The sequence below is a fragment of the Nocardia sp. NBC_00403 genome, assembly GCF_036046055.1.
GTDB lineage: Bacteria > Actinomycetota > Actinomycetes > Mycobacteriales > Mycobacteriaceae > Nocardia.
In genome coordinates, this window is record NZ_CP107939.1 from 7,227,280 (window position 1) to 7,284,950 (window position 57,671).

50 protein-coding genes and 1 riboswitch (2 of these 51 only partly in view) are annotated in these 57,671 nt (G+C 66.5%); of the genes, 15 read left to right on the forward strand and 35 right to left on the reverse strand.

Annotated features, from left to right (window positions below):
• Window positions 1-9, reverse strand: the beginning of a protein-coding gene (gene ftsY / locus OHQ90_RS32475; RefSeq protein ID WP_328404028.1) for a signal recognition particle-docking protein FtsY. Its footprint begins 1,551 nt before the window's first position; only the first 9 of its 1,560 coding nucleotides appear in the window; the start codon lies at window positions 7-9; the stop codon falls past the left edge of the window.
• Between the two features lie 119 nt (window positions 10-128).
• On the opposite strand from ftsY, the gene OHQ90_RS32480 reads away from it, so the two are divergent.
• On the forward strand, window positions 129-518 hold the full coding sequence (locus OHQ90_RS32480) for a DUF2237 family protein (RefSeq protein WP_328404030.1): 390 nt from the start codon (window positions 129-131) through the stop codon (window positions 516-518).
• A 299-nt stretch (window positions 519-817) separates the two neighbouring features.
• Here OHQ90_RS32480 and OHQ90_RS32485 read toward each other — a convergent pair whose 3' ends face one another.
• Window positions 818-1,618, reverse strand: coding sequence for a TetR/AcrR family transcriptional regulator (locus tag OHQ90_RS32485; protein ID WP_328404032.1), 801 nt, complete (start codon window positions 1,616-1,618; stop codon window positions 818-820).
• A gap of 118 nt (window positions 1,619-1,736) precedes the next feature.
• Between OHQ90_RS32485 and OHQ90_RS32490 the strand changes: the two genes are divergently transcribed.
• On the forward strand, window positions 1,737-2,654 hold the full coding sequence (locus OHQ90_RS32490) for an NmrA family NAD(P)-binding protein (protein ID WP_328404034.1): 918 nt from the start codon (window positions 1,737-1,739) through the stop codon (window positions 2,652-2,654).
• A gap of 356 nt (window positions 2,655-3,010) precedes the next feature.
• On the opposite strand, the gene OHQ90_RS32495 is transcribed toward OHQ90_RS32490, so the two are convergent.
• Entirely contained in the window at window positions 3,011-3,817 is an 807-nt protein-coding gene (locus OHQ90_RS32495) for a hypothetical protein (protein ID WP_328404036.1), read from the reverse strand.
• Window positions 3,818-3,905: 88 nt separating this feature from the next.
• Window positions 3,906-7,517 carry a chromosome segregation protein SMC gene (gene smc, locus OHQ90_RS32500; protein ID WP_328404038.1) on the reverse strand — a complete coding sequence of 1,204 codons (3,612 nt, stop codon included), beginning with the start codon at window positions 7,515-7,517 and terminating at the stop codon, window positions 3,906-3,908.
• A gap of 823 nt (window positions 7,518-8,340) precedes the next feature.
• Here smc and OHQ90_RS32505 point away from each other — a divergent pair.
• Together OHQ90_RS32505 and OHQ90_RS32510 are read left to right on the forward strand one after the other, a co-directional pair.
• Window positions 8,341-9,735, forward strand: coding sequence for a hypothetical protein (locus OHQ90_RS32505; RefSeq protein ID WP_328404040.1), 1,395 nt, complete (start codon window positions 8,341-8,343; stop codon window positions 9,733-9,735).
• A 272-nt stretch (window positions 9,736-10,007) separates the two neighbouring features.
• Window positions 10,008-10,130 (forward strand): hypothetical protein, encoded by a 123-nt coding sequence (locus tag OHQ90_RS32510; RefSeq protein ID WP_328404042.1) that lies wholly within the window; start codon window positions 10,008-10,010, stop codon window positions 10,128-10,130.
• Between the two features lie 275 nt (window positions 10,131-10,405).
• Here the strand turns inward: OHQ90_RS32510 and OHQ90_RS32515 are convergent, their stop codons facing one another.
• On the reverse strand, window positions 10,406-10,552 hold the full coding sequence (locus OHQ90_RS32515) for a hypothetical protein (protein WP_328404044.1): 147 nt from the start codon (window positions 10,550-10,552) through the stop codon (window positions 10,406-10,408).
• Between the two features lie 9 nt (window positions 10,553-10,561).
• The gene (locus OHQ90_RS32520) at window positions 10,562-10,987 is read right to left on the reverse strand and encodes a DUF1707 SHOCT-like domain-containing protein (protein ID WP_328404046.1); all 426 of its coding nucleotides are present in this window, start codon (window positions 10,985-10,987) and stop codon (window positions 10,562-10,564) included.
• A 332-nt stretch (window positions 10,988-11,319) separates the two neighbouring features.
• Here OHQ90_RS32520 and OHQ90_RS32525 point away from each other — a divergent pair, with 332 nt between their 5' ends.
• Entirely contained in the window at window positions 11,320-12,867 is a 1,548-nt protein-coding gene (locus OHQ90_RS32525; protein WP_328413262.1) for a long-chain-fatty-acid--CoA ligase, read from the forward strand.
• 73 nt (window positions 12,868-12,940) lie between these two features.
• Here the strand turns inward: OHQ90_RS32525 and OHQ90_RS32530 are convergent, their stop codons facing one another.
• The 12 genes from OHQ90_RS32530 to OHQ90_RS32585 form a co-directional block, all read right to left on the reverse strand.
• Window positions 12,941-13,390: a DUF350 domain-containing protein gene (locus tag OHQ90_RS32530; RefSeq protein WP_328413264.1), complete on the reverse strand. Its 450-nt coding sequence runs from the start codon at window positions 13,388-13,390 to the stop codon at window positions 12,941-12,943.
• Window positions 13,391-13,418: 28 nt separating this feature from the next.
• Window positions 13,419-14,582 carry a glutathionylspermidine synthase family protein gene (locus OHQ90_RS32535; RefSeq protein ID WP_328404048.1) on the reverse strand — a complete coding sequence of 388 codons (1,164 nt, stop codon included), beginning with the start codon at window positions 14,580-14,582 and terminating at the stop codon, window positions 13,419-13,421.
• Window positions 14,582-15,523, reverse strand: coding sequence for a hypothetical protein (locus OHQ90_RS32540; RefSeq protein WP_328404050.1), 942 nt, complete (start codon window positions 15,521-15,523; stop codon window positions 14,582-14,584). Before OHQ90_RS32540 ends, OHQ90_RS32535 begins: the two co-directional genes overlap by 1 nt.
• 32 nt (window positions 15,524-15,555) lie before the next feature.
• On the reverse strand, window positions 15,556-15,861 hold the full coding sequence (locus OHQ90_RS32545) for an acylphosphatase (RefSeq protein ID WP_328404052.1): 306 nt from the start codon (window positions 15,859-15,861) through the stop codon (window positions 15,556-15,558).
• A gap of 178 nt (window positions 15,862-16,039) precedes the next feature.
• Complete coding sequence (locus tag OHQ90_RS32550; RefSeq protein ID WP_328404054.1) at window positions 16,040-16,507, reverse strand: OsmC family protein; 468 nt, start codon at window positions 16,505-16,507, stop codon at window positions 16,040-16,042.
• Between the two features lie 263 nt (window positions 16,508-16,770).
• On the reverse strand, window positions 16,771-17,478 hold the full coding sequence (locus OHQ90_RS32555; protein ID WP_328404056.1) for a response regulator: 708 nt from the start codon (window positions 17,476-17,478) through the stop codon (window positions 16,771-16,773).
• A 74-nt stretch (window positions 17,479-17,552) separates the two neighbouring features.
• Window positions 17,553-20,381 (reverse strand): sensor histidine kinase, encoded by a 2,829-nt coding sequence (locus OHQ90_RS32560; RefSeq protein WP_328404058.1) that lies wholly within the window; start codon window positions 20,379-20,381, stop codon window positions 17,553-17,555.
• Window positions 20,378-20,548: a hypothetical protein gene (locus OHQ90_RS32565; protein WP_328404059.1), complete on the reverse strand. Its 171-nt coding sequence runs from the start codon at window positions 20,546-20,548 to the stop codon at window positions 20,378-20,380. Before OHQ90_RS32565 ends, OHQ90_RS32560 begins: the two co-directional genes overlap by 4 nt.
• Before the next feature lie 314 nt (window positions 20,549-20,862).
• The gene (locus OHQ90_RS32570; RefSeq protein ID WP_328404061.1) at window positions 20,863-21,300 is read right to left on the reverse strand and encodes a YbaB/EbfC family nucleoid-associated protein; all 438 of its coding nucleotides are present in this window, start codon (window positions 21,298-21,300) and stop codon (window positions 20,863-20,865) included.
• 210 nt (window positions 21,301-21,510) lie between these two features.
• Window positions 21,511-21,732: a hypothetical protein gene (locus OHQ90_RS32575; protein WP_328404063.1), complete on the reverse strand. Its 222-nt coding sequence runs from the start codon at window positions 21,730-21,732 to the stop codon at window positions 21,511-21,513.
• Window positions 21,733-21,748: 16 nt separating this feature from the next.
• Window positions 21,749-24,946: an FHA domain-containing protein gene (locus OHQ90_RS32580; RefSeq protein ID WP_328404065.1), complete on the reverse strand. Its 3,198-nt coding sequence runs from the start codon at window positions 24,944-24,946 to the stop codon at window positions 21,749-21,751.
• A 30-nt stretch (window positions 24,947-24,976) separates the two neighbouring features.
• Window positions 24,977-26,653: a hypothetical protein gene (locus OHQ90_RS32585; RefSeq protein ID WP_328404067.1), complete on the reverse strand. Its 1,677-nt coding sequence runs from the start codon at window positions 26,651-26,653 to the stop codon at window positions 24,977-24,979.
• A 477-nt stretch (window positions 26,654-27,130) separates the two neighbouring features.
• Here OHQ90_RS32585 and OHQ90_RS32590 point away from each other — a divergent pair, with 477 nt between their 5' ends.
• The 4 genes from OHQ90_RS32590 (at window position 27,131) to OHQ90_RS32605 (ending at window position 31,950) form a co-directional block, all read left to right on the forward strand.
• Window positions 27,131-27,217, forward strand: a complete 87-nt coding sequence (locus OHQ90_RS32590; RefSeq protein ID WP_328413265.1) for a potassium-transporting ATPase subunit F — start codon at window positions 27,131-27,133, stop codon at window positions 27,215-27,217.
• Window positions 27,218-28,888, forward strand: a complete 1,671-nt coding sequence (kdpA, locus tag OHQ90_RS32595; protein WP_328404069.1) for a potassium-transporting ATPase subunit KdpA — start codon at window positions 27,218-27,220, stop codon at window positions 28,886-28,888.
• A 112-nt stretch (window positions 28,889-29,000) separates the two neighbouring features.
• The gene (gene kdpB, locus OHQ90_RS32600; RefSeq protein ID WP_328413267.1) at window positions 29,001-31,061 is read left to right on the forward strand and encodes a potassium-transporting ATPase subunit KdpB; all 2,061 of its coding nucleotides are present in this window, start codon (window positions 29,001-29,003) and stop codon (window positions 31,059-31,061) included.
• A gap of 1 nt (window position 31,062) precedes the next feature.
• On the forward strand, window positions 31,063-31,950 hold the full coding sequence (locus tag OHQ90_RS32605; protein WP_328404071.1) for a potassium-transporting ATPase subunit C: 888 nt from the start codon (window positions 31,063-31,065) through the stop codon (window positions 31,948-31,950).
• A 60-nt stretch (window positions 31,951-32,010) separates the two neighbouring features.
• On the opposite strand, the gene OHQ90_RS32610 is transcribed toward OHQ90_RS32605, so the two are convergent.
• Window positions 32,011-32,616 (reverse strand): QsdR family transcriptional regulator, encoded by a 606-nt coding sequence (locus tag OHQ90_RS32610; RefSeq protein ID WP_328404073.1) that lies wholly within the window; start codon window positions 32,614-32,616, stop codon window positions 32,011-32,013.
• Window positions 32,617-32,786: 170 nt separating this feature from the next.
• On the opposite strand from OHQ90_RS32610, the gene OHQ90_RS32615 reads away from it, so the two are divergent.
• The 3 genes from OHQ90_RS32615 to OHQ90_RS32625 are packed head-to-tail and all read left to right on the forward strand — an operon-like array spanning window position 32,787 to window position 36,602.
• The gene (locus tag OHQ90_RS32615) at window positions 32,787-34,280 is read left to right on the forward strand and encodes a carboxylesterase/lipase family protein (protein ID WP_328404075.1); all 1,494 of its coding nucleotides are present in this window, start codon (window positions 32,787-32,789) and stop codon (window positions 34,278-34,280) included.
• Entirely contained in the window at window positions 34,277-35,110 is an 834-nt protein-coding gene (locus OHQ90_RS32620; RefSeq protein ID WP_328404077.1) for an enoyl-CoA hydratase, read from the forward strand. The genes OHQ90_RS32615 and OHQ90_RS32620 overlap by 4 nt, the downstream gene beginning before the upstream one ends.
• Entirely contained in the window at window positions 35,103-36,602 is a 1,500-nt protein-coding gene (locus OHQ90_RS32625; protein ID WP_328404079.1) for an AMP-binding protein, read from the forward strand. The genes OHQ90_RS32620 and OHQ90_RS32625 overlap by 8 nt, the downstream gene beginning before the upstream one ends.
• A 131-nt stretch (window positions 36,603-36,733) precedes the next feature.
• Here OHQ90_RS32625 and OHQ90_RS32630 read toward each other — a convergent pair whose 3' ends face one another.
• Both OHQ90_RS32630 and OHQ90_RS32635 read right to left on the reverse strand, forming a co-directional pair.
• On the reverse strand, window positions 36,734-37,462 hold the full coding sequence (locus tag OHQ90_RS32630) for a poly-gamma-glutamate hydrolase family protein (RefSeq protein ID WP_328404081.1): 729 nt from the start codon (window positions 37,460-37,462) through the stop codon (window positions 36,734-36,736).
• Window positions 37,463-37,610: 148 nt separating this feature from the next.
• Window positions 37,611-38,699, reverse strand: a complete 1,089-nt coding sequence (locus OHQ90_RS32635) for a winged helix DNA-binding domain-containing protein (protein WP_328404083.1) — start codon at window positions 38,697-38,699, stop codon at window positions 37,611-37,613.
• Between the two features lie 80 nt (window positions 38,700-38,779).
• Between OHQ90_RS32635 and OHQ90_RS32640 the strand changes: the two genes are divergently transcribed.
• Window positions 38,780-39,064, forward strand: a complete 285-nt coding sequence (locus OHQ90_RS32640; protein ID WP_328404085.1) for a hypothetical protein — start codon at window positions 38,780-38,782, stop codon at window positions 39,062-39,064.
• Between the two features lie 91 nt (window positions 39,065-39,155).
• Here the strand turns inward: OHQ90_RS32640 and OHQ90_RS32645 are convergent, their stop codons facing one another.
• The 11 genes from OHQ90_RS32645 to OHQ90_RS32695 all read right to left on the reverse strand — a co-directional run bounded on the left by OHQ90_RS32645 (window position 39,156) and on the right by OHQ90_RS32695 (window position 50,098).
• Window positions 39,156-41,312 carry an amylo-alpha-1,6-glucosidase gene (locus OHQ90_RS32645; protein WP_328404088.1) on the reverse strand — a complete coding sequence of 719 codons (2,157 nt, stop codon included), beginning with the start codon at window positions 41,310-41,312 and terminating at the stop codon, window positions 39,156-39,158.
• A complete protein-coding gene (locus OHQ90_RS32650; RefSeq protein ID WP_328413269.1) occupies window positions 41,309-42,409 on the reverse strand; it encodes a glycosyltransferase family 4 protein in 1,101 nt (366 codons plus the stop codon). The genes OHQ90_RS32645 and OHQ90_RS32650 overlap by 4 nt, the downstream gene beginning before the upstream one ends.
• A 349-nt stretch (window positions 42,410-42,758) precedes the next feature.
• On the reverse strand, window positions 42,759-43,190 hold the full coding sequence (locus OHQ90_RS32655; protein ID WP_328413271.1) for a carboxymuconolactone decarboxylase family protein: 432 nt from the start codon (window positions 43,188-43,190) through the stop codon (window positions 42,759-42,761).
• A gap of 93 nt (window positions 43,191-43,283) precedes the next feature.
• Window positions 43,284-44,810: a PstS family phosphate ABC transporter substrate-binding protein gene (locus OHQ90_RS32660; protein ID WP_328404090.1), complete on the reverse strand. Its 1,527-nt coding sequence runs from the start codon at window positions 44,808-44,810 to the stop codon at window positions 43,284-43,286.
• Window positions 44,811-45,004: 194 nt separating this feature from the next.
• Entirely contained in the window at window positions 45,005-46,063 is a 1,059-nt protein-coding gene (locus tag OHQ90_RS32665; protein ID WP_328404092.1) for a PHP domain-containing protein, read from the reverse strand.
• A gap of 5 nt (window positions 46,064-46,068) precedes the next feature.
• Window positions 46,069-46,650, reverse strand: coding sequence for a dihydrofolate reductase family protein (locus tag OHQ90_RS32670; protein WP_328404094.1), 582 nt, complete (start codon window positions 46,648-46,650; stop codon window positions 46,069-46,071).
• Between the two features lie 111 nt (window positions 46,651-46,761).
• Window positions 46,762-47,628, reverse strand: a complete 867-nt coding sequence (gene mutM / locus OHQ90_RS32675; RefSeq protein ID WP_328404096.1) for a bifunctional DNA-formamidopyrimidine glycosylase/DNA-(apurinic or apyrimidinic site) lyase — start codon at window positions 47,626-47,628, stop codon at window positions 46,762-46,764.
• A gap of 1 nt (window position 47,629) precedes the next feature.
• Window positions 47,630-48,352 carry a ribonuclease III gene (gene rnc / locus OHQ90_RS32680; protein ID WP_328404098.1) on the reverse strand — a complete coding sequence of 241 codons (723 nt, stop codon included), beginning with the start codon at window positions 48,350-48,352 and terminating at the stop codon, window positions 47,630-47,632.
• Between the two features lie 22 nt (window positions 48,353-48,374).
• Window positions 48,375-48,557 (reverse strand): 50S ribosomal protein L32, encoded by a 183-nt coding sequence (rpmF, locus tag OHQ90_RS32685; protein ID WP_014987105.1) that lies wholly within the window; start codon window positions 48,555-48,557, stop codon window positions 48,375-48,377.
• A gap of 62 nt (window positions 48,558-48,619) precedes the next feature.
• Window positions 48,620-49,249: a YceD family protein gene (locus OHQ90_RS32690; RefSeq protein WP_328404101.1), complete on the reverse strand. Its 630-nt coding sequence runs from the start codon at window positions 49,247-49,249 to the stop codon at window positions 48,620-48,622.
• Window positions 49,250-49,351: 102 nt separating this feature from the next.
• Complete coding sequence (locus OHQ90_RS32695; RefSeq protein ID WP_328413273.1) at window positions 49,352-50,098, reverse strand: DivIVA domain-containing protein; 747 nt, start codon at window positions 50,096-50,098, stop codon at window positions 49,352-49,354.
• 395 nt (window positions 50,099-50,493) lie between these two features.
• Here OHQ90_RS32695 and OHQ90_RS32700 point away from each other — a divergent pair, with 395 nt between their 5' ends.
• Window positions 50,494-51,006: a GtrA family protein gene (locus OHQ90_RS32700; protein WP_328404103.1), complete on the forward strand. Its 513-nt coding sequence runs from the start codon at window positions 50,494-50,496 to the stop codon at window positions 51,004-51,006.
• Between the two features lie 83 nt (window positions 51,007-51,089).
• On the opposite strand, the gene coaD is transcribed toward OHQ90_RS32700, so the two are convergent.
• The 3 genes from coaD to OHQ90_RS32715 are packed head-to-tail and all read right to left on the reverse strand — an operon-like array spanning window position 51,090 to window position 55,555.
• On the reverse strand, window positions 51,090-51,575 hold the full coding sequence (gene coaD / locus OHQ90_RS32705) for a pantetheine-phosphate adenylyltransferase (protein ID WP_328404105.1): 486 nt from the start codon (window positions 51,573-51,575) through the stop codon (window positions 51,090-51,092).
• Between the two features lie 3 nt (window positions 51,576-51,578).
• The gene (gene rsmD, locus OHQ90_RS32710; protein ID WP_328404108.1) at window positions 51,579-52,154 is read right to left on the reverse strand and encodes a 16S rRNA (guanine(966)-N(2))-methyltransferase RsmD; all 576 of its coding nucleotides are present in this window, start codon (window positions 52,152-52,154) and stop codon (window positions 51,579-51,581) included.
• A complete protein-coding gene (locus tag OHQ90_RS32715; RefSeq protein WP_328404110.1) occupies window positions 52,151-55,555 on the reverse strand; it encodes a pyruvate carboxylase in 3,405 nt (1,134 codons plus the stop codon). Before OHQ90_RS32715 ends, rsmD begins: the two co-directional genes overlap by 4 nt.
• A gap of 566 nt (window positions 55,556-56,121) precedes the next feature.
• Window positions 56,122-56,351, forward strand: a riboswitch (cobalamin riboswitch).
• Window positions 56,352-56,498: 147 nt separating this feature from the next.
• On the opposite strand from OHQ90_RS32715, the gene metE reads away from it, so the two are divergent.
• Window positions 56,499-57,671 carry the 5' portion of a 5-methyltetrahydropteroyltriglutamate--homocysteine S-methyltransferase gene (gene metE, locus OHQ90_RS32720; protein ID WP_328404112.1) on the forward strand. It continues 1,095 nt past the right edge of the window, so the window shows 1,173 of its 2,268 coding nt (coding positions 1-1,173); it begins with the start codon at window positions 56,499-56,501; its stop codon lies off the right edge, out of view.

A 57,671-nucleotide genomic window follows, 5' to 3' on the forward strand; every position in this document is an offset into this window, starting at 1 on the left:
GGAACTCACGCGGACCATCCTTGCAGAACACCTGGTCTGCATTACCACGCCGCCCAGGCGCCGACACACAACCCCCGAGATTTCTTGTCCTGCGGAACTTCTCGCGAACTGACAATAGGATCGTCGACGTGACCGATCGAAACGTGCTTGGGGGGCCGCTGGAAGAGTGCGGCACCGATCCTCTCACCGGCTTCTACCGGGATGGCTGCTGCAGTACCGGGCCGGAGGATCTGGGCAGCCACACGGTGTGCACTGTCGTCACGGCCGAGTTCCTCGAACACCAGGCGTCCATCGGCAACGATCTGAGTACGCCGCGCCCGGAGAACAACTTCCCGGGCCTGCAACCCGGAGACCGGTGGTGCGTGGTGGCCGTGCGCTGGCTGCACGCCCACGAGGACGGTGTCGCCGCACCCATCGTGCTGGCCGCCACCCATGAGAACGCGCTGGAAGTGATCTCCATGGATATCCTGCGCAAATACGCCGTCGACGTGCCTGACGACGTCAGCGACCTACTCTGAGGTCCGTTGCCGCGCGACAATCCGAGTGCGGGCTCGGGTGGTCCACGAGCGAGCGTCCACCTCGTCGCTTTCGGCATCCGGGACCGGCTCGAGCAGAATCTCGACGTCGCCTCACCACGCGTGTGACGAAGATCGCCGCCGACAAGTGGCCGAAACCGCATGCTTCGATTGTGATGATGCACACAGCACAGGGGCAGCAGTATGACGGCGGCGAGGATCCGGCTGTCGCGGCCGACCCGGAGGGCGGTGGTGTCCGGCCACGTCGTCGCTGCGGCCGTACCGAGCGGGCTCGAAACAGGTCAGCGCGCGGCCCCGGCCCGAATCGATGCCGCGCGGGTAGCGCGTAGGCGGTGTGCCTTCTGGCGACAAGCCGGGGAGCAGTAGCGGGCCGGCCGGCCGGTGCCGGTATGCCGCACGACCGCGTCGCAGATCGGGCACCGGGAGGCGTCGACAGTTTCGTTACGTTCCACAATTTCGTTACGGCGACCCAGCTCGATGTCGAGTTTCGTTACGGGCGTTCCGGGGTGTGCGCGCATCGCGTCCAACACGAGCACAGCAGCGCGGACCAAGCCCCCCTCCGGGCGCTGATGTCGTTGGATGGCAACACATCCGGTGAAGATGTCGAGCACGTCGGCGAGGGTGATGTCGGCACGGACCGCGCCCTGCCGTTGCGCGGCGGCCAACAACGCGCCGAGTGACTGATGGAACCGCTCTCCCGCGCTGCGCACCAGGGCTTTCGGCCATCCGTCGCCGGACTGGACCATGTCGCATAATGCCTGGCTTCCGGGGGCGCTGGAGACCACCTCGGTGCATACCGCAAAGAAGGCAGCACCCGGGTCCGGCGCGTCGATATGATCGGCCGCCAACGTGGCGAGCCGGTCGATGCGCTGCTGCATAACCGCTTCCAGCAGATCAGTTTTCGTGGGGAAATGTCGGTACACCGTGCCCGCGCCGACCCCCGCCCTGCGCGCGACCTCGGCCAGCGACACCGAGGTGCCCTGCTCGGCGAAGGCCCGTTGCGCGGCGGCCAGCACGAGCGCGCGATTGCGTCGGGCGTCGGCCCGCGCCGCACTGCTGAGCGGTGATATCGGAGCAGACATTCGTTACGGCCTTCCATTCCTGACCTGGCCAACCGGGTCGATACACCCGTATGGTCCGAATACGGGTCGTCCGACCCGAATGTATCGAGCAGAGTTCGATCGAGCAGAGAAGGCACGAATGTCCCCTCAGCAGTACCCCATTCTTGTCACCGGCGGCACCGGCAGGCAGGGTGGCGCCACCGCCCGTCGACTGCTGGCCGACGGCGTCCCGGTGCGTGCACTGGTGCGCGATCCCGCGGCACCCGCAGCCCGCGCCCTTGCGGACGCGGGCGCCGAACTGGCAGTCGCGGACTTCGACACTCCGAGCACGTTGACCGCCGCCGTCGCCGGCGTTCGTGGCGTATTCCTCATCCCCCCTGCGGCTTTCGGCCCGAGCGGGTGGAATGCCGATATGGAGGCCGAACGCGGCCTCGCGGTGGTGGACGCGGCGAAGCGCGCGAATGTCGAGCAGATCGTGTTCACCGGCGTCGCCTCGATGGGCGCAGACTCCGCCTGGGGCCAAGACGGAAAGCGAGTCATCGAGGACGCCGTCGCAGCCAGCGGCCTGCGATACACCCTGTTGCGACCGGTCCGGTTCATGGAGAACTACCTGCTGCGTACCTCACCGGTAGACGGCATCATCAACGGTGTGCACAAGCACATCTTCCCTGCCGATCAGCCGCTGCAGGTGGTGGCACTGGCCGATATCGCGGCCTTCGCCGCGCTCGCTTTTGCCGACCCGGACCGCCTGCACGGCCGCACCATCGAACTGGCCAGCGACGCAGTCCCGCCCTCGAAAGCGGTCGCGCTGATCAGCGCAGCCATCGGATACCAGGTCAGCTACCACGAGCTCGACGAATCCGAGGCCGACGCCATCGGCGAACAGATCGGCAATACGTGGCGGCTGGTCCGCGAGACCGGCGGCTGGCACGCCGACCTTACCCAGCTGCGGCACATCTACCCCGAGCTGACAACCTTCGAATCCTGGCTTGCCACAACCGGAGCCGCGAAAATCAAGGCGCAGCTGGACAGCGACCAGGTGGGTTCGACGCACTGACGCCCACGCCATCGGCCGGGACGTGGCGCAGCCGGGCTGGTGGCGCCAGCTGGGGTGCCGTTCAGCCGGTCCAGCGGCACAACCGGGCTGGTAGCACGGCCGGGCTGGTGGCACAACGGGCTCGTGGCACTGCCGGGCTGGTGGCGCCAGCCGAAGGCCGGCCGATCGAGTCGATCGTTCGAGTGGCACGGCGGGGCGTGCGCATCGAGCAGGCTTCGGCCGGACACGATTCGCTCCGTGGGTTGAAACCCGTCTCGAGCCTTCGGTCCTGAAGACCTGGGTGATACACGAGATATTCAGCCTGACAACAGGTCTCCTGCATCACTGGGTTGCGCCCGGGCGCGGCATCGCCGGGGTCAGCCGCTGATGTCGTTGATGCAGAAACCCTCCGGACCGATGTTCAGCGTGAAGACCGTGGCCTGGGTGACGCCGGACGAATTCGTCACCGGCACCGATACCTCGACGTCGGCGATGCCCGTCGACCTCGAGGTCAGCTGGTTGTCGGCGAATGCGGTGGTGCCCGTGAGCCTTCCCGGGTTGGCGGCCTGCACCGACCCCGGGCAGACCAGCGGGTACTTGCCCTCGGTGTCGTCCGGATGCACCGGCTTGCCGATCCATCGGGACAGGTAGCGCTGGACGGCGTAGCGGGCGTCGCCTTCGTTGAGGCTGGTATCGGACCCGGTCGGAGCCACTCTCGGGCACGCGTACCCAGAGGCGACCTCGCTGCGCTTCACGCTGACCGTCTCGGTCGGCCCCTTCCAGATGATCGCGAACTGGCCGTCGATGCCGGGTTGCGCAATCGCGGCGAGGATCCCGTCCTTGTCGGCGTACATGTCCCTGGCATTCTTCGGGTCGATGGTCCAGCATTTGCCGACCAGCCGGCCGACATCACCGGCGACCAGGTCCCGTGCCCACGGTTGCAGTGCCGTCGCGGCGTTCGCGCTGCCGGGGACCTCACCGATCGGCACATTCGAGGTCGGGGCCGACGGAGCAGTGCCCGCTGTCGAACTCGATTGCGACAGTGCAGATGTCGCCGTCCCCGGCGCATGCGACGTCGTCGCCGAGTGGCCCGCATGCTGATCGTCCGAGCTGCAGCCGGTCAGCAAGACGCACCCGACGATGGCCGCGAGACCACCCATTTCCCACCCGCGGCTGTTGATCATGAGCACGACGATAGCGATAAAACATCCCAGGACACCAGCTTTCGACCTGGACGTCCCACCGGCGGCACAATTGTCCGATTCTTCGGGCTCAGCCCGCCGGTGCCAGGTTCTCCCGGCTCAATCGCTGGCTGATCACCTGGGTGATGCCGTCGCCGCGCATGCTGACGCCGTAGAGGGCATCGGCGATTTCCATGGTCGGCTTCTGGTGGGTGATGACGATCAGCTGGCTCTTCTCGCGCAGCTGCTCGAACAAACCGATCAGCCGGCGCAAGTTGGTGTCGTCGAGCGCCGCCTCGACCTCGTCCATCACGTAGAAGGGTGAGGGGCGGGCTCGGAAAATGGCCACCAGCAGGGCAACCGCGGTCAGCGACTTCTCGCCACCGGACAGCAGCGAGAGGCGCTTGACCTTCTTGCCGGGCGGGCGGGCCTCCACCTCGATGCCGGTGGTGAGCATGTCCGAAGGATCCGTGAGCAGCAGCCTGCCCTCGCCGCCCGGGAACAGCTTGGCGAACACACCGACGAATTCCCGTTCGACGTCCTCCCACGCCTCGGTGAAGACCTGCAGGATGCGGGCGTCCACCTCGGCGACCACATCGAGCAGGTCCTTGCGGGCGCTCTTGACGTCTTCGAGCTGTGTGGACAGGAAGTTGTAGCGCTCCTCCAGCGCCGCGAACTCCTCGAGCGCAAGGGGATTCACCTTGCCGAGGGTGGTGAGGTCCTTCTCGGCGCGTTTGGCACGGCGCTCCTGGGTCTGCCGATCGTATGGCATGGGCGCGGGCGCGGAGACCTGCTCACCGCGTTCCTTGGCCTGCTCGTATTCCAGCCACTCCAGATCCGACGGCGGCGTCGGCACGTCGGGGCCGTACTCGGCGACCAAGTCGTTCAGCGCGATGCCGAACTGTTCGGAGATGGTCGCCTCGATCTGTTCGATACGCAAGGCCGCCTGCGCTTTTGCCACCTCGTCGCGGTGCACCGCGTCGGTGAGCTGAGCCAGCTGGGTCGTGAGGGCGCGGGAGCGCTCCTTCACCTGATCGACCTGCGCGGCGCATTCGGTGCGACGTCGCACCAGATCGTCACGGCGCGTGGCGGCCTCGGCGACCACGATCTCCAGTTCGGCGGCGATGCGGGCGCCGGATTCGGCGACGGCGGCCGCCACTTCGGCAGCCTTGCGCCGTGCTGCGTGGGCGCGTTCGGCGCGTTCGCGGGCCTCGCGCTCGGCACGGGCGGCTCGACGCAGCGAGTCCGCTTTACCGCGAACCGATTCCGCGCGTTCCTCCGCGGTGCGCACCGCGAGCCGTGCCTCGACCTCCATCGAGCGGGCCTCGGCCAGCGCGGCGGCGGCTTCCTCGCGGTCCCGGCCCGCGGATTCGGTGCCTGCCGCGCCGATGCCGTCGGCGTCGATGTCCGCGTGCTCGAGTTCGGCGTTGCGCAGCCTGGTCTCGAGGTCTGCGAGCGAGGCAAGCGATTCCTCGCGACTGGCCTCGGTATCGGCCCGCTGGCCGGTCAGCTTTTCGAAGTCGGTCTGTGCGATGCGCGCGACCTGCCCGAGCCTGCCGAGCCGGTCGTAGATCGCCACCAGGGCTTGATCGGATTCGTGCAGCGCGAGCAGCGCGTGGTCGACGGCGTCCTTGCGATCGGTTTGTTCGGCGAGCGCGCCCGACAGCGCGGCTTCCAATTCCTCCGCGCGGCGCTGGGCGGTGACGAGGTCGGCCTTGGCTGCGTCGATATCGGCCTGGATCTCCAGCTGGCTCGGCGCACGGTCGGATCCGCCGAGCACCCAACCCGTTCCCGTGAGGTCGCCGTCGCGGGTGACCACCCGCAACTCCGGTCGGATCGCCAGTAGTTCGACAGCGGCGGCCAGGTCATCGACTACCGCGACACCGGCGGTCAACGCCACGATGGCACCACGCACGGTGTCCGGGCCGTCCACGACATCCGACAGCCAACGGGCACCGCCTGGCAGCGCGCCGCGCTGCGCGATCGAGACATCGGTCGCGCCGAATACCAGCGCGGCGCGACCGCCGTCGGCTTCTTTCAACGCCCGCACCGCTGCATGCGCGCTGGCACCGGTATCGGCCGCCACCGCATCGGCGAGCGGACCGAGCGTTGCCGCAACTGCGGCCTCGAATCCGCCGTGCACCCGGATCAAGCCCGACAACGGACCGAGCAGACCTTCGGCGCGATGCTCGACCAGCCAGGCCGCGCCGTCACGGCGGGCAAGACCCATGCCGAGCGCTTCGATGCGGGCACTGAGGGAGGCGACCCGTTTGGTTGCGTCGCGGTCCTGTTCGCGCAGTTCGGCGACGCGCTGATCGGCCAGCGTCAGCGCCTGCACCGCATGCTCATGCTGCGCGTCCAGGCCCGCCTCACCCGCGTCGAGTTCACTGAGTTCACCCTGCACCGTGTCGTATTCGGCCTGCGCGGCATCCCCGCGAAACCTGGCTTCGGTGATCGCTACCGAGAGCCTGGCGATCTCCGCGTCCACCGATTGCGCCCTGGTCCGCAGGGTGTCGACCTGTCCGGACAGCCTGGCCAGACCTTCGCGCCGATCAGCGATGGCCCGTACCGCAGCCAAGTGCGCCTGCTCAGCGGCCTTGGCAGCCTGCTCGCGTTCGCCGAGCTGGTCACGTGCGGCCTCCAATGTCTCGACCGCGATCTCCACCGCCTCACGCAGCTCGGCCTCCTCGGCCTCCACCCGCTGCGCCTCGGCTTCGAGCTGATCGGGGTCGCGACCGGTACCGACCGGGGTTTCGGTGTCCAGGTGACGGGCCCGGTCGCCTGCGATGCGGATGGTGGCGTTCACCCGCTCGGCCAGCGCGGAAAGCTGGAACCAGATCTGACCTGCGGCCTCGGCGCTCGGCGTCAGCCGGGAGAGCTGGAATTCCTGCTGCGCCAGTGCGGCGTTCGCGGCATCGAGTTCGGTTTGCACAGTGATGTGCTGCTCGCGCGCGTAAGCCTCTTTGCTCTGCTGACTTTCCAGCTCACCGCGCCTGGTGACCAGGTCGTCGGCGGCAAGGCGCAGTCGTGCGTCGCGCAGATCTGCCTGCACGGTCTGCGCGCGCCGCGCCACCTCGGCCTGTCTGCCGAGCGGCTTGAGCTGGCGGCGCAGTTCGGTGGTGAGGTCGGTGAGCCTGGCGAGGTTGGCCTGCATCGCCTCCAGCTTGCGGACCGCCTTCTCCTTGCGCTTGCGATGCTTGAGCACGCCTGCGGCCTCTTCGATGAAGGCACGACGGTCCTCGGGGCGCGATTCCAAGATGGCCGAAAGCTGGCCCTGCCCGACGATCACGTGCATTTCCCGGCCGATACCGGAGTCGCTGAGCAGTTCCTGCACGTCCATCAAGCGGCAGGAGCTGCCGTTGATCTCGTATTCGCCCGCACCGTCGCGGAACATGCGCCGAGTGATGGACACCTCGGCATAGTCGATCGGCAGCGCACCGTCGGAGTTGTCGATGGTCAGTGTGACCTCGGCGCGGCCGAGCGGCGCGCGGCCGGAGGTGCCCGCGAAGATGACATCCTGCATTTTGCCGCCGCGCAGCGCCTTCGCGCCCTGCTCCCCCATCACCCAGGTGAGCGCGTCGACGACATTGGACTTGCCCGAGCCGTTCGGGCCGACCACACAGGTGATGCCCGGCTCGAAGCGCAGCGTCGTCGCGGACGCGAAGGACTTGAAGCCCTTCAACGTCAGGCTCTTCAGGTGCAAGTTCGACGACCCTTCCGTGCGGTGGCCGGAGATTCGGACTGGTCGCCCAGCCCTGCGGAGCGACCAGTCATGGTATCCGTCGCCGGCCGGTTACCCCGTCAGCGGGCGGGTACCACGCGGACGGCGGCACACTCCGGTGCACGAGTTCTCCCCGATGCTGCAACCACAGACACAGGTAGGTTATCGAGTCGTCCCGGGATTTCCAGCATTTGGGTGTGCTCTTGGTTTGCCACGCAGGCGCGCCGACCGGTGACGCTCGTCAGGCACGAGCGGTCACGGTAGTTCTGAATGCGGCCGGGTCCGGCCCGCACGCTGCTGGAATACTTCGAGAAGTTCGAGGCACCGTCGAAACCGAGCCGGTCGGCGATCTGCGCGCCCGAATCCGACGCACGGGTCAGCAAGCGTCTGGCTTCGAGTACGACGGGTTCATCGATCAGCTGTTCGACGACAGGTTCAGCGCAACATTCAGCCGGGTCCATCGTGATCCACTAGCGCCCCCCTGGTCGAACACCTGAGGGCGCGCGCAACAAGGCGACCGGTGCGCCGTTGAATGTCCTTGTCACACACCATTTCACCGTCCGCGACGGGTTCATCGTCCGCTCCGAACAGTCCGTCGACACCGCCGTTGTCGGCGACGGCGCGACAGTTCGGGAGAAGATCCGTCGAGCGCCACTCTCGACGGCGCGTTCCTCGACCTCGACGCCACTCTTACACCGGGCGCGTGATCGGACGTCCGCAGTTCCGGCTTGTCCTGTCGCGATGCCCGGGCGGCGCATACGATCCACTCTGATCGCCCGCCGGAATCTATTTGGGAGCACAGAGGATGCCAGCCCCCTCGGCCGCAACCATCGTGGTGCTGCGGCTCGCCCGGATCACCGCGCTGGTGCTCGGCAGCCTGCTGTTCCTCTATGCATGCGAGTTCGGCGACAGCTCGGAATCGACGAGCTGGTGGGTGCAAATCGGCATTGCGACCGGGTTGGGGATCACGGGCCTTGTCGCAGGATATTTCCAGATCACGGTGGCGCAGCGGGTCGGGGAGCACGAGTTCTTGATCACCTCCGGGGGACGGTCCGTGCGCGCCAGTATCGTCACCTCGGGAAATCTGGTCTTCCACGGACACGACCTCGGTGGCCCGGATCCGGAATACGAATGGACCTGGACCTTCCGCCCCACCTCCTTCCCCGCCATTCGGGCGGCACTCGGCGGCGGCAACGGCGACTTGCTCGCCCTCCTCGAGGACACCATCCCCGAACTCGACCACCACTGCCGCCAGGATCCAGGAGCCTGGTTACGCCACCACGGCATCCCGGCCCGCTACCGCGAGAAGGGCGTCGACCCCGCGCATGCCACTCGTAAACTGCCGGTTATCAAACCCGTGCTGCCCCAGCCTATTTCGTCCAGTCACGATCGGTCGTCGGCAGCACGACGCGATAATTCGGCAACCGCGCACCGCCCCAGCTCGGTAGCATCCCACCGCGACAACGCCGCCGCCGCACACCGCGACAAAGGGTCGACATCGCACCGCGATCGTTCATCGATGTCCCGCCGCAGCAAGACAGCACCGGCACGTCAGGACCAGTCGCCGACTTCGCACCGCGCCCAAGCATCTCCGTCGCACCACAATCAACATGCGCCGTCGGACGACGACCAACCCGCACCGGTACACCCCGACCGACCGCCGACTCGCCGCAGCCTGCCATCGCCCGCTATTCGCGAGCAGGCATCATCGTTGTACGAGCCGCCCCCGCGATCGCATCGCGATCGGCGGTCATCGCCGCACCGCGACTTACCTCCGCCGCCCCCGCACAGTCGAGCATCTCGATCACACCGCGACGTACCACGGCCGTCATGGGACGACGAGCCGTCGGGCGCGCACGACATCGACGTACCGCACGTATTCCCGCACGAACCGCCGGACAGACGCTGGAACGAATCGCAGGCCCGACGCCGTGGCGAGCCATCGAACCAACAGTGGGACGAGCCTTCCGACACGTACGGACGCGCACCTTCCGACGCACAGTGGACCGAATCGCCACCGCCGAACCAGCCCCGAGCATTTGACCGGCACTGGAACGAACCGCAGGCCGCAGGCTGGAGCGAGTCGCCGAGCCGACAGTGGGACGAACCATCCGACACATACCGACACCCACCCTCTGACGCACAATGGACCGAACCGCCCCCGAACCAGCCCCGAGCACCTGACCGTCCAGCCCGGTAGCCCGCTGCTACTTGACATCCTGCCCACCGTGACCGGATCGCCACGCATGACCGTCGGTGTGCTCGCGTGGTCTGCGGCCGCGGCAACGCCGCCCGCAATCAGGGTGCCGGTGCCGGACTGGATGTCGGTGCCGGACCCGGTATCGGTGTGGCGGACGGCGATGTCGGTGTCCCGGGAGCGGGAACGTTGCGACCGGGCGGGCCGGGGCGGTCGGGCGACGGGTTGCCGCGCTCGAACCTATGCCTGCCCGGTTGGTCACCTCGCTCGGAACGATGACCGGCAGCCATGTGGTGTCCGCCGTGGTAATGATCCCGGTGGCCGCCGACAGCCAGCCCCGCACCGAATCCGACACCCCCGATCAGGACGGCCGCTACCACGGCGGGCGCAGCCGGTAGCGGCCGTGCTGCCCGCCGGCCTGCCGCGAGCCGTATCGGCCACTTGCGATTCGCTGCCGGAGCCGCCGCTGCGACTGCTGGATTCGTCTGCCGCTCCGAGCTGCTGTGCTCGGCACTCTCATCTTGTGTCATGACTGCGCCCTCAGTGTGAAGCTTCCCGACCTGGCACTCGACGCTACGAGCGAACGGTGGGACAGCCCTGGGGATCAGGTGGGCAAGTGCTGTGAGTTCGGCTCGCGACCGACACGTGGCGAATCAGCCGGAGCCGCGACCGTTCAGGCGTGCGCGTGCGTTGTTCCGACGGTGACCGCGCGAGTCGCGAGCCGCACGCCGATGGGCCCGAGCAGCAGACCGAGGACGCCGAACACGATGTGCACGGTCAGCAGCGCCGGATGGCACGGCGCTGTCGGATCGCCGGGCATGGCGGCGTCTCAGCTCGTTCGGCGACCGAAGCGGCCGGACTCGAAACCGGCCAACACGCGAAAGGCGAGGACCGCGCCCCACGGGCCGATCACCCATATGGGCCAGGGGTAGGTGAACTCGCCAACGCTGAGCGAGATAGCACCCCAAATGGCCAGGACGAGCACGCTGACCCCGAGCCAGGAGGTGCCTTCGATCTGCTGCCAGATCGGGAACCTGGCCGGCGCCTGGGCCCGAGCCGATGACTCCTTCGAGAGCTTGGGCAGGTCCGACAGCACCAACTGCAGGTCGTCACGGGTGGCGGTGGCGTAGACGCGCGCGACTCGCTGGTCGTACTCGACCAGGTCGATGCGGCCGTCCGCCAGATGCCTGCTGAGCAGCTTCACGACCTTGTCACGCTCCGCGTCGGAAGCCCGAGTTCCAGGTGAGATTTCCATTTCCAGGTCCTAACGACGAGTTCCACGCTCCACAGTGGAAGGTGATATAAGAATGCACACTCCAATGTGGAATGTCAAGGGCGTCGAAGGCGCGAGAGCGACAACAAGCTCACACCGAAGTGGCCCGACCGCGCGAATTGCGGAAGTTCGGCCCGTTTCGGCGTGCACAGCACCGCCCACCAGGGCAGACGGCCGCCGCCGCGACAGCCGAGTCGACTATTGCGCCAGTGGCCTGGGTCACGTTAGGCTCCCGCCACCTAAGTGAATATCGATTAACCATCTCCGGGATGCGGCCACGCCACAAGGCCGCGCAATCGGCAAGTAAGGAAACGATGTATCTCACCCAGTCGCTGCATCGCGCGATGCAGCAGCGCCCGGATTCGATCGCCACCATCTTCGGTGATCGGGTTCGCACGGTGGCCGAATCCCACAACCGTATTGCCCGGTTTGCCGGCGCGCTCCGCAATCTCGGTGTGCGGCAGGGCGATCGGGTCGCCATCCTGGCGTTGAACTCCGACCGCTATCACGAATACTTCTTCGCGGTGCCGTGGCTCGGCGCGGTGGTCAACCCGGTCAATATTCGCTGGAGTCCCGCGGAAATCGTGTACTCCCTACGGGATTCGGACACCAGGGTGCTGCTTGTCGACGACGCGTTCGCGCAGGCGATCGGGCCGATCCTGGCGGAGTTCCCGGAGTTGCGCACGGTGATCTTTATCGGCGACGGCGTGCAACCGGCGGGAACCCTCGATTACGAAACGCTGATCGCGGAAAGCGAGCCGGTCGAAGACGTTCGGGTCGGCGGTGACGAACTGCTCGGTGTCTTCTACACCGGTGGGACGACCGGCTTTCCCAAGGGCGTCATGTTGAGTCATACCAACGTCGTCACCTCGGCGCTCGGCTCGCTCGCTACCAACCATGTCATCTCCATCGGCGGCCGATTGCTGCACGCCGCCCCTATGTTCCACCTCGCCGACTTCGCGGTCTGGGGGTGCGGCAACCTGGCGGGCTCGACGCACGTCATCGTCCCGATGTTCACGCCCGCCGGTGTGCTGCAGGCCATCTCGGAGCACCAGGTCACCGACGGACTGCTGGTGCCGACGATGATCCAGATGCTTGTCGACGACCCCGCGGCGGCGGATGTCGATCTCAGCAGCGTCGAGCACCTCGTCTACGGTGCGTCCCCGATCTCCGAATCGGTCCTCGCCAAAGCGCGCAAGACCTTCCCGGCCGCCGGGTTCACCCAGGCATACGGCATGACCGAGTTGTCGCCGATCGCGACCCTGCTCTCCCCCGCCGACCACGACGATCCGGTGCTGGCCAAAACAACGGGCCGCGCCGCGCCGCACGTGGAGATCCGGATCGTGGACGCCGACGACAACGAAGTTCCGCGCGGCACCGTCGGTGAGGTTGTCGTCAAGGGCGCCAACGTGATGCTCGGCTACTGGAACAAGCCGGAGGACACCGCCGAGGCGATCCGCGATGGCTGGATGCACACCGGCGACGGCGGCCGGATGGACGACAACGGCTACATCTCCGTCGTCGACCGACTCAAGGACATGATCATCACCGGCGGCGAGAACGTCTACAGCATCGAGGTCGAGAACGCACTGGCCAAGCACCCCGCCGTCGCGACGTGCGCGGTCATCGGCATCCCCGACGACCAGTGGGGCGAACGCGTCCACGCGGTCGTCGTCCTCCTACCCGACCGGCAAACAACCCCCGACGAACTCACCATCCACTGCAAGCAATTGATCGCCAACTACAAAATCCCCCGCAGCATCGAATTCGCCGGCGCCCTCCCCATGTCCGGCGCCGGCAAAATCCTCAAACGCGACCTCCGCCAGCGCTACTGGGACGCCGGCGGCAGCCAAGTCTCGTAAAGACTTCCGACGAGTGGCACATGGCGGCGCGAAGGGCCGAGAAGGCCGATCCTCGGTGTGCCACTCGTCACGGCTAGAGGATGGCGAACGCGACGACCAGGCCGAGGGCCAAGTGGGCGGCGGCTACGACGAGCACTTCGGTGGTGTAGGTGTCGGCGTGCAGGGCGGCGCCGATGTCGATGCCGAGGGCGCGTTCGATGACGCGGACCGAGATGACCTGCGCGATGATGCCGACAAGCCCGTAGACGAGGGCGGCGATCAGGCCCTCGGACAGTTTGCCCGCCGAGGCGTAGGTCGCCAGAACCACGATGAGGGCCATGCTGACCATGCCGGCGGCGGTGACGATGATGGCGTTGGGCTTGCCCTCGGCCACCAGCGTGCGCAGTTTGCCAGGGGTGGTCAGGTCGATGGCGTAGAAGCCGACGAGCATGAGGGCCAGCCCGACAATGGCATAGAGGATGATCGCCCCTACGCCCTCGCCGAGCGAGTTCCAGTACCCCGATTCGAGGGCAACTGCGGTCATCATGGTCCTTCCGAGGTGAAGTGAATGGTCAGCTGATGATGCGGTGCGGGACGAACGCCGAGCCGTCGTCGGTGATAAGACCGGCGGTTTCACGGATGCCGAGCCCCGCGGCGGTGTCACCGACGATCCACGCGCCGAGCACCGGACGCATATCGTCGAATTCCGGGAGCGGGTCGAGCAATTGGTAGACGAAGCCTTCTTCGCCGTAAACACCACCGGTGGCCGTCTCCAGGCCGGCGCCGACGATCGTCATATTCGCGCCTTCGCGGCCGAGCTTCGGTTTGCGGATGTATTCGGTGAGCTCGTTGGGTTGATCGAGGTAGGCGGGCAACAGGTTCGGGTGACCGGGGTACATCTCCCACAGCACAGCGAGGATCGCTTTATTGCTGAGCAGCGTCTTCCACAGCGGTTCGATCCACATGGTCTGCGGCAGGCTCTCGATGACCCGCTTGCCGAAATCGTCGTCGAGCACCCACTCCCACGGGTAGAGCTTGAAGATCGCATCGATGGGGGACTCGGCCAGATCCACGAAGCGGTCGAGGTCGGTGTCGACACCGACCTCTTCGATCGGCAGCGCGATGGTGTCGAATCCGGCCTCCGCGGCAGTCTCCTGCATGTAGGCCGTGGTGACATTGTCCTCACCGGTGGCGTCCGCGGAGGACCAGGTGAAATGCAGTTGCGGTGATGGCAGGGTGTCACGCAACTCGGTCCAGCGCTCGACGAGTTTCTCGTGCAAAGAGTTCCACTGATCGCCACCCGGGTACAGCGCGGTCAGCCAGTGCCACTGCACAATTGCCGCCTCCAGCAGCGAGGTCGGCGTATCGGCGTTGTACTCCAACAGTTTTGCCGGACGTCGTGCGTCATAGCGCAGGTCGAAGCGGCCGTAGACGTGCGGGTCGCTGCGCCGCCAGGATTCGGCGATCGGACCCCAACTCCATTCGGGCAGACCGAAATCCTTGAACCGCTCGGTGAGCACAATGTGCTCGACCGCGTTCAGACACATCGAATGCAGCAGCTCGACATCGGCCTCCAGCGCGAGGATCTCCGACATCTCGAACTCGTAGTGCACCGATTCGTCCCAGTAGGGCCGAGGCTGGCCGCTGGCATCGCGCCCCGGCGAGCCGTAGACCAGCCCCTGCTCCTCGGTGATCTGCTGCCAGCCCTGCCGTGGCGTACTGCGCACGCGCCGCATTACGATCCGCTCCCGCTCTTGCTGCTGCTGCCGAGGCCGCCGCGCTGAATGCTGGTGCCGCTCTTGGTCTGGATGTCGGCGCCCTTGGGCTGAATGGTGGTGCCGCCCGTCGGCGGCTTGCCGACCGAGTTGTTGCCACCGTAGTAATACCGGTACTGGCTGCCGTTGTAGATGAAGATGCCGTTGAGACCACTGTGGCCGACGCTGGAACTGGCCGACGCTCTGTCGCAGAGATCATCGTCGACGATGACCTCTTTGCCGTTCTGATCGATCTGGGTGCAGTACGCGGTCACCTGATCGGGCTTGGTGAGCGCATGATAGGCGAGATAACCACCGCCGACCAGTCCTGCGACACCGACAATCGCGACACCGCCGATCAGCATCCGCTTACGTGTGCGCTTCTTGGCATCCTCGGCGGCCGCGGCAGCACGCTGCTCTTCCTCGGCCCGCTTGCGCGCTTTGTCCCGCGCTCGCGCCTCGGCCACCGTCGGCGGACGGGGCTGGGTGACACCCGGCTCCTGCCGCTGAATGCTGCCGGGCCGCGGCGGTGTCGAGAAACGACGCTGCCCCTGGTCGGCCGGCGGGTAGCCCGGCGAGGGCGAACCCGCTTCCTGGGCTCCGGAATCCGATCCCGTCGGCGTCGCGGCAGCAGGATCGGGTCCTGAATATTCCGCGATTGCCGGTGTATCCCCTTGCGGCACAGCCGTTTCCGGCGAATACTCGGCTAGCGTCGGAGGCTGCGGCTCGGGCTCGGTGTGCTCTGCGAGCGTCGGCACGTCCGGTTGCGACTCAGAGGTATCCACAGATTCGGAATCGGCGGGTGGGCGAGTGGGATCCGGTGTCGCGGGTGGGGTGGGCGCGGGCGTACCAGAGGTCGGATCGGGGTCGCCGGAAGCAGGCCGGTCGCGGCGGTGACCGCCGCCCGGATCCTGCGTACTCAACGATCACTCCCCTTGGTCGCCGCTAGCACCACTCAACGCTCCTCGAATCCGGTCAAATCGCCCCGCGGGGCGTCCCAGCTTTCCACAACGAGGTCCACCCGGCCAGGCGTATCCCCGGAACACAGCAAATCGAGCAGTCGCACACAGTCGCGCCGTGGCCCCTCGGCCACCACGTGCACGCGGCCGTCGCGGGCGTTGGTCGCATGCCCGACCAGGCCGAGTTCCAGCGCGCGTGCCCGGGTCCACCAGCGGAATCCGACACCCTGCACCCAGCCGTGCACCCAGGCGCTGAGTCGAGCGACCTCGGACGCTGCGTCGACATGCGATGTTTCGCTCATCGGGCCTCAGGTGTCGGTGCAACAGCCAGGACAGACACCCGAACCCGGCGGGCGCGGATCCGCATTGCCCGATCGAATCTCATTCAGCCTCCAGCATCTCCTCGCCGATACCCGCACCGGACGATACCGATAGTCGTCGCGCAATCGCCTGACCGGACATCGAGGGGCCCGACGCGGCTCACCCCTCGACGTCGAAGGACAACGTCACCTTGGTGCCTGCCTTCAAGGTCCGGCCGACGGTGCACACCTTGTCGATGGCGCGCTGCACGGTCACCAGCAGCCGCTCGCGGGCCTGCTCGTCGAGCTCGCTGAGGTCGAGTTCGAAGATCTCGTCCAGTTGCGGGTACACCTCGTTTTCGCGATCGGCGTCGCCGGAGACCCGAATGGTCGCGTCGAAGTTGTCACCGAGCTTGCGCGAGAGCGGGAAGTCCGCGCTCAGACCCGAGCACGCGGCCAAGGCGATCTTCAGCAGCTCGCCAGGAGTGAAGGCGCCGGGCACACCCTGTGAGGCGATCAACACCTCGGCGCCGCGCGAGCTACGGCCGGTGTAGGCCCGGGTCCCGGTGCGCTCGACCCACAGGGCGGTCTCCCCTGGCGCGGTCGGTGCGGTGATCTGGGGCGCGGGTGCAACGGTCTGCTCAGACATGGTTTCGATCCTGCCATCCTCGTCGGAAACGGAGCATGCCTGGCAACGCCCCGACGCCCGCCCGCATTCCATACCGCGTGCCCGTCACACCACGCTGCGGCGTCTTGTGGTCGGGTTGCGCCCCGCCGCGGCCGCCCGGAAATATGCGCATCCGTGTCCGGGGTGTGCGACGCGGGACACAGCCCGCGCCCAGGACGCGCATCCTTCCCAGGGCGTCGGGTGCGGGCCCCCGAGCTGGGTGCCGCGGTCCCTGGACGCGGTGGCTACTCCTGGAAACGGTAGCCCATACCCGCTTCGGTCAGCAGATGTTTGGGGTGCGAGGGGTCTACTTCCAGTTTGCGGCGCAGCTGCGCCAAATAGACACGGAGGTAATGGGTTTCGGTGGCATAGGACGGACCCCAGACCTCACGCAGCAGTTCCTTGCGGCCGACGAGTTTGCCGCGATTGCGGACGAGCATTTCGAGCATGCCCCATTCGGTGGGCGTGAGGTGCACGGTCTCGCCGTTCTTGGTGACCTTTTTGGCGGCGAGGTCGACGGTGAACGATGACGTCACCACCACCGGGTCGCCCGTTTCGCCGTCGGTGGCGCCGCGGCGGACGGCGGCGCGCAGCCTGGCCAGCAGTTCATCCATCCCGAACGGCTTGGTGACGTAATCGTCAGCGCCCGCGTCCAGCGCCTCCACTTTGTCCGCCGAATCGGTGCGCGCGGACAGCACGATCACCGGCGTCTGGGTCCAGCCACGCAGACCCGCCAGCACCTCGATGCCGTCCATATCCGGCAGCCCGAGATCCAGGATCACCACATCGGGATGTTTGTCGGCCGCCGCGCGCAAGGCCGCAGCACCCGTCGGCGCGGTGATCACTTCATATCCGCGCACCGACAGGTTGATCCGCAGCGCGCGCACGATCTGCGGTTCGTCGTCGACCACCAGCACCCTGGTCGCAGGCGCTTCCTGCTTCTTGTCGGTCATTGCGGCTTCCTGTGTCGTGTGGGCTGCGGCGCCGGCGTCGACCACAGTGCCACCGTCGATTACGTTCGCTGTCATCATCGGCCCCCGGCCTCATGATCGTCGGCAGGCGCATCAATACGTGTCGCAAGTCGGTGATCCGTAGTCCGGTCGGCGGGCGGATCACCCGGCCCGCGATCGTCGGTCACCGGATCGACACGCACGCCCGAGCCGACATTCATCGTCGGCTCGGCATGCAAGGGATCGCGTCTGGGCACGCCGACCTCGGATGTCGAATCGGCATCCGCAGATCGCCCGGCCACTGCTCGATCGGCGGACGCACCCGGCCCGGGCGTCGAGGTCGGTTGGGCGGGTCGGGAATCCGAGTGCTCGACCGCGGTGCGCCCAGCAAACGCGGCGTGCTGCGGCGGCCCAGTGGTGTCGGCGTCGGAAGATAGGTCGACGACCATCGTCAATCCGCCGCCCGGAGTCGGTTCGGCGTGCACTGTGCCGCCCATGGCCTCGACGAATCCGCGTACCACCGAAAGGCCGAGGCCGACACCGGTGGTGTTGTCCCGATCGCCGAGGCGTTGGAACGGTTCGAACAGCTGCTCCTCGGTGCCGGCCGGCACACCGGGACCGGCGTCGATCACCGCGATCGAGACACCGTCACCGGTGCTTTCGGCGGTCACTCGCACGGGGGTGTCGCGCGGCGAATGGCGCAGCGCGTTGTCGATCAGATTGGCAAGGACCCGTTCCAGCAGACCGCTGTCCGCCAGCACCGAGACCTCGCCGACCTCCACCTTCACCCGATCCATCGCCGCGCGCCGCAGCCCGCGCGTCCCCATCCCGACGCTCACCAGTGCCCGGTGCGCCACCTCGTCCATATACACCCGCCGCATTTGCGGGGTGATCACACCGACCGCCAGTCGCGACGAGTCGAGCAGATTGCCGACCAGCGCGGTCAGCTGGTCTACCGATTCCTCGATGGTTTCCAGCAATTCGGTGGTGTCCTCCGGAGAGAACTCGATGTCGTCACTACGCAGGCTGGAGACGGCGGCTTTGGCCCCGGCCAGCGGCGTACGCAGGTCGTGACTGACCGCGGACAGTAGCGCTCGCCGCAATCGATCGGCCTCCAGCAGCGCAGCCGACGCACTCGCCTCCTCGGCGAGCCGGGACTGGCGGACCAATCCCGCGGCCTGGTTGGCGACCGCGTGCAGCACCGGCCGGTCGCCCGCGTCGAGCGTTCTGCCTGCGAGCAGCAACCAACTGGTGGTGTCGCCCGCCTCGATCGCGGTCTCGGCATCGGCAACCCGCTGCGGCGGCTCGACGCCGACCTCGGCGACCACCTGGCTGCCGGAGACCATGCTGACCGCGCGCAGGCCGAAGGTCTCCCGGACCTGCTCGAGCAGGTTGGGCAGATCCGCGCCGTGCAGGACAGCGCCCGCAAACATCGTCAGCAGCTGGGCCTGCCGGGAAGCCTTACGCGCCTGCCGGGTTCGCTTCGCCGCCACATCGACGAGTGCCGCCACCGCGACCGCGACGATGAGCAGTACCACCACGGTGACGAAACTGTCGGGTTCGGCGATGGTGAGGCTGTAGCGGGGATCGGCGAAGAACCAGTTCAACAGCAAACCGGAGAACAGCGCCGAAAATGCCGCTGGGACAACGCCTCCCAACAGCGCAACGGCGACGACGCCGATGAAGAACATCGCGCTCAGACCACCGAGCTCGAGCATGCCGTCGAGGAACGCGGCGCTGACCCCACACACGATGGCGGGCACCAGCACCGCGGCGAGCCAGGCGAGGACCGGTTGACGCGGCCAGAACGAGCGCCAGCGCAGGCCACGATTGGCCTCCTCGTGCGTCACCATGTGCACGTCGATCCGGCCCGACTGCTGCACTACCGACGACCCGATGCCTTCGTCGAAGATGCGCGCCCACCGCGAACGCCGGGAGGTGCCGAGCACCAACTGGGTTGCGTTCACCTCGCGCGCGAATTCCAGCAGTGCCGTCGGCACGTTGTCACCGGTCACGGTGTGCAGACTGGCGTCGAGACTGGCGGCAAGCTCGCGTAACCGTGCCATCCGCTCGGTCGAAACCCCCACCAACCCATCGCCGCGCACGACGTGCACTAGCACGAGTTCGGCGCTCGACTTGGTGGCAATGCGACTTGCCCGGCGCACCACGGTCTCCGACTCCGGACCACCGGTCACCGCGACGACGACGCGTTCGCGGGCCTCCCACAACTCGGTGATCTTGTGATCGGCGCGGTACTTCGCGAGCGCCGAGTCGACCTGGTCGGCGAGCCACAGCAGCGCGAGTTCGCGCAGTGCGGTGAGGTTGCCGGGACGGAAGTAATTGCGCAACGCCGCGTCCACCTTCTCCGCGGCATAGACGTTGCCGTGAGACAGCCTGCGCCGCAGTGCCTCTGGCGTAATATCCACAAGTTCGACCTGGTCTGCGCTCCGCACCACCGCATCGGGCACCGTTTCGCGCTGCTGGATGCCGGTGATCTGTTCGACGACATCGTTGAGGCTCTCCAAGTGCTGAACATTGACCGTCGAGATGACGTCCATGCCGGCATCGAGCAACTCCTCGATGTCCTGCCAGCGCTTTTCGTGCTTGCTGCCCGGTGCATTGGTGTGCGCCAACTCGTCGACCAGCACCACCGCGGGATGCCTGCGCAGCACCGCCGCCACATCGAGTTCGGGGAAGCTCGACCCGCGATATTCGATCATCAAGGGCGGTATCCGCTCGATGCCCGCCAGCAACTCCGCGGTCTTGGCCCGACCATGGGTCTCGACTACCGCAGCTACCACGTCGCGACCGCGTTCGAGCCGCCGGTGAGCCTCGCCGAGCATGGCGAAGGTTTTGCCGACTCCTGGTGCCGCACCGAGGTAGATGCGAAGTTGCCCGCGTTTCACTCGTCCATCATCGCGCGCGACGGCATACCACCGGTAACCCGTATTCGGCCCGTCGCCAGGTCGGTTTCCCACGAGCGGGCTTCGCGCCCGTTCGCCGTCCCCAGCGCGCGGATGACCAACGCGCAACACACGAATCCGACGATCACCGCAACCGTGACAGCCGACATGAGTAAATCCTCTCCACAACCCGAACAAAGACCGGTTGCGCTGGATTGGTCCGCCTGGCCGGTGTTGTCGTTTCTACCTCGCGATCGCGCGATGAACTGGATCTTTACGGTGTGTTGACGGTATTGCGGCGCACCTTGACGGCATTTCTTCAGCTATCCCGGGCCGGGGCGTGAATGAATGGCGAAAGCGGGCGTCGGCTGCCCAAGGAGTGGAACGTGGTCGCGACCACCTGTGGTAGCTGCGCTTCCAGCGCATAGCCGCGCCGATGTCGTTGTGCGTGGTCTGCATTGATTGCCGGGTATTCCCAGGTTCGTCAGTCGCCCGCTCGGGTCTCGCCGGCTTCGCGGAAGGCCGCACGGATGTCGCGCAGGCTCGGTGCGTCCGGGACGATATCGGGGAGGTCCGGCATGTCGTCGGCTGCGGCGGAGGTCTCGGCGATCAGCGCCTCGGCCCGCTGTTGCGCCGCACGCGCCGCCGCCTGTGTCGCTTCGGTGATGGACCGGCCGAGCTGCTCGGGCGTGGTGCGCATCGCCGCCATCGTCAGCGCTACGTCGCTGAGAACGCCCTGTGCATCCACTGTCACCACCACCAGCTGGTCGGGTGAAGTCGCTTGCACGCGTATGGTTTCCAGCTGACGATACGCTTCGACTACCCGAGCCTGGTGCTGTTCGTAGGCATCGAGGATGTCGTTGACCTGGTTGCGCAATCCATTGTTGACCGAGCGCAGGCCATCATGCGTCCACTCATCCATGGGGCGTCTTCCCTCGACCTCGGTGGCTTACCCGGCCCCGATGGGGTTGGTGACGACGATCCTCTCACGATCCTGCACCCCTGGCGCGGTCGACCGAACCCCTTCGACCACCGAGTTCGCTGAAGCACATCCGGTCCGCGCCGTTGCCGGTGCGGGACGGGGTCGAGTCCGCGCGGCCGAATAGGTGCCTCAGCCGATCGTGGCAGCTACCTATTCGAGCCCGAGGGCACGCTGTATCCGGGCGGCCGTGTCCGGATCGACAGGACCGCTCGGCCGTTTGCGGCGCGGCTGTGGGTTCTGCTCGGCGAGCGGAAGAAGCTCTGCGTAGCGCGGGTCGTCGGGCCCGATTTGCGACACACCGTCGTAGTAGACGCCCTCTTCGGTCCGTCCGCTGAACGGCAAACGAATCGTTACGCCATCCTCGGAAAGCATAGGTGTACCGGTCTTGTCATAGTGCGCTGTCAAAGTAAATTCTCACTTGTACGGCCAGATCTGGGCGGTTCACTGTAAATGTCCGCAACGCCTCCTCGCCGTAGCGCCATGCCTGAAATGCCTCGGCGAACGCTTCTTCTGGAGCGTCGAAATACGAGTTCCAACCATCCTTTCCGCGGAGGGCGGCCAGCAAAGCATCGTGCACGGCTTTCCACTCCTCACGATGACTGAGTGGAGGGCCTTCCCCAGCGTACGCGGCGTCAACAGCGTGGCCGAACTCGTGGAGAATCACACTGCTCGACGTATGGGGACCAGCGTTCACGAAGATCTTCCGCAATCCGGGAAAGTGCACACCGAGCATCTCATCCCAACTTCGGCCATCTTTGAAGGTGCCCATTGTCCTCGTGAACTCGATGCCAGGAAGCTGCGTCATCAGTCTGTCACCGATGATGATGCCACCACCGGTCACTTCCGTCAGATGGGCCATGACCTTGTCGTATATACGCTGAGGCACGAACCCCAAGTCGTGGAGCGCCGCCTGCACCGCAGGAGTGTTGTCGTACGCCGCAATCCCGTCGACAACCGGTCGCATTTCGAAATGTGCGACAGTCCCGAAATTGGAACCAAGCTCTATCGTGTCGCGGTGGCGCACCGTCACTTTCTGATAAGGATCGATCGGACGGCCGTTGACCCTGGTTCCCTGCGCGAAGCCGTTGTCACGAATCCAAGTCCTCCCGTCGTGATCCACCCCAATGCTGGCGTGACCACCCGAGACACCTCGGGATCGGAGCTTGATCGCCAGTGCCGGATCCGCGGCCCCGATCAGTATTTCGGTGCCGCGCGGCACGGTAAGCAATGTCTCGCCCGCCAGCCACATCTTGACGGGCTCGCCCACGTTGCGCTGCTTGCGCACGGTATCGGGCTCCGGGTCACCGACACTGACGTCCTCGCCGTCCGACTCGTCTCTCGGACCCGGCTTACGCCGCAACCCCGCAGTATCGGGATCCTCCGAACCCGACCTACGCCGCAAACCCGCAGTGTCCGGATCCTCCGAACCCGACCTACGCCGCAAACCCGCAGTATCCGGATCGCGCGCAGGTGGATTCGGATCTCCCCGCTGTGGCGTGTGGTCGGTGTCACGGCCACGCGCGGCGGCGGGCGGGCTGTCGGATGGGTCATCGTGCGACTTGGGACCTGTGCGCGAAGCAGCACTCGACTCCTTGGGGGCAGGTTCGGTCTTCGTCCACGGCGTCTTGGTCTTACCGCTCGGCTCTTGGTCGGGTGAGTGCACTGGCGGAGACGCGTCGGATGGGTCCTTTCGGATGGGGGCTTCGGCACGCTCGGCGGGCTTGCGTGGCGGGATCGACTCGTCGCCACGTGGCCGCGGCCGCAGGACCGAGTCACCGGGCTGGACAATCGTGCCGTCCGCGTCTGCGTTGGCATCGGGAAGGCGCACCCCATCCTGACGCTGCTCGGGATTGGCAACGGGCTCATGCGGAGCAACACCGGCAGCATCATCGCCGAACTCGCCGTGATCGCGCCGCGGGCCAGGCAATGATGGCCGTTCAGATTCCGCTCTTGTGCCGGAGCTGCTGTGATTTCCTCCCGGATCAGCTGGACTGCGGTCGGGCGGCCCCACATGTGGCCGTTGGTCAGTCGATGCCACATGGCTGATGCGATCTGGCCGGGAGGCGGGCGGGAGGGAGCCACTGTCGTGGTTCACTTTTGGTGCGTCTGGCGGAGTGTGACTGGGGATCGATGTCGGCAGTGGCGGGTGCACAGCTGGTCCGACCACCCCGGGTATGACGGCAGGTTCGCGCGAATGGCTCGGTGATTCCGGTCGGACTGGTCCGAGCGGTGTGACGTCAGCGGCCGCAAGTGGGCGCTGGGGCGGCGCCCCTGAGGGGGAGTCGGCCAGTTGAGCGCGATGAGGGGCGTTGTAGGCGGGTGGTTCGGTGGGGTCGTCGGCGACAGTTTTGAGTCCGGGTTGGACATGGGCGTCGTTGGGGTCGCGATGGGACACACGCGGGGCGGGTTCGGGTGTCGTGGTGTCGGGTCGGCGGGCGCCAGGCGGGTGTGGTTCGTCCGGCGTCGAGGTACGGAGGTCGGATCCGTGGTTCCGTGCACCAGCTCCGTCAGCTTCGCGGCTGTCGATCCGAGGCGGCGGAGGGTGCGGCGGCGAGGGATTTTCCGGGTCGGCGGTGATTCGAGCAGGCCCGTGCGGGTCGGGTGGCGGGCCGCCCCCCTGCCGCGGGGCGGCAAGGGGAGGCGGCGGCGGTGTGTGCGGGTTCCCGGCGTGCAGCGCATACGCGCTACCACCGACGACGCCACCGACGAACCCGGTGACCAACCCGGCGAGGAATTCGTCACGTGTCGGGAGGGCGAAGTGGCCGGTGTATGCGGCCTCGACACCCGCGGCGGCCATTGTTCCTGCGACGGCGCCACCGATGCCGCCTGCTCCACCGAGCAGGAATGTGGTCACGATGGTGCCCGGGATCGCTGCGTGGATGCGATTGGCGACGAAGCGGGAGACAGCCGGTCCGACGGCGATGGCCAAACCCGCGCCCCCGGCGCCTCCTGCGGCACCGGCGACGCCGTAGGTGACGATCGGCTGCACATCGAGGTCCTTGCGGTTCCCGTCGTGTATCTGTTTCAGTTCCGCCACCAGCGGGGCTGCGGCACCTAAGACACCGCTGATGACTGTGGCGGTGATCAGCATGCGGGAACGGGTGACAGTGAAGGTCAGTCCGGTCGCGGTGAGCTTGTCGAGGAGTTTGACAAGGAAGGCTCGCCATCCGGCACTTGCGGCGGCCCGGTCCGCGACAGCTTTGGCCGCGCCGACATGCAGCAGCATGGCGTCGACGGCCAACTGCGCGACCAGAACCACACCCATGCCCACCCACGTCAGCTGCCCCAACTCGATGGAGTTGGCGCCCTCGTAGGACTGCCGGGCCAGGCTGTCGCAGTAGTCGCCGTGTTCTCGCAGGGTGGCCGCGCACTGCCGGTAGCGCTCGGCGAGGCCGTCGCCGGCTTCTCCGCTGATCGTGGACGGCGTCGAATCAGCTTTCGCCGCGTAGGTCTCGGCCAAAGTCCGGCATTGTTCGGAGGTGGCGGACCAGCTGTCACCGACGCGTCGAATCGCCGGCGGGTCGCCGTCCGGGCACGGGCCGAGGACGGCCTCGACCAGCGGTTCAGGGAATCCGGACGGCAGCACAGCGATTCCAACCGTTCACCGGGGTCCGACTCATCGAGCACCGGCCGATCCTTGTGCCACCTCCGCAAGCAACCGATGCAGCACCTGCGCAGGCCCCTGCGCCTTCTCTGCACCCAGCTCGACCGTGGCGAAAGCGTCCGCCAGCGCCACAGCAGGGTCGAAGCTGCCTTGGGAAAGCCTTCGTCCGCTCAGCTGCCGACGCCATTGCTTGTAGTCGGCAACCACGCGCCCCAGGTGGTCACCTCGCCGCGTCCCGCTCACTGTCAGGTACTCGGCGATCAACACGCGCTGCGCGGCCTGGAGAGTGCGAAGACCTGCCGCGATAACGAGCACTCGACCGAATTCGTGAACCACGGTCGAGTACATCGGACGATCCTCCGAACCGGGGCTGCGGTTTCCCGACCTGGTCTCGGCACGGACAGCCGTAGCAAGCAGTGCAGGATTCGCGGCAGCGGCGCGTTCGATAACGATCCACACAGACGATGACGGCCACCTCACCTCGTCCGAGCCTCGATCGCGCGACACGACACCGGACAGCGTGCCGTCGTGACGATCCGCCAGCTCGATACCGGCGAAGGGAACCGGGTACGTCGCCAGCATGTCGTCGAGCGCGGCGGCGATCTCCCTTACCGCGTGTTCACCGATACCCGCAGTTTCGAAACCGGCCAGCTGCAGGCTGTGCCGGTCGGCCATCTCCCGGGCGATACGCATGGTTTCGGCATCGGTCAAGGTATCGCTCGGCATCCGAAGCTCCGCGGATGCCGTACGCCGTTGGGGAGTCTTCGGGCGCGGCGACGATGCCGGCCGTGCGGCACCTGGTTGGGGACCTGGCGCCTGGGGTGCGGAGACTCTGGGACGCACGCTGCTCACCGGTGCGGGCGGCGTGTCTGTCGGCCTCGGCACCGGTGCTCTCGATCTACCTCGCGACCAGGGGGAGCCCACCCGGCTGTTCTCGGCGCGATCAGTCGACGTCGGCCCCTGCCCCGCAGGAAGGCTTGCGGGGTTCGATCCGACCGGTGTCGCACCAGAGATCGGCGGCGCCACCGGGGTGCCCGATGTCCGGATCGGGTCTGGCGGGCGTCCCAGGGCGGGGTCGACATCTTGCGATCGGCCCACGGAGTCGCTCTGGGGGCCCGGCTGTCGGGCCGCAGACTGTTCGGACCCCGTTTCCGGAAGGCTCGCGGCCTGCGCCGTGTCGACGTATCGGCCGACGGCCGGATCGGCTGCTCGGGCCGCGTCGTCATGGTGCTGGACGGATGCTGCGGGCCGGCCTCCCAGGGCGTTCCCGGGGAAGGGCTCCGCCGGTTCGGCTACCGCGGGTTCGTCGACAGCTGATGCGGGGCCATCGATGGTCGGTGTGGGTACATCGAGGTTCGATCCATCGCCGCTGATCGAGCCCGAACGCCGGATTCGTGCGGCGCCGTCCAGATCTGCGCCTTCGAATGCGGCGGCCGCCTCAGCGACACCGACGCCCACGGCACGGAGGTTCGCGACCAGTAGCTCCAGGCTGCGTACCGCGCGCTCGGAGTCGGGAAGATAGGTCTCCTCGAAACTCTTCCCGACACTGTCCTGGCCCCAGGGCGCACCCTCGTGCGCGATCGTCGTCTTCAACTCCGTGACGAAGCGAGATGCCTCGTCGGCGAGTTGGTCCAGGTCCGATGCCGACGCACGCAGTGCCCCGAGATCGACGTTCAGTGACTGAGCCACACCGACCTCCCTCATCATCGTCGTCGTGGCTTCAGGCCAGCAAATGTACGCCGCACAACATAATCGCTCTTCCCCAAATTGGGAATAACGAGGCGGAGCGTGCGGTGTAAGGATTGCGTTTCCGCACGCGGGAGCGATACGACGACCTGCAGGCACGACCGCTCGTCGACCGGACGGCAAGCAGGTAACCGGCCCCGCGTCAGCACGGCGTGTTGACGGTACTACCGCAGGCTTTGGCGGCATCCTCTCAGCTATCCCCGGCCGGGCGTAAACGAACCGCAAAGGCGGATGGCGGCGGCGCTAAGGAGTCGTAAGGAACCTCGGCTCGGGGCCTAACGAACGCTTGACTCGGCCTGGCGCGCTCCACGGATGGAGTGCGGATGGAGGTTGTAAAGACATGTCTTTCGTGGTGTTCACGGTGCTCACCGTGGCGATCTTCGCGCTGCTGGGCCTGATCCAGCGGGGGGTGGAAAAACTGTGATCGCGAATCTGATCGGTCTGATCCTGGCCGTCCTCGTCGCGGTCTATATGGTTGCGGCTCTTCTTTTCCCCGAGAGGTTCTAGGTGAACACGACCACAGCGGGGATAGCCTTTCTGGCGGCCCTGATCATCGCGCTCGCGTTAGTGCATGTACCGCTCGGCGACTACATGTTCCGGGTCTACAACAACAAGAAGCACACTCGCGCCGAACGCGTCATCTATAAGGCCATCGGCGTCCAGCCGGAGGTCGAACAAACCTGGGGTGTGTACGCGCGCAGTGTGCTGGCGTTCTCCGCAGTCAGTGTGCTGTTCCTGTTCTTCTTCCAGCTGATCCAGGGCAAGCTGCCGCTACACCTGAACGATCCCGGCACCCAGATGACGCCGGCGCTGGCCTGGAACACCGCCATCAGCTTCGTGACGAACACGAACTGGCAGAATTACTCCGGCGAGTCGACCCAGGGACACCTGGTGCAGATGGCCGGTCTCGCGGTCCAGAACTTCGTCTCGGCCGCCGTTGGTATGGCCGTGGCGGTCGCGCTCGTCCGTGGGTTCGCGCGCAGGCACACCGGCGATCTCGGCAACTTCTGGGTGGACTTGGTGAGGGGTACCATCCGCATCCTGCTGCCGATCGCCTTCGTCTTCGCGATCGTGCTGGTCGCGGGTGGCGTAATCCAGAACTTCCACCTGCACGATCAGGTCGCGCACACACTCAACGGCACCGAGCAGACCATCACCGGCGGCCCGGTGGCCAGCCAAGAGGTCATCAAGGAGCTCGGCACCAACGGTGGCGGCTTCTACAACGCCAACTCTTCGCACCCGTTCGAGAACCCGACCACCTGGACGAACTGGGTGGAGATCTTCCTGATCCTGATCATCAGCTTCTCGCTGCCGCGCACCTTCGGCCGGATGGTGGGCAGCAAGAAGCAGGGCTATGCCATCGTGGCAGTGATGGGCACCATCGCGCTGATCAGCACGGTGCTGCAAAACGTCTTTCAACTGGCACACCACGGCACCGTGCCGACCGCGGTCGGCGCAGCGCTGGAGGGCGTCGAAACCCGTTTCGGCGTGGCCGATTCCGCGACCTTCGCGTCCGCGACGACGCTGACCTCCACCGGAGCCGTCGACTCGTTCCACGACTCCTACACCAGCCTCGGCGGCATGATGACCATGTTCAACATGCAGCTGGGTGAGGTCGCGCCCGGTGGTACCGGCTCCGGTCTCTACGGCATGCTCATCCTCGCGGTCATCACCGTCTTCGTCGCGGGCCTGATGGTCGGTCGCACACCGGAGTACCTCGGCAAGAAGATCACGCCGCGCGAAATCAAGCTCGCCGCTTCGTATTTCCTGATCAGCCCGCTGATCGTGCTGGTAGGGACCGCGGTGGCGATGACAATGCCCGGTCAGCGAGCCAGTATGGCCAACACCGGGCCACACGGGCTTTCAGAGGTGCTGTACGCATTCACCTCGGCGGCCAACAACAACGGTTCGGCGTTCGCCGGTCTGAGCGGCAACACCGAGTGGTACAACACCGCACTCGGCCTCGCGATGGTGTTCGGCCGGTTCCTGCCGATCATCTTCGTCCTCGCGCTCGCCGGTTCGCTGGCCAGGCAGGGCACCACCCCCGAGTCGATCGGCACACTCCCGACACACCGGCCGCAGTTCGTCGGCATGGTCGTCGGCGTGACCGTGATCCTGGTCGCGCTGACCTTCCTGCCCGCACTCGCACTCGGGCCGCTCGCTGAAGGAATCCACTGAAATGACCAGTCCCACTACTGAATCGACCGGCTCCACGGCCGTATCCGAGCACCCGAAGAAGCGGGTCGAGTCCAAGGGCGGTCGCGTCGCGCGTGGCGCGCTCGACCCGAAGATGCTGCTGACGTCCCTGCCGGACGCGGCACGCAAGCTCGACCCACGCACGATGTGGAAGAACCCGGTGATGTTCATCGTCGAGATCGGCGCCGTCTGGTCGACCGTTCTCGCGATCGCCGACCCTACTTTCTTCGCCTGGGCGATCGTGGTGTGGCTGTGGCTCACCGTAATCTTCGCCAACCTCGCCGAAGCGGTGGCCGAGGGTCGCGGCAAGGCGCAGGCCGACACGCTGCGCAAAGCGAAGACCGACACCATTGCTCGACGCCTTGTCGACTGGTCGCCCGGCGGCCGCGTGGTCGAGGAGAAAGTCGGCGCACCCGAGCTGCAGCGCGGCGACTACGTAGTCGTCGAGGCGGGCCAGATCATCCCCGGCGACGGTGACGTCGTGGAAGGCATTGCGTCGGTGGACGAGTCGGCCATCACCGGTGAATCCGCCCCGGTCATCCGGGAATCCGGCGGCGACCGCTCGGCGGTGACCGGTGGCACCACGGTGCTGTCGGACCGGATCGTCGTGAAGATCACCCAGGAGCCCGGCGCGAGCTTCATCGACAAGATGATCGCCCTCGTCGAGGGCGCCAGCCGGCAGAAGACACCGAACGAAATCGCGCTGAACATCCTGCTTGCCTCGCTCACGATCATCTTCGTGTTCGCGGTGGTCACCCTGCAGCCGCTGGCGATCTTCGCCAAGGCGAACAACCCGGGCGTGCCGGATACCTCGGCACTGGACGTGCACGGCATCACCGGAATCGTCATGGTCTCGCTGCTGGTCTGCCTCATCCCGACCACCATCGGCGCACTGCTGTCGGCCATCGGCATCGCGGGCATGGACCGGCTGGTCCAGCGCAATGTGCTGGCCATGTCGGGCCGCGCGGTAGAGGCCGCGGGCGACGTCAACACGCTGCTGCTGGACAAGACCGGCACCATCACCCTCGGCAACCGGCAGGCCTCGGAGTTCGTTCCGGTGCCCGGCATTCCGGACGACGAATTGGCCGATGCCGCCCAGCTTTCCAGCCTCGCCGACGAGACCCCCGAGGGTCGTTCCATCGTCGTCTACGCCAAGCAGGCATTCAACAAACGCGAGCGCACCCCCGGTGAGCTGACCGGCGCGACCTGGGTGGAGTTCACCGCGCAGACCCGCATGTCGGGCGTGAACCTGTCCGATGGGCACCAGCTACGCAAGGGCGCGGCCAGCGCCGTCGTCGAATGGGTTCGCGCGCAAGGCGGGGAGATACCCCACGAGATCGGCGTGATCGTCGACGGCGTCTCCGCCTCCGGTGGCACGCCGCTGGTCGTCGGTGCGGCCACCGACGGCAAGGCCCGCCTGCTCGGCGTCATCCATCTCAAGGATGTCGTCAAGCAGGGCATGCGCGAGCGGTTCGACGAGATGCGCAGGATGGGCATTCGCACCGTGATGATCACCGGTGACAACCCGTTGACCGCCAAGGCGATTGCCGACGAAGCGGGTGTGGACGACTTCCTCGCGGAGGCCACGCCGGAGGACAAGCTGGCGCTGATCAAGAAGGAGCAGGACGGCGGCAGGCTGGTCGCGATGACCGGTGACGGCACCAACGATGCGCCGGCACTGGCGCAGGCCGACGTGGGCGTCGCCATGAACACCGGCACATCGGCGGCCAAAGAGGCCGGAAATATGGTCGATCTGGATTCGGATCCGACCAAGCTCATCGAGATCGTGGAGATCGGCAAGCAGCTGCTGATTACCCGCGGTGCGCTGACCACCTTTTCGATCGCCAACGACATCGCCAAGTACTTCGCGATTTTGCCCGCGCTGTTCATCGCGCTGTTCCCCGGCCTCGACGCCCTCAACATTATGCGGTTGGCCAGCCCCCAGTCGGCGATTCTGTCGGCGGTCATCTTCAACGCGCTGGTCATCATCGCGCTGATCCCGTTGGCGCTGCGCGGCGTGAACTACACGCCGACCAATGCCTCGAAACTGTTGAGCCGCAACCTGACCATCTACGGCCTCGGCGGCATCGTCGCGCCGTTTATCGGGATCAAGCTCATCGACCTCGTCGTCCAACTCCTCCCCGGGATGTCCTGACATGCGTATGTCAACTTGGATCCGGCAGCACGTGGCCGCGTTGCGTGCGCTGCTCGTGCTCACCGCGATCACCGGAATCGTCTATCCGCTTGCCGTTTTCGCCATCGCTCAGCTGCCCGGCCTGCGCGACACCGCGGAAGGCTCGCTGATCGAGTCCGACGGCACAGTGGTCGGCTCCAGCCTGATCGGGCAGTCGTTCACCGGCAAGGACGGCAACGCGCTGGTGCAGTACTTCCAGAGCCGTCCTTCCGCGGCCGGTGACGGGTACGACCCGACTGCCACCGCGGCGTCGAACCTCGGTCCCGAGAGCATCGTGGACACGCTGGACGTCGATCCGGCGAAGGTGAAGCTGAGTCTGCTCTCCACAGTGTGTTCGCGCAGCAAGGCAGTCGGCGATCGTGAGGGGATCGACGGCGGCCGTCCGTTCTGCACGAAAGACGGTGTGGGCGCGGTGCTCTCGGTGATCGGCCCGCGCGACGCCGACGGTGATGTCTCGCATCCGGTGCAGGTCGTCAGTGTCAACGAGGCGTGTCCGGTGATGCCGTTCGTGGCCACCTACAAGGGCGTCCAGGTCGAGTGCGCCAAGCCCGGCGAGGACTACTCGGTCGGCCGAATCGTCCCGATCTACGGTGACGCCACCACCGACACCCCGGTGCCCTCCGACGCGGTCACCGCTAGCGGCAGCGGCCTCGACCCGCACATCTCCCCCCGGTTCGCGGACATTCAGGTGACACGAATCGCCAACGCCCGCAACATCTCCGCGGATCAAGTGCGTGAGCTCGTCGAGGCGAACACCGACGGCCGCACCCTCGGCTTTCTCGGCGAACCCCGCGTCAACGTGGTCGAACTGAACCTCGCCCTCGACAGCCGCTACCCCTTCCGCGGCTGACGACGCACACCGAAGGCCACCTCCCGTGTTGGACGGCAGGTGGCCTTCGGCCATGAGTGCTCACTGTTCACGACCGTGCAGGAGCGCTCTCAGCACGCGCTCGGCGCCGTCGGGATCCGGCGGCGCACCGACGATCGTCGGCAGATAGTGGAATGACTCGGCGATTCGCACACTCGCATAGGCGAGTTCGTCCAGCGTGAGCGTTGTCGTAATGCGCTGCTCCTCCAGGTCGCGGGCGAGATAGTCCGCGACAGCACGCACGAGCCGCGGCTGAAACCCGTTGCTCGCCAAAGTGAGCAGCTTCATCGCGCGCTCGTTCTCTTCCAACGCAAACTTGCGGGCTCCCGGCTGTGCCAGGATCGACCTGAGGTAGGCGGCTAGCAGCGCCGGCACCCGTGACCCGGGCAGATCCCGCAGGCGCTCCCATTCGTCGCGCAGCGTGGCGTCGGTCAGCGACCAGATGATCTCCACCAGCAGTTCGTCGCGGCTGCCGACCCAGCGATAGAGCGTGACCCGGTTGACCGCGAGCTCGGTCGCGAGCTGGCCGACATCGAGCCGCTCCCCGCGCAAGAACTTTCGTTTCGCCAGCCGGAAAGCATCCAGCGGCTCCGGCCGCCGCTGCACCGTGTTCGACAGTGCTCGCTGCAGTGGCGTGGTGTTTGTCATGCTCGAAGGCTACCCGAAATGCAACATGTGTGCACTATGTTGCATGATCGGCCATTGGAGCCACCTTGTTGCACAAATGGGACGAAACCACATTGGCACTACTCTTGACGTGGGCATTTCCATGCGGCTTGATTGCAACATGCACTGACTTCTGATCAAGGATGAAACAGATGACAGATATGTTGCACACCGTTGAAACCCGGTATGGCCCGGTGCGCGGACAGACACGCGGCCGAGTACACGCGTTCCTCGGTATCCCGTATGCAACCGCCCCAGTCGGAAAGCATCGTTTCCTTCCACCAAGCCCACCACCGCCATGGCGCGAACCGCGGGATGCGACCCGACCGGGACCCACCGCAGCGCGAGCGCCGTACGTACCCGCCTACCACGGTCTGGTTCCCGAGCTGTCGATCCCCGGCGACGAGCTGCTCAACCTCAGCATCTGGACACCGGCGACCGACGGTGCCCTGCCCGTTCTCGTCTGGATCCACGGCGGTGCGTTCACCAACGGATCCAACGCCCTGCCGACCTATGACAGCACGGCATTCGCCACCGGCGGCGTGGTTGTCGTCGCCGTCAACTACCGTCTCGGCGGGGAGGGGTGGCTCCATTTCGGCGGCGAGACAGTCAATCTCGGCATTCTCGATGTGGTGACGGCGCTCGAGTGGGTGCGCGAGAACATCGCAGCATTCGGCGGCGACCCGGCCAGGGTGACGATCGCAGGCCAATCTGCGGGCGCCATGCTCGCCACCACACTGACCGCTGTGCCGCGCGCTCGCGGCCTGTTCCACGGCTTGATCGCGCACTCCGGCGCCGGGGCAAACACGATCAGCCCCGACGAGGCACATCTGCTGATCGACAACCTCGCCGCACGCATCGGTGTCGAGCCGACGCTCGTGGCCTTCGAGAAGCTCTCGATCGATGAATTGTCGGTGCACGTCCGTGACGTGTTGAACGAGGTGCAGACCGCGGCGGACCCGACGAAATGGGGCAGGCTGGCCCTGACGATCCTGCCGTTCGCCCCGGTGGTCGACGGCTCGATCGTCACCACGGAGCCGCTGGTCGCGATCGCGGCCGGTGCGGCGTCGGATGTCGCAATCCTGTCCGGCAGCAACGCCGAGGACGCGCGCCTGATCCTGGTCTCCTCGGGTGCGATCGACCAGATCGACGAGGCCGCCCTCGCCGCTGCAGGCACCGCCTATGGGCTGGATGTCGGCGCCGCCCTGCCCGAATATCGCCGATCCCGCCCCGAGGCGTCGCCAGGAGACCTGCTGTGTGCGGTGGTCACGGACTGGTTCTTCCGCATCCCGGCAATCCGGCTCGCGGAGGCGCAGGCGGCAGCGGGCGGACCGGCATGGGCATTCCGATTCGACTGGCGCTCACCACGTCTCGGTGGCAGGCTCGGCGCGGCACACGCGGTCGATCTGCCCTTCGTCTTCAAAACGCACACCATCGCGGAGAGCCACACCTTGGTCGGCGCCCACGCGCCCGATCGAGTCGCCGACAACCTGCACGGCGCATATCGCGCGTTCGCCGCCGAGGCAGACCCGGGCTGGGCACCCTATGACCCCCTGCGCCGAACCACCGGCCTCATCGCGGAGACCGTGACGATCGTCGAAGACCCGGACGCCACGGAACGACTGCTGTGGGACGGTGTGCGATGACCGACCTGGTGCAATACGACGACAGCACCGACAAGATCGCCAGGATCGTCCTCGATCGTCCCGACGCACGCAATGCGCAGAACACGGAACTCCTCTACGCCCTCAACGATGCCTTCGACCGCGCTGCGCGCGATGACGGCATCCACGTGATTGTGCTCGCAGCCAACGGTCCACATTTCTCGTCCGGCCACGATCTGCGCGAACACGATTGGCGCGACAACATGCGCCGCCACAAGCCGGTCGGCACGTGGGCCGGCTTCGGCAGCCCCGGCGCCGAAGGGCTCATGGGTCGCGAAGAGGAGATCTACGCCGGCTTCAGCGAGCGCTGGCGCAACATTGCGAAACCGACCATCGCGGAGGTGCACGGAAAGGTGATAGCGGGCGGTCTCATGCTGGTGTGGCCGTGCGATCTGATCGTCGCTGCCGAGGATGCCGAGTTCGTCGACAATGTCGTCGCGATGGGCGCCAATGCAGTCGAGTTCTTCAACCACCCGTGGGAGTTCGGGATACGCAAGGCGAAGGAATTGTTGTTCACCGCAGGGACATTGAGCGCGATCGATGCCGAACGGATCGGGATGGTCAACCGCGTGGTTGCGCGGGCGGAGCTCACCGAGCACACTATGGCGCTGGCCGCGACGATCGCCGCCATGCCTTTGTTCGCACTGAAGCTCGCCAAGCGGTCGGTCAATGCCGCGCAGGACGCCCAGGGGCGACTGACTGCCCAGCAGACGGCATTCGCCCTGCATCAGCTCGCGCACAGCCACAACGTCCAGGTTCACGGCGAGATCGTGGATCCAGACTTTCTCTCGAGGTTCGCTCGTCGTGGCTGAACTCGCGGGCCCCAGACCGCTCGGGCAGATTCTCACCGACCTGGCTGCCGACACTCCGGAGGCCGCTGCGATCACCATGGGCGGCGAAACCTGGACAAGGCGAGACCTCGAGTCCGCCGCGAACCGCCGGGCCAGGTACTACGCCACGCTGGGCGTCGGCCACGGGGACTATGTCACCGTTGCACTCGCCAACGGCCCCTACTTCTACGCGACAGTCTTCGCGATCTGGAAGCTCGGCGCCACACCGCAACTCATCTCGCCACGGCTGCCCGCACCCGAACGCGCCGCGGTCATCGGGCTCGCGCGGCCGAGGCTGGTCGTCGGCGCACCGGAGCCGGGCCTGCCCACACTGCCCGGCGAGCACGAGGGCGGTGCCGAGATCTCCGACGCGCCGTTCGACAGCTACCCGATCGCACCAGCGTGGAAGGCGCCGACCTCCGGCGGCACCACGGGTCGCCCCAAACTGATCGTGTCCGGCCAGGACGGGCAGCTCGATATCGCGTCGCTGAACTCGATCCTGCGCCAGCATCCCGACGACGTCCAACTGGTCACCGGACCGCTGTATCACAACGCCCCCTTCAACACCTCGTTCTTCGGGCTCATGGCAGGCCAACACCTCGTCGTGCTCCCGAAATTCGAGACCCGTGCCGCGCTCGATGCCATCGTTCACCATCGCGTCAGCTGGCTCACGGTGGTGCCGACCATGATGTCGCGCATGCTCACCGAGCTACGTGCCCGGCCGACGGCCTACGACCTCGGCTCCGTCCGTGCGCTCTGGCACATGGCAGCACTCTGCCCGCCCTGGCTCAAACGGGCGTGGATCGATCTGCTGGGGCCCGATCGGATCTTCGAAATGTACGGCGGGACGGAGAATCAGATGATGACGCTGATCGACGGCCACGAGTGGCTCGCCCATCCCGGCTCCGTCGGGCGCGCCGTCTTCGGTGAGTTTCGCGTCCTGAATTCCGAGGGTCGTCCCTGTGCCCCCGGGGAGGTCGGCGAAATCTTCCTGCGGCCGCCCGTAGGCAACGGTCCGAGCTACCGCTACATCGGCGCCGAACCACGGACCCATCCGGACTGGCCGGGGTGGGATTCACTCGGCGACCTCGGGCACGTGGACCAGGCGGGGTACCTCTACCTCAGCGACCGCCGCACCGATCTGATCATCAGCGGCGGCGCCAATGTATTCCCTGCCGAGGTGGAAGCCGTCGTCACCGAGTACCCCGGCGTCCGGGGATGCGCGGTCCTCGGTTTGCCCGACGACGACCTCGGCGCGCGCGTACACGCCGTGGTCGAAACCGATGAGCCACTGATCGAGGCCGATATCCGGGCCTATGTCGAGGCGCGGCTCACCCGCTACAAGTGCCCGCGCAGCTACCGCTTCAGTAGCGCACCGTTGCGTGACGACGCCGGAAAGCTGCGCCGAAATGAGCTCCGCGACATCGAAATACAGCTGACAACGAGTAGCGCCAACCCCCAAGGAATGAGCTGAACCTGGGTTTGGACGGAAAGTGCCCGGCGGCTGACCCACTCCAAGATCGACCGCGGGCCGCCTTCGTCCGCACCGGCGGACGAAGGCGGCCTTCCACTTTCCGGCCCGAACCAGGCGTCAGCGGGCCGGGGCTAGTTCGCCGGGACCGGCTCGGACGGCGCCACGTCGGCGGGTAGGACCGAGAGCACCGCATCGACGTAGCGATAGAACGCCGCGGTGCGGTTGCTCGAATTCTGGATCCAGTCGAGACCGAGATTGTCCTCACGGAAGAACTGCCGGCGTTGGCCGGTGGACAGTTCCAGCTGCACGCCCTTGCCCCGGCGATTGCGATTGGCGATGTTCTGCGGGGAGTCGCCGTTGATGTTGTCCGGTGTCTCGTCGGCCACCGTGAATCCGGCACGCTCCAGTGCTGAACGCACCTTCTGCATCAGCACGGTGTCGCGGCCACCGACATGGGTAATGGGAGATGAGCCGCTCACACCGTGCCAGGACACCGTGTAGGAGCTCTGCTCGACCACGCGCACCCCGATGGGTTCGTCGAATCGGGTGGAGGTGATGTGCAGGTCGTCGTTGTCCTTCGGCTGGATCCCTTCGAAGGTGTAGCTGGCGCATTCCGCCTTCTGTGCGGCGTATCGAGCCAGCTCCGAGGTGCCTGCTTCGATCAGGCCACCGTGGATGGCTATCTGGGCGACCGGCGTACTGACGCCGGTCGGCCCGATCGCGGTCCTGAGGTAGTCGATGCCTTCTCGCTTGGCTGCCGCGAGCTCCGCGTAGTTGCGATATTTGTCCGCCGCGCACGCGCGGCCTGCGCCGGCCAACAGGGCGACGGCAGCGACCAGAACGACCACGACTTTCTTCACAAGAGCAGGTTAGCCACGGGTACTCCGAGGGCGCATGGCCCGGCGCCTGGCACTGGCTGCTGTGGGAGATCCCGGAGCAGGTGATTCCACGGATCCTCGATTTCGTCCAGCAGCGCGATCTGGTCGATATCTGAGGCGCTGCGACGGGTCAGGCGTCGATGACGACCTTGCCCGTCGCCTCCGGAACCACGAAGGTGAGCAGGTGTTCGGCTTCGACGCGGACAGCATGCTCGTCATCGAGCGAGAGTGGGTGCCAGGGGGTGATGCGCACCGTGGCGTCCTCGAGTGCCCAGCGACCATGGACGAAACCGTCGACGAGGTACATCGGGACACCCCCGGACGCCTCCTTCGCGATCCGGCCGCGGTCTTCGTCGCTGATTATTCGGCGGCGGTCCCGGTGCCCGAGCAGTGAGTTGTCGAAGGCGGGCAGAAAGCGCACCGGGACAGGAAGATTCGGGTCGGCCAGCGGCACGTCGGGCAGGTCGAACAGCTCCCTGCCCTGTTCGTCGCGGAAGACGCGCAGGTTCGCGCGCATGCCGTCGACCACTCCGGCCAGCCGGGTGATGCCCGCCCAGGCCTGGATATCCGCGACGCTCGCCGGACCGAAGCCCGCAAGATAGCGCAGGATGAGGGTCTCCCGCTGTGGTTGCGCGGACATCGGCGCGCCCATCCATTCCTCCGCGAGGCCGATGGTGACAGAGCGGTTGCGCCATCTGCCCCATGCGCCGGTGTCCGGGCCGTGCACCAGTGGAACCATGAGCTCGACCGCCTCGGCGAGCCTGCGGGTGTGCCGGCCCGGAAAGCGTTCGGCGAGAAGCAGTCCCAGCTCGCTGCGGGTCAATGTCCGGCCGGCAAGCAGCTCTCGGCCCGCGGCGGCGAGCGCATGATGGTCGAGGCCGTCGAGCTCGTCGCGGAAGTACGCCGCCTGCAACGCCGCACTGACGACGGGTTGCACCGTCGGCCGCAGCCAACGGAAATCCTCGGCGGCGGCCAGGTGCACGGTGCGCCGAATCATGCCCGAGCGCACCAGCTTCCGCTCTCTCAGCAGTTTCTCGAGCTCATCGTGCCGGAACTCCGCCAGCCGGGCCCACAGCCCGACGTATGGCCAGTTCGGTTCCTGCCCTTGCACCGCGACCAGGTGTTGCACGAGCTCGAGCGGCGCCATCGACACCCGCTGCACCAACAGTTGGCGCATCAACAGGGTTCGATTGAGCTCACGCAGCGACAGTTCGGTCATCCCGCCATCCTGACCGATACCACCGACACCTCGGCACTCCGCAGGTGGACTGTCGATATACGCATACATATACTGAGGGCATGTTAGATCCCATCACCTTGACCGTAGGCGTGGCGATCGCCGGAGTCGGCTGGGCAGTGGGTCGATTCAGCCGACGCGGCACACCGACCGCCTCGCCCGCCCCCTGCGGCTGCGGCCACGACCTCGCCATGCACGACCCGCAAGAGGGCATCTGTCATACGGAGGTCTCCCGCAAGAGCAGCTACGGATTGCGCGAATGGGTTCGCTGCGGCTGCCGCCGGTATACGGGGCCGACGCCCATCGAGGACTACTTCACCCGGACGATCCTGCCGCCTGCGGAGTAGACCCGAAGCGTCGTTCCATCGACATCTGCCGAGCCGGGAACACCCGACCGAACAACAGGCATTGCGCCCGCGGATTGCCCGGCGGCGGAAATCAGCGGGTGACCACCTGCCAACCGTCGGGCACCCGCGCCGAGATCACCTGCGTGCCCTCCGCCTCCAGATCGATGGTCACCGAACCCAGGCGCAGATCGGTCAGTGAGATCCGACCCCACTCCGGCGGCAATTGTGGGCGCAGGGTGACGGTGCGGCCGGGCACATTCGGGTCGAGCCCGAGGAAGGAACGCACCAGCAACAATGGCGCCGCACTCGCCCACGCCTGCGGTGAACACGAGGTCGGGTACGGCACCGGCACCGCGAACTGATCACGCGGAAATCCACAGAACAGCTCGGGCAGTCGACCACCGAAAGCTGCTGCGGCATCGAGCAATCCGCCCGCGATACGGGTTGCCAACTCCACCGCACCGGGGACCTGCCGGTAACGCAGCAGCCCGGCGACGGCGATCGCGGTGTCGTGCGGCCACACCGATCCGCAGTGATAGCTCATCGGGTTGTAGGCGCCCATCGACGAAGAAAGCGTGCGCAACCCGAAACCGGTGTCCATATCCGGGCCGGACAACCGCCGCACCAACTCGGCGGCATGCTCGTCGGTGGCGATTCCGGCCCAGAGACAATGTGCCACATTGCTTGTCAGTGCATCGACCTGGCGCTTGCCGCCGTCCAGCGCTACTGCGTACCAACCTCTGTCGGACAGCCAGAATTGCTCGGCGAACTTGCCGCGCAGTTCGGCGGCCCGCTCGCGCAGCCGAGTCGCGATGCGTGGCTCGCCGAATACATCGGCGAGTTCGGCCCGCGCAAGCAGGGCGGCGTGCGCATAACCCTGCACCTCGCACAGCGCGATCGGGGCCGCGGCAAGATGCCCTGCGGCGTCATTGATTCCGTCGAAGCTATCCTTCCAGCCCTGGTTGATCAAACCTCGATCGCTGGCTCTGCGGTACTCGACGAAACCGTCGCCGTCCTGATCGCCGTACTCGGTCAACCAGCCGATCGCGGCGTCGGCGGCGGGCAACAAGGCCCTTATCGCATCGGGATCCGCGCCCCACCGATGACATTCGGCGAGCAACATCACGAAAAGCGGTGTGGCGTCGGCAGTTCCATAGTAAATGTTGCCGCCGAGTGCCTGTCCGCTCGCCGGGCCACGGCGCATCTCGTGCATGATCCGCCCCGGCTCCTCCTCGGTAAGCGGATCGACCTTCTTGCCCTGCAATTCGGCCAGCTGTTGCAGTGTGCCGAGCGCCAGGTCGACCTCCAGCGGCAGTGCCATCCATGCGGTCAACAGGCTGTCGCGACCGAACAGCGTCATGAACCAGGGGGCGCCTGCGGCGACGAACGGCCTGCCCTCGCCGGTTTCGTCGTGAATCTGCAAGGCGCCGAGATCACTTTCCGAGCGCCGCAACACCTGAGTGAGCAGCAAGTCGGTGGCGGCGATCTTCGTTGCGGTATCGCGCCACGCCTCGATCTTGCGGCTCGGTGCGCTGAGCCCATGGTGCTCACCCGGAGCCAGTGGTGCCTGGACGCGCTGGTTTCCCACGGTCGGCTGGGCGATGATCTCGGTCTGCCAGCTCCCCCCCGGCGGCACCACGATCCGCCAGACCAAGGTGCCGGGCAATACCGTAGGTTCGACGGTCGCCGTGACCGACAGCCCGCGCGCCCGATCGACGTGATCGTGCAACAACAGCTCGCCCTCGGCCACCGCTATGTCGGCTCTCCCGTGCCCGGCCCTGCCCTCTTTGACCGCGAACAGATCGAGGAAATCGGCGTTGACATGCAGTTCCAACGTGACCGCCGTCGGCTCGCGGCCCATATTCTCCAGCGTCAGTATCTCGTGCATCCCGTCGGCTATGAGCCGCTCGCGCACCACGAGCAATGTGCTGTCGGCCAGCCCCGCCTGCGGTGGTCTTCGCAGCACGAACCGTGCCGCGAACGCTTCCGGGCTCAGCACCGAAAGCGGTTCGGCGGGCTTGCCGTCCACCAGCAGCTCCCAGCGCGAAATGACGCGCGCGTCCCGGAAGAACAGACCGTGCGGCCGGCCCGGCTCGACATCGCCGAGCCGGTTCGACAGACAGAACGTCGCGCCCTCGACCAGCGTCACCGAACTGTCGCAGCCGCCGAGGCCGGTAGGCTCGCCGGAGTTCAACGGTCGTGGGCTCTGCGGTTCAGGGCTCGGCGCAGCGCCGATCTCTGCTGTCATGCCAGTTCGCTCGCCACAACCCGGACCGGAACGGTCTCATCGACCCAGCGGGCGGCTCGGGCCTTGCGTCCTTGCCGCAGTAGCCGGTGATAGACCTGCTCGTAGCCGCGCCCGAGCGTGTCGGCGCCGAAGTTCGCCTCGACATGCGCCCGGCAGGCGGCCGGATCCAGCTCGCCGACCTGAGCAATCGCCGCGGGCAGCTCGGCCGGATCGTCGCAGATCCGTCCGGTCACGCCGTCGACGATCACCTCGTCGACCGCACCGCCGCGCAGCGCGACCACCGGGGTGCCGCAGACCATAGATTCGATCATCACCATGCCGAACGGTTCCTCCCAGCGGATGGGGAACAACAGACAACGCGCACCGGAGAGTAGCTTGCGTTTGGCCGCCGCGTCGGCGAGTCCGAAAACATGATCGTGCTCGGTCAGCAGCGGTCGCACCACCTTCTCGAAGTACGCCTTCTCCGGCGGTTCACTGCACTTGCCGGCGAGCACTAGCGGAATACCGGCCGCGTGTGCGGCCTCGACCGCGAGGTGGGGTGCTTTGCACTCGTTGAACCGACCGAGAAACAATGCATAGTTTCCCTTGTCCGCGCGGAACGGCCATTGGTCCACGTGCAGCGCGTTGTGTACGCGCCCAACCCAATTCAAGTCCGGCGCCAGTGCGCGCTGACGGTCGCTGATCGCCACCAGCGCGACCTCGTTGCCGAGTTCGCGGTAGTACCGATAGGAATCGTCCTCGACCGGGCCGTGCACCGTCACCACTGTCGGCAGCCCGAGCTTTTGGTAGGCGGGCACGTTGAGGGGGCCCGCGAAGGTGTGGTCGTGCACCAAGTCGATGCCAGAGGTAGCGGCGATGTGCTCGATGGCCCTTCGCGACTTGAGCGCATGGACTACTTCCGGAAACGGCTCGCCGAGCCGCTCGGGCAGCGCCCGGTCCCACACCGGGACGAACTTCGCCTTGGTGCCCGGTTCACCTGCGCCGATCAGTGTCACATCGTGGCCGCGGGCGACCAGCGCATCGACCAGATCCGCGACGACTGCCTCGACACCGCCGTACGCCTTGGGCGGCACGTCGAAATACGGGGGGACAACCATCGCGATGCGGAATCGTTCACCGACATGATCGATCGACAAGAGATCCGAAGACGCAATCGGCGCCGAACTGGGCGTGGATAACCGTTGACTCATGACCATCCTTCCAAGCAACCGTTGGCACTCGCATCCACCCAGCACTCGGAGCGCTGGGCGCCGAACGTGGTGGCCGCCGCGGCGGAGGTGGAGACAATGCCTGCACCGCCGTCCATCAGGGCTTGGTTGGCCTGTTCGCGCCTGGGGCGCGAACAGGGGGGCCGACAGAGACGTACCTCATGATCAACTATTCAAACCAGGCAGTCGGTCCCAATTTTGGGCCCGACCGAGCAAGCGCTCGGCCGGGTTACCGGCCTCAGGGCAACTCGGGCTGCATCCGCAGCGGCACGCCGATCCGATTCCACAGGTTGATCATCGCGGTGATCGCTACCAGACCGGCACGCGCACCCGTCTCGAAGTGCTTCTCGACATCCGCCCAGATCTCATCGCTCACGCCGTGCTCACCGAGCTTGGTGACCGCCTCGGCATAGGCTAGCGCCGCGCGCTCCTGCTCGGTGTACAACGCCGATTCGCGCCAGGCGTCGAGCTGGAAGATCCGCTTTTCGGTTTCGCCTGCCAGGCGAGCATCGGTGGTGTGCATATCGATGCAGTACACACAGCCGTTGATCTGCGAGCCGCGGATCTTCACCAGCTCGCGGATCGTCGGATCCAACGGGCCGCGGCGGATCGCCGATTCTGCGGCAAACCAGGCGTGGTAGATCTCGGGGGCAACCTCGGCCAAATTCATTCGTGCCACGGTGTTCGTCCTCTCTCAGGTGCATACTGCTGCACCTGGGAGACGACACAGCCGCCGCTGCTGTGACATCCGGGGACCTTGCCGTCACACATCCGGCTGGCATCGAGGCGGATCCGGCAGGTCACCGCAGGCCACATTGCCGTGCGCGTTCAGCACATTCCGCCCCGCCTCGTCGGTCAGATAGCGCCGGAAACCGGCGGCCAGTGAGTCGCCGGGCAATTCCCCATAGCTGTAGACGAATTCGATCCCCCAGAACGGGTACGTGCGGTTGATCGCACTGTCACGGGACGCGGTGATGCCATTGACCGCCACGGTCGGCACTCCCGCTCTCGTCGCCTCGGAGAACTCGCTGTAGCCGATGGCGCCCGGCAGGTCTGCGACGGCTTGCAACATGTCCCTGGTGACCTGGACGTCGCAATGGGCGGCACTCGGCGGCGGGATGTCCTCCAGCGCCTTGCAGCTCACGTGCGATCGGATGACCTGCGGCTGGGTGAGCAGTCGCCGTTCGAAGGTATTCCTGGTCCCGGAACCGGGGATGCGATTGACGAGGACGATCGGCAGATCCGGCCCACCGACGTCGCGCCAGTTGATGATCCGATCCTGGTAGATGTCCTCGATCTGTGCGGCCGTCAGGCTGCGGACACCCACGCCAGGGTGCACGACCATAGTGAACAACGACAGACCGAGTGCCCGCTTGAGCAATGCCGCATACCCCTCGCCCTTCGGCCCGTCGGTGATCGCCAGCAGTTCGTGGTTGTCCTTGCCCTCCTCGATGAGCCGGTCGAGGCCGCGTTCGGTGCCCTCGAAGGCAAAGGTGAATTCGGCTCCGGTGCAACGCTTCCGGTACTGCACCGCGGCATCCTGGATGACGGGGGCGAACGCGGAAGACCCGACCAGCGTGAGTTTGCCCGCGGCACAGTCCAGCGGTGTCGGATCCGGCTCGACTGCGGCGACGACGAGCTGGACGACGATCACCAGCACCAGAAAAGCGGTGAGCGCCAGCATCACTCGGGACGCACCCGTGCGACTCTGGGTCTCCGTGACCGTCCCGCCTTTGATACCGCCTTGCAGCACCGGCGCGCGGTATTCCCCCGTCCCGTCGGAGCGCTGCAGGATGGCCAGGATCTTGTAGTGATCGCCGCGGTTCAACGACACCTTGGGCAGGTCGATGACGCCGATGCGCCCGATCGTGTCCTCCCGCACCGCGATTCCCGAGTCGCGGTCCAAACTGTCCGCGAGGCCGGGTTCGCTCAGCTCGGTCACCGCCATGCCGATGACCCGACGCTGCGGAAAGTGCAGGTGCAGGCCGACTCGGCCGGCATCGGGTGCCTGATAGTCGCGGCTGTCGATGGTCGTGGCACCGCTGTTCTCGATGCGGACCAAGACGACAGACAGATCTTTCAGCTCCGGACTCGAGCCGTCCAGATCCGGGCGAAGCTGCGGCAGCACTCCGGGGAAGACCGATTCGATCTCACCGGTGACAGGCGTATCCATCTGCACGCGGTAGCCGAGCTGCCTGCGCCCCACGAAGACGAACTCCCACAGGAAAGCACCAGCCGACAACAGGATTGCGATAATCGCCAGCACGATCTCGACCGGAAAGTCGCCCACCAGAAAACCACTCCCCAAGAGATCGTCGTACCAACCATTTTCGGGTGCAATCGGCGATCAGCCCTTGGACGGCACCATTATTCGACAACAGTTAACCCGGCGGCCACCCGCGATGCATGGTCAGGGTGCCGCGATCGAGCCGATCTACCGCGCCGGGATCGCGCTGCGGGCAGCGGCGCAAACGCAGCCAGGCGTCACGCCGACTTGGTCCAGGCCAGCAGGTCGGCCAACGGCCACGTATTGATAACTCGTTCCGCCGCAACGCCATTCGCGACCGCTCGCTCGCAGCCGTAGCCCTGCCAGTCCAATTGGCCCGGCGCGTGTGCATCGGTGTCGATGGAAAACTCACAACCCATCTCGACCGCGAGCCGGATCAGCTGGGACGGCGGGTCGCGGCGCTCGGGGCGGCTGTTGATCTCGACGGCGGTGCCGTAGTGACGGCAGGCCTCGAACACGACTTCCGCGTCGAACCTCGACTCGGGACGGGTGCCGCGGGCCCCCTCGACGAGTCGGCCTGTGCAGTGCCCGAGCACGTCGACATTGGGGTTGGCCACGGCATAGACCATCCGCTTGGTCATCGTCTCGCTGTCGGCGCGCAGATGCGAATGCACGCTGGCGACAACGATATCGAGCTCGGCGAGCAGATCGGCGTCCTGGTCGAGGGCGCCGTCGTCGAGGATATCCACCTCGATGCCGGTGAGGATACGAAACGGTGCCAGCTGCTCGTTCAATTCCGCGATGACATCCAGCTGGCGACGTAACCGGCTCACCGAGAGTCCGTTGGCGACGGTCAGCCGCGGCGAATGGTCGGTGAGCGCGCAGTATTCGTGGCCGAGGGCCGCCGCGACGCCCATCATCTCTGCGATCGGGCTGCCACCGTCGGACCAGTCGGAATGGGTGTGCAGATCGCCGCGCAACCGGGCCCGCAGCGGCTTGCCCGGCACACCGATGGGCTGCGCGGCCGCACGCAGATCGAGCAGATACTGCGGTATCGCACCAGAACACGCCTGCTCGATCACGGCTGCGGTCTTCGGTCCGATACCGGCGATGTCACGCCAGCTGTGTGCTGCCCGATGCGAGGACACTTCATCGGAAGGCAGCTCCGCCACAATGTCGGCGGCGCGCCGGTAGGCCTTCACTCGATGTGTCTCCGACCGCGAACGTTCCAGCCAGAAGCCGATCTCGCGCAGCGCCTCCACCGGACCCGGCACACCACTCGGGTCCGATTCAGCGATCGGATAATGGTCTGCCACAGCGGTTAGTGAATCCTGCTGTACTTCATGAAGGCCACCCCGTCCTCGAACACCCGGCTGGTGATCATCCGGAACCTGGCCGCATCGGGCAGCCGCGGACCGGAACCGAACAGCGACCGGCCCCGGCCGAGCACGATCGGATACAGCTTGAGGAAGATCTGGTCGATCTCCGGCAGCAGCACCTGGGCGAGCTCACCACCGCCGCACAGCCAGATCCCGAGCCCGTCCTCGCGCTTGAGCTCACGCACCTTCGCCAGCGGGTCGGCGGAGATCAGCTCCACCGCGGGATCGGGACTCTCCGGCAACGTCGTCGACACCACGAACTGCCGCAGATGCGCATACGGGGTCGAGGTCCCGGTCCTGACACCGAAGTCGTGGGTCTTGCGTCCCATCAGCACCGTATCGAAGTAGTGGTTGTGCTTGTCGATGCCAAGGGCCTCCCGCACCTTCGTCGGCAGCGTTTCCGGGTACTGCGCGGTGATCGCCGGGCCGTGATCACCTCCCACCGGGAAGAAATCGACCGAGCCGTCCTCGGTGGCGATGAATCCATCGATGGTCGATGCGACGTAGTAGGTGAGCTTGCGCATGAATCAGCACTCCTCGACAGGGTGTGACGATGCATGGGGTACAGGCTTGCGCATATGTCCTTCCTCCACGGTCGGCGTGACTCCCGAACCGCCTAGAAGAACGGTAGCTCGCTAGTGTGTCCGGGGGCGAGGCTTCGGCTGGCAGCGTGGGCAGGAATAGGACGAGCGGTTCATGAAACGCTCACGACGGATCGCCGCGCCGCAGCGGCGGCAGGGTTCGTCCTCGCGGCCATAAACGGCCAGCGAGCGCTCGAAGTAGCCGGATTGACCGTTCACGTTCACATACAACGCGTCGAACGAGGTGCCGCCCGCGGCGAGCGCCTCGCCCATCACGACGCCGACCTCGGCCAGCAGGGTGCGCAGGGCGGGTCTGGTCAGTCCGGAGGCCGACCGGTTGCCATGTATTTTGGCTCGCCACAGGGACTCGTCGGCATAGATGTTGCCGATACCGGAAACCACGGATTGGTCGAGCAGCAGGCGTTTGATCTCGCTGTCTTTGGTGCGCAGCGTGGACACCACGGACTCGGAGTCGAAGAGCGGATCCAGCGGGTCGCGAGCGATGTGCGCAACGGGCTCGGGCAGCAGCGTGCCCTCGACTGTGACCAGCGGTGCGAGGGCCCAGCCGCCGAAGGTCCGTTGATCGACGAAGCGCAACTGGGTGCCGTCGTCGAGGGTGGCGAGGATGTGGGCGTGTTTCTCCACCGGAGTATCGGCGGGCTGCACCAGCATCTGCCCGCTCATCCCCAGGTGCACGACCAATGCGGTGTCGGGATCGTCGAAGGTGAGCCACAGGTACTTGCCGCGGCGCTCCGCCGCGGCCACGCGCAGCCCGGTCATCCTGGCAGCCAGATCGGCGGCGCCCTCGAGGTGCCTGCGCACCGATCGGGGGTGGGTCACCGTCACCGATTCGACGACATGGCCGACCACATGCTCGGCCAGTCCACGCCGGACAACCTCGACCTCGGGGAGTTCGGGCACGTCAGGCTTCGGCGGTCAGTGCCTGGTAGGCGGCGCCCGCAGCCTTCTGCTCCGCTTCCTTCTTGGATCGGCCGATGCCGGAACCGTACGGGCGGCCGCCGATCACCGTGGTCGCGGTGAATTCCTTGTCGTGGTCGGGGCCCGTCGAAGTGATCTCGTAGCTGGGTACACCGAGGCCGCGTTCGGCGGTGAGCTCCTGCAGGCTGGTCTTCCAGTCGAGGCCCGCCCCCATTCGGGGACCGCGCTCGAGCAGGTCGGCGAACAGCCGCAGCACTACCTCACGCGCCACATCGATGCCGTGCTCGAGATGCACCGCTCCGAGCAGCGACTCCATGCCGTCGGCGAGAATACTCGGCTTGTCCCGACCGCCGGTGAGCTCTTCGCCCTTACCCAGCAGCAAGTGCACGCCGAGGCCGCCTTCGCCCAGTCCACGCGCCACCTCGGCGAGTGCGTGCATGTTCACCACGCTCGCCCGCAGCTTTGCCAGTTCGCCCTCGGACTTGTCCGGGTGCTCGTGGTACAGCCGCTCGGTGATGCTCAGGCCGAGGACCGAGTCGCCGAGGAATTCCAAGCGCTCATTGGTCGGCAGCCCACCGTTTTCATAGGCGTAGGACCGGTGGGTCAGCGCGAGGCGCAACAAATCCGGCTGCACGCCGACGCCGAGCGCGGCGAGCAGCCGGTCATGATCACCGGAGGGGCCCGGTTCGTCCTTACTGACGGTCACGTCGATACGACAGGTCGAACGATCAGACAGCAGCGGTGACCTGGCGGCCCTTGTACGTGCCGCAGGAGGGGCACGCGATGTGCGGCAGCGTCTTCTCGCCGCAGGCACGGTTCGGGCACGTGATCAGGGTCGGCGCGGTGGCCTTCCACTGACTGCGCCGCGACCTGGTGTTGGAACGGGACATCCGGCGCTTGGGAACGGCCACGACTACTTCTCCTCTTGTCTTATTGCTTGCCAGTTCACAGATCGGTCTTGCTGATCCGGGTCTTAATGATCGGGGTCGGCGGCACCCGAATCGGGGCTGCCACTGCCGGGCGACTCGGTGGCGAACTTCGCCAACCCGGCCCAGCGAGGGTCAAGTATCTCATGCCCATGGCCGGAACCCGCAATCGCCATCCGTACACCGCATTCCGGGCACAGTCCCGCGCAGTCCGGAGAGCACAACGGCTGCAACGGAAGCTCGAGACCGATGGCGTCGATGATCACCGGTTCCAGGTCGATAGTGTCGTCGATCAGACGGTGGATCTCGTCGTCCTCGGTGGTCTGCTCGGTCGCGCTGTCCGGGTAGGCGAACAGCTCGGTCAGGTTGAGCTCCACCTCACCGGTGAACGGTTCCAGGCAGCGCGTGCACTCCCCCGCCGTCGACGCCGCCACCGTTCCGGTGACCAGCACACCCTCGGACACCGCTTGCAGTTGCAGGTCGAGTTCGACATCGGAACCCGCGGGTATGGCGATCAGGTCCAGCCCGATTCGATCCTTCGTGGTGACGATGCGATGGAACTCCTGCATCGTTCCCGGGCGACGGCCCAGGCTGCGAGTGTCCAGCACAAAGAACGCGTCCGGATTGCGGCGCGCAGCCGCATGGGGACGCGAGGCAGAACCGGAACCGGCGGACATCACGAAACTCACTCACGTTCGAAGGAAATGGGCAACCACACCACAATACGCGAGGGGTCACCCGAAGCCCAAAACGCCACCGCCGTCCCAGCCGGTAGGCGGCTAGCGGCGATATTCCCCCGCATAGTCCGGCGCACCCGCGCCGGAGCGCAGCTGGTGGCGACCACGACCGACGATACGCAGGGTGCTGTCGAGGGCCTCCTCGAATTCGGCGAGCTTGCTGTCGACGTAGTGGTCACACTCGTCGCGCATGCGGTCGGCCTCGGCGTGCGCCGCGTCGATCACGCGCGCCGACTCGGCGTGCGCGGCCCGCACCACCTCGGTCTGTGCGACAAGGCGATCCCGCTCGGCCTGCCCCTCCGCGACCGAGCGGTCATAGGAGGCCTGGCCCGCCTCGGCCATGCGCTCGGATTCCGTGCGGGCCCGGCCGGTGACGGCCTCGAATTCGGCATTGCCGTCGGCGACGACGCGGTCGGCCTCGGCCTGCGCGGTGTTCACCAGATGATCGGCGTGCGCGCTCGCCTCGGCCACCATGCGATCGGCATGCGCCTTGGCGTCGGCGAGGATCCGATCGGCCTCCTCGCGCGCGGATTCGACGGTCGCACGGGCCTGCTCATCGGCGCTTGTCACCGTCGTCTCGGCGGCCGAGCGGGCATCCGAGACGATCTTGTCGCGATGGTCGAGCACGTCCTGGGCGTCGTCGAGTTCGCCGGGCAACGCGTCACGCACGTCGTCGAGCAGCTCGAGCACATCACCACGCGGCACAATGCAGCTGCGAGTCGGCGGGATGCCGCGCGCCTCCTCGACGATGGCGACCAGCTCGTCGAGTGCTTCGAATACGCGATACATGCTCACTACCCCACTCTCCTGCGGACTACGGCGAACTTTCTCACCGAGGCCCAGTGTGCCCCTCGTCACCGTAAGTGCCGAGTCACCCTCCGGTGTGTCGTGCCAGTGTCTCGCACGCCACAAAATCAAGTGGAGGATCTACCTCCACTTGGTGTTACATTTATCCAGAAGGTCGGCACAAGATCTTCATAAGCGAATCCCAGGCCCCCACCGGGACAGTGGGACAGGAGGACGCCGAAGGGTGGACACCCAGAAGCCGACGATTGATAAGTTCCAACTGTTCAGTACATACTGAACACGCAGTAACCAAGGAACTTGCTCGAGACCTCGGCGGGAAGGAAAGCGATGACCATCGCTGTTGTCCCCACCAAAGGCTCTGTTCGATCGGAAAGACAATGACTGTTCTGGAAATCCCGCGACCGACGGTCGCCAGCATCTACACCCCCTGGGCTGGCCCGTACCCGGTGCTGCGGTCGGCAGCGTCGGTTGCCCCCCGGTTCGAACAGCTCATGCAGTACCTGCGCGGCGACCGCCCCTTCGCCCAGCTGATCCGTTTCGCACTGGTCGGCGGATCGAGCAATATCGCCTACGTCCTGCTGTTCTTCGCGATGCACGGCATCGGTCCCCTGATCGCCAACGTGGTCGGGTCGATCGTCAGCACCATCATCGCCAACGAGCTGCACCGCCAGCTCACCTTCCACGCGTCCGGCCGGGTCGGCTGGTTCACCGCACAGTGGGAAGGTGGCGGCCTGGCGCTGATCGGCCTCGGCATCACCACGGCGGGGCTGGCCGCCCTCGATGTCTGGACACCCGGCATCGGCGGAGCCGCAGAAGCCGCCGCAATCCTCGGAATCACGGCGGTCGTCGGCGGAATGCGCTTCCTGGCCCTGCGTGGCCTGGTCTTCTGAGACCTTCGATATCAGCCCGAACACATCCGCCCCGGCGCCAAGATTTCTGGCGCCGGGGCGGATTTGCGTTTCGGGGTAACTGTCTAGCTGCGCTGCTCGGCGAGGCGATCCAGGAGACGCTTGTGGACCGAAGGCGGAAGCATGTCGGTGACATCACCACCGAAGGCCGCCACCTCCTTGACCAAGGAGCTGGACAGGAAGCTGAACAACGGGTTGGTGGCGATGAAGAAGGTGTCGACTCCGGAGAGCTTCTTGTTCATCTGTGCCATCTGCAGCTCGTAGCCGAAGTCACCCGCGTCGCGCAGGCCCTTGACGATCGCGGTGATGCCCTGCCCCCGCGCGAAATCGACAAGCAGGCCGTACCACGACTCCACCCGAATGTTGGGCAGGTGGGCAGTGGCCTCGCGCAGCATCTCCATGCGTTCCTCGACGCTGAACATGCCCTTCTTGCTCTTGTTGATCATGACGGTCACCACGACCTCGTCGAACTGGGCCGAGGCCCGGTTGAAGACGTCGATGTGTCCATTGGTCACCGGGTCGAACGAGCCCGGGCACAACGCTCCTGCCATAGCTCAAACGCTAGCAGGCGGGCGGCCGACGAATTCCGCGAGCTCGATCCTGGTCTCGCCGTACTTGCGCGCCTTCGCCGGGAAATACCCTGCGGGCCAATCGATCTCGGGCGAGCGGATGGAGCGTTCCACCACGACGAGCGCGCCGGGCGCGAGCCAGCCGCGCTCGGCGAGGGCACGGACATCATCGGTCACCGCGGCGGTGTCCACGTCATACGGCGGATCGGACAGCGCGAGGTCGTAGTCACCGGCGCCGGCGTGCGCCAAGACGGCCGTGACCGCGCCGACGCGCAGTTCCGCGCCGGGCAAGCCGAGATCGGCAATATTGCCGCGCACGATCGCAGCAGCCTTGCGGTCGGACTCGATCAGCAGCGCGTGCCGGGCGCCACGCGACAGCGCCTCGAGGCCGAGCGCGCCCGAACCCGCGTAGAGATCGAGCACGCGCACGCCGTCGAAGTCCATCCGCGCCTCCAGCGCGCTGAACAGCGCCTCACGCACCCGGTCCGAGGTAGGCCTTGTGCCTGCGGGCGGCACCCGTAGCCGCCGCCCGCCCGCTGTTCCCGCAACGATCCGTGTCATTCGCCCGCTGACTCGCGCACGCCCAACTCGACCAGCAGATCGCCGCCCTCGACCTGCTGCACCCGGCCGATCGCGACCCGCCCGACCGTGCCTGCACGCGGCGCGGTGATCGCGGCCTCCATCTTCATCGCCTCGATGGTGCCGATGGTGTCACCCGCGCCGATCGAATCACCTTCCGACACAGCCAGAGTCACCACACCCGCGAACGGAGCGGCGATATGGCCCGAATTGGTCTTGTCCGCCTTCTCCGCGGCCGGGATCTCGCTGGCGATGGACCTGTCACGGACCGCGACAGGACGCAATTGACCGTTGAGGATGCACATCACTGTGCGCATACCGCGCTCGTCGGGCTCGGAGATGGCCTCCAGACCGATGAGCAGGGTCACGCCCTTCTCCAACTGCACCCGATGCTCGTCGCCGCGGCGCAGGCCGTAGAAGAACTGGTTGGCCGACAAGCCGGAGGTGTCGCCGTACTGCTCGCGGTGCGCGAGGAATTCGGCCGTGGGGCCGGGGAACAACAGCCGGTTCAGCGTGTCCCTGCGCTCCTCCGACGAACCGGCGAGCCCGGCCTCGTCCTGGGCCGTCAGCGGGGTCTCCGGTTTCGCGGGTCCCCGACCTGCCAGCGCCCTGCTGCGGAAAGGCTCCGGCCAGCCGCCTGCCGGGGTGCCCAGTTCCCCACGCAGGAAGCCGATGACCGAATCGGGAATGTCGTAGCGGCCCGGGTCGGTCGCGAAGTCGTCGATGTCGACGTCGGTGCCGACGAGGGCGAGGGCAAGGTCGCCGACCACCTTCGACGAAGGAGTCACCTTCACCAGACGACCGAGCAGCCGATCTGCCGCCGCATACTTCGCTTCGACCTCTTCGAACCGGTCACCGAGCCCGAGCGCGATGGCCTGCTGACGCAGGTTCGACAACTGACCGCCGGGGATCTCGTGGGTGTAGACGCGACCGGTCGGGGCGGGGAGCCCGGACTCGAAGGGCGCGTACACCTTTCGCAGTGCCTCCCAGAACGGCTCCAGATCGCAGACATTCTGCAGGTTCAGACCGGTGTCGTACTCACTGTGCGCGGCGGCGGCGACGATCGCCGACAGCGCGGGCTGGCTGGTGGTGCCCGCCATGGCGGCGCTGGCGCCGTCGACCGCGTCGGCGCCCGCCTGCCAGGCGGCGAGATAGGTGGCCAACTGCCCGCCGGGGGTGTCATGGGTGTGCACGTGCACCGGCAGATCGAAGTTACGGCGCAGCGCGGTCACCAGGGTGGCGGCAGCGGGGGCGCGCAGTAGACCTGCCATGTCCTTGATGGCGAGGACATGTGCGCCCGCGTCCACGATCTGCTCGGCGAGTTTGAGGTAATAGTCGAGGGTGTAGATGGTCTCGTCCGGGTTGGACAGGTCACCGGTGTAGCTCATCGCGACTTCCGCGATGGCGGTACCGGTTTCGCGCACCGCATCGATGGCGGGGCGCATCTGGTCGACATTGTTTAGCGCGTCGAAGATGCGGAAGATATCGATGCCGGTCGCGGTGGCCTCGGACACGAATGCGCGAGTCACTCGCTCGGGGTAGGGCGTGTAGCCGACGGTGTTGCGGCCACGCAGCAGCATTTGCAGGCAGATATTGGGCACGGCCTCGCGTAGTGCGGCCAGCCGCTCCCATGGATCCTCGTACAGGAAGCGGAGCGCCACATCATAAGTAGCGCCGCCCCAGGCCTCGATGGAGAGCAACTCGGGTGTCATCCGCGCGACATGTCCCGCGACGGCAAGCAGGCCATTGGTCCGAACCCGGGTGGCCAGCAACGACTGGTGCGCGTCGCGGAAGGTGGTGTCGGTGACACCGACGGCCTTCTGTTCGCGCAGCGCCCGCGCGAAACCCTCGGGACCGAGGCTCAGCAGCCGCTGCCGGGAACCCGGAGGCGGCGCCGCCGTCATATCGAGCGCGGGCAGCTTGTCATGCGGATACACCGTCGTCGGTCGCTCGCCGTGCGGCTTGTTCACGGTGACATCGGCCAGATAGGTGAGGATCTTGGTGCCGCGGTCGGCCGACCCGCGCAGCGTGAGCAGCTGCGGGCGTTCCTCGATGAACGAGGTGGTGACCCGGCCCGCACGGAAATCGGGATCGTCGAGCACCGCCTGCAGGAACGGAATGTTGGTTGCCACGCCACGGATTCGGAACTCCGCCACCGCACGGCGAGCCCGCGCGATCGCGGTCTCGAAATCGCGGCCTCGACAGGTGAGCTTCACCAGCATGGAGTCGAAGTAGGCGCCGACCTCTGCGCCCAGGTTCGCGCCGCCGTCCAGGCGAATTCCTGCGCCACCGGGGGTGCGGTAGGCGGTGATGCGGCCGGTGTCCGGACGGAAACCGTTGGCCGGGTCCTCGGTGGTGATACGGCACTGCAGTGCCGCGCCGCGGATCTGCACGGTCTCCTGACTCAGACCGAGCTGCTCGAGGGTCTCCCCCGCCGCGATACGCAGCTGCGACTGCACCAGGTCCACATCGGTGATCTCCTCGGTCACCGTGTGTTCGACCTGAATACGCGGGTTCATTTCGATGAAGACGTGATGGCCGCGCTCGTCGAGCAAGAACTCGACAGTGCCCGCGCAGCTGTAGCCGATCTGCCGAGCGAAGGCGACCGCGTCGGCGCAGATCTTTTCGCGCAGTACGGGATCCAGGTTCGGCGCGGGCGCGAGCTCGATCACCTTCTGGTGCCGCCGCTGCAGCGAACAGTCCCGCTCGAACAAGTGCATCACGTTGCCGTGCTGGTCGGCGAGGATCTGCACCTCGATGTGACGCGGATTCACCACGGCCTGCTCGAGGAACACCGTCGGATCACCGAAGGCCGACTCGGCCTCCCGCGATGCCGCCTCGATCGACTCACGCAGGTACTCGGGGGCGGCGACGCGGCGCATGCCGCGACCACCGCCACCGGCGACGGCCTTCACGAAGATCGGGTAGTCCAGCTGCTCGGAAGCCTCGACCAGCGCCTCGACGTCCGCCGACGGCTCACTGGAGCGCAGCACCGGCAGCCCGGCCGCCTTCGCCGCCGCGATGGCGCGCGCCTTGTTGCCCGCCAGCTCGAGCACCTCCGCCGAAGGACCGATGAAGGTGATGCCCTCGCGCGCACAGGCAGCGGCCAGGTCGGGGTTCTCGGACAGGAAGCCGTAGCCGGGATAGATCGCGTCGGCGCCCGCCGACTTGGCGGCCTCGATAATGGCGTCGATGGAGAGATACGCCCGGACCGGGTGGCCCTCTTCACCGATCTGGTAAGACTCGGCCGCCTTCAACCGGTGGACCGAATTGCGGTCCTCGTACGGGAAAACCGCGACGGTTCCGATGCCGAGCTCATAGGCCGCGCGGAAGGCCCGGATCGCGATTTCGCCACGGTTGGCGACCAAGACTTTCGAGAACATTGACCTAAGGTACCCGGCCCCGAAGATGCTTTTGACACGGAAGGCCACTTCGCAGGAATCTTCACAACGCCACCTAGCGACCCTGCGAAGTTGCGGTAATGCTGCGTTCATTTTGGCAGCCCGGCCGCAAAGCCCGACAACCATCCACCGCCAGTCCGCACACCGAAAGCCACCACCAGTCCTCTTCTGCAGCTCAGGCAGGCAGCGCACGGCTTCCGGTGTGAAGTCTGGCGGAGGGGACGTTCTCGAACCCATCAACCCCCGCCCTCCCACCTGCCGCCGCCCGATCTCGATGGCAGCCGCACCCCTGTCGGGAGCCGCACCCTTTGTCGCAACCGGGCTCCAGGATGGTGGGTGTCCGGCTGTCACACGGGGCGGGGCGGGTGAGAGTAGAGAAATGATGGCTACCGTGGGCCTTGGCGCCGCCTTCGCTGTGCGCTCGCTGACGGGTCGCAGTCAAGTGAGGTGCGGTTCATCGGGGACCGCTGCCCTATGCTGGTTGGTGCAGCTGGTTCGCTGGTACGCAGACGAGATGGAGCCCCGACGTCGCGTGCCGGAGTCGAAGCTCGTGCACCCGAATGTCGGGTGCGCGGGTGAAGAGGGAACCCGGTGAGAATCCGGGACTGTCCCGCAGCGGTATGCAGGAACGACCGCCGTCACAGGCACTGAGTTCAACGGGCGATCTGCCCCTCGACTTGGGAAGCGACGGCCAGTAGGTGAGCCCCGGCGCAGGCCGGGGTCGGCCAGAAGGCCCGTGTCTGCAAGTCCGAAGACCTGCCAGCCGTGCCGGATACGCCGTATCCGGCGGCCACCGCCTCGTGGATTGGGCGCGCGGACCACCAGTGCGACGTGTCGGGCTCTCCTGTCGGTTTCTCCGGCATGTCACTTGGTTTCCGTGTGCTCGTAGGGCGTCTGGCTCTCAACTCAGCACTGGAGAAACATCGTGACTGTTTCACATCACACACCGTTCACCGCAACGGTTCTCGGCCTGCCGCGGGTGGGGCCGCACCGTGAGCTCAAGCGCGCCACCGAGTCCTATTGGGCCGGGCGCATCGACGCCGAGCAGCTGCACACCGTCGCCCGCGACCTGCGGCGTACCCAACTCACCGAACTACAGGCCGCCGGGCTCGACTCGATTCCCGTCGGGACGTTCTCTTACTACGACCAGGTGCTCGACACCGCCGCGCTGCTCGGCGCCCTGCCGCCGCGGGTGGCAGGCATCGCCGATCCGCTGGATCGCTATTTCGCCGCCGCACGCGGCACCGACACGGTCGAGCCGCTGGAGATGACCAAGTGGTTCGACACCAACTACCACTACCTGGTGCCGGAAATCGGTGCGGACACCGCATTCGCGCTGCATCCCGAGCAGCTGCTCGAGCAACTGCACGAGGCCCTCGCCCTGGGGACGCGCGCACGGCCGGTCGTCGTCGGCCCGATCACCTTCCTGAAGCTGGCCAAGACAGCCGGCGGCGCGGCGCTGGATCGCCTCGGCGAGCTCGTTCCGCTCTACCGTGAGCTGCTGCGGCTGCTGGCCGCGGCGGGAGCCGAGTGGGTGCAGCTCGACGAGCCCATCACGGTCACCGATCTGACCGTTGACGAAATCGAACTGGTACGCACCACTTACGCGGAGCTATCGGCGGCACAGGACCGTCCGGCGATCCTGGTGGCCACCTACTTCGGTAAGCCGGGCGTCGCGCTCGCCGCACTGGCAGGCACCGAGATCGAGGGCATCGCACTCGATTTCACGGTACCGACCGATCTCTCAGAGGTGGTCGCGGTACCGGCACTGGCGGACAAGCTGCTGGTCGCCGGTGTGGTCGACGGCCGCAATGTCTGGCGAACCGACCTTGATCGGGCGCTGGCCACCCTCGGCACCCTGCTGGGATCCACGGCGACGGTAGCAGTGTCGAGCTCCTGCTCGCTGCTGCATGTGCCCTACACCCTCGACACCGAAACCGGCTTGGACGAGCAGCTGCGGTCGTGGCTGGCCTTCGGTGCGGAAAAGGTCGCCGAGGTGCGGGTGCTCGCCACCGCGCTGAACGAGGGCCCGCAGGCCATCGCCGCCGAGTTGGACACGGTCCGCGCGGCACTGGAGACACGTCGAGCCGATCCCCGG

Coding starts and splice junctions, on each gene's coding strand:
- coaD (WP_328404105.1), bottom strand. CDS start 51,575: ATGGCAGGAGCGTTGTGCCCGGGCTCGTTCGACCCGGTGACCAATGGA.
- kdpB (WP_328413267.1), top strand. CDS start 29,001: ATGCTGCTGACGTCCCTGCCGGACGCGGCACGCAAGCTCGACCCACGC.
- OHQ90_RS32695 (WP_328413273.1), bottom strand. CDS start 50,098: ATGTATCGCGTATTCGAAGCACTCGACGAGCTGGTCGCCATCGTCGAG.
- OHQ90_RS32495 (WP_328404036.1), bottom strand. CDS start 3,817: ATGATCAACAGCCGCGGGTGGGAAATGGGTGGTCTCGCGGCCATCGTC.
- OHQ90_RS32690 (WP_328404101.1), bottom strand. CDS start 49,249: ATGTCCGCCGGTTCCGGTTCTGCCTCGCGTCCCCATGCGGCTGCGCGC.
- OHQ90_RS32605 (WP_328404071.1), top strand. CDS start 31,063: ATGCGTATGTCAACTTGGATCCGGCAGCACGTGGCCGCGTTGCGTGCG.
- OHQ90_RS32525 (WP_328413262.1), top strand. CDS start 11,320: ATGTATCTCACCCAGTCGCTGCATCGCGCGATGCAGCAGCGCCCGGAT.
- OHQ90_RS32715 (WP_328404110.1), bottom strand. CDS start 55,555: ATGTTCTCGAAAGTCTTGGTCGCCAACCGTGGCGAAATCGCGATCCGG.
- OHQ90_RS32485 (WP_328404032.1), bottom strand. CDS start 1,618: ATGTCTGCTCCGATATCACCGCTCAGCAGTGCGGCGCGGGCCGACGCC.
- OHQ90_RS32570 (WP_328404061.1), bottom strand. CDS start 21,300: ATGGATGAGTGGACGCATGATGGCCTGCGCTCGGTCAACAATGGATTG.
- OHQ90_RS32555 (WP_328404056.1), bottom strand. CDS start 17,478: ATGACCGACAAGAAGCAGGAAGCGCCTGCGACCAGGGTGCTGGTGGTC.
- OHQ90_RS32640 (WP_328404085.1), top strand. CDS start 38,780: ATGTTAGATCCCATCACCTTGACCGTAGGCGTGGCGATCGCCGGAGTC.
- OHQ90_RS32545 (WP_328404052.1), bottom strand. CDS start 15,861: ATGAGCGAAACATCGCATGTCGACGCAGCGTCCGAGGTCGCTCGACTC.
- OHQ90_RS32515 (WP_328404044.1), bottom strand. CDS start 10,552: ATGCCCGGCGATCCGACAGCGCCGTGCCATCCGGCGCTGCTGACCGTG.
- OHQ90_RS32700 (WP_328404103.1), top strand. CDS start 50,494: ATGACTGTTCTGGAAATCCCGCGACCGACGGTCGCCAGCATCTACACC.
- OHQ90_RS32670 (WP_328404094.1), bottom strand. CDS start 46,650: ATGCGCAAGCTCACCTACTACGTCGCATCGACCATCGATGGATTCATC.
- OHQ90_RS32530 (WP_328413264.1), bottom strand. CDS start 13,390: ATGACCGCAGTTGCCCTCGAATCGGGGTACTGGAACTCGCTCGGCGAG.
- OHQ90_RS32505 (WP_328404040.1), top strand. CDS start 8,341: ATGCCAGCCCCCTCGGCCGCAACCATCGTGGTGCTGCGGCTCGCCCGG.
- OHQ90_RS32645 (WP_328404088.1), bottom strand. CDS start 41,312: ATGACAGCAGAGATCGGCGCTGCGCCGAGCCCTGAACCGCAGAGCCCA.
- OHQ90_RS32655 (WP_328413271.1), bottom strand. CDS start 43,190: ATGAATTTGGCCGAGGTTGCCCCCGAGATCTACCACGCCTGGTTTGCC.
- OHQ90_RS32615 (WP_328404075.1), top strand. CDS start 32,787: ATGACAGATATGTTGCACACCGTTGAAACCCGGTATGGCCCGGTGCGC.
- rsmD (WP_328404108.1), bottom strand. CDS start 52,154: ATGACACGGATCGTTGCGGGAACAGCGGGCGGGCGGCGGCTACGGGTG.
- OHQ90_RS32520 (WP_328404046.1), bottom strand. CDS start 10,987: ATGGAAATCTCACCTGGAACTCGGGCTTCCGACGCGGAGCGTGACAAG.
- OHQ90_RS32575 (WP_328404063.1), bottom strand. CDS start 21,732: ATGCTTTCCGAGGATGGCGTAACGATTCGTTTGCCGTTCAGCGGACGG.
- OHQ90_RS32490 (WP_328404034.1), top strand. CDS start 1,737: ATGTCCCCTCAGCAGTACCCCATTCTTGTCACCGGCGGCACCGGCAGG.
- OHQ90_RS32620 (WP_328404077.1), top strand. CDS start 34,277: ATGACCGACCTGGTGCAATACGACGACAGCACCGACAAGATCGCCAGG.
- OHQ90_RS32550 (WP_328404054.1), bottom strand. CDS start 16,507: ATGTCTGAGCAGACCGTTGCACCCGCGCCCCAGATCACCGCACCGACC.
- OHQ90_RS32650 (WP_328413269.1), bottom strand. CDS start 42,409: ATGGTTGTCCCCCCGTATTTCGACGTGCCGCCCAAGGCGTACGGCGGT.
- OHQ90_RS32535 (WP_328404048.1), bottom strand. CDS start 14,582: ATGCGGCGCGTGCGCAGTACGCCACGGCAGGGCTGGCAGCAGATCACC.
- OHQ90_RS32565 (WP_328404059.1), bottom strand. CDS start 20,548: ATGTCGGCTGTCACGGTTGCGGTGATCGTCGGATTCGTGTGTTGCGCG.
- OHQ90_RS32635 (WP_328404083.1), bottom strand. CDS start 38,699: ATGACCGAACTGTCGCTGCGTGAGCTCAATCGAACCCTGTTGATGCGC.
- OHQ90_RS32610 (WP_328404073.1), bottom strand. CDS start 32,616: ATGACAAACACCACGCCACTGCAGCGAGCACTGTCGAACACGGTGCAG.
- OHQ90_RS32510 (WP_328404042.1), top strand. CDS start 10,008: ATGACCGGCAGCCATGTGGTGTCCGCCGTGGTAATGATCCCGGTGGCC.